The sequence below is a fragment of the Gemmiger sp. An50 genome (genome assembly GCF_002161595.1).
Taxonomy (GTDB): Bacteria; Bacillota; Clostridia; order Oscillospirales; family Ruminococcaceae; genus Allofournierella.
In genome coordinates, this window is sequence record NZ_NFID01000002.1 from 280,308 (window position 1) to 323,234 (window position 42,927).

42 protein-coding genes (1 of these 42 cut by a window edge) are annotated in these 42,927 nt (G+C 60.5%); 7 read left to right on the plus strand and 35 right to left on the minus strand.

Going from position 1 to position 42,927, the window contains the following annotated elements:
• From B5G03_RS03480 to ylxM, 24 genes are all read right to left on the minus strand, one after another.
• A protein-coding gene (locus tag B5G03_RS03480; protein ID WP_087180374.1) for a hypothetical protein crosses the window boundary here: on the minus strand, positions 1-539 show its 5' portion. It extends 103 nt beyond the left edge of the window; 539 of the gene's 642 nt are visible here — the first part of the coding sequence; it begins with the start codon at positions 537-539; the stop codon falls past the left edge of the window.
• A 68-nt stretch (positions 540-607) separates the two neighbouring features.
• On the minus strand, positions 608-1,363 hold the full coding sequence (locus B5G03_RS03485; protein ID WP_087180375.1) for a tyrosine-protein phosphatase: 756 nt from the start codon (positions 1,361-1,363) through the stop codon (positions 608-610).
• 14 nt (positions 1,364-1,377) lie between these two features.
• Positions 1,378-2,124, minus strand: a complete 747-nt coding sequence (locus tag B5G03_RS03490; protein WP_087180376.1) for a CpsD/CapB family tyrosine-protein kinase — start codon at positions 2,122-2,124, stop codon at positions 1,378-1,380.
• Positions 2,125-2,127: 3 nt separating this feature from the next.
• Positions 2,128-2,817, minus strand: a complete 690-nt coding sequence (locus B5G03_RS03495) for a YveK family protein (protein ID WP_140401629.1) — start codon at positions 2,815-2,817, stop codon at positions 2,128-2,130.
• A gap of 377 nt (positions 2,818-3,194) precedes the next feature.
• Positions 3,195-4,625 carry an FtsQ-type POTRA domain-containing protein gene (locus B5G03_RS03500; protein ID WP_140401630.1) on the minus strand — a complete coding sequence of 477 codons (1,431 nt, stop codon included), beginning with the start codon at positions 4,623-4,625 and terminating at the stop codon, positions 3,195-3,197.
• A gap of 49 nt (positions 4,626-4,674) precedes the next feature.
• Positions 4,675-5,811, minus strand: a complete 1,137-nt coding sequence (gene murG / locus B5G03_RS03505) for an undecaprenyldiphospho-muramoylpentapeptide beta-N-acetylglucosaminyltransferase (RefSeq protein ID WP_087180379.1) — start codon at positions 5,809-5,811, stop codon at positions 4,675-4,677.
• Between the two features lie 43 nt (positions 5,812-5,854).
• Positions 5,855-7,216 (minus strand): FtsW/RodA/SpoVE family cell cycle protein, encoded by a 1,362-nt coding sequence (locus B5G03_RS03510; protein ID WP_242962277.1) that lies wholly within the window; start codon positions 7,214-7,216, stop codon positions 5,855-5,857.
• A 61-nt stretch (positions 7,217-7,277) separates the two neighbouring features.
• Positions 7,278-8,285, minus strand: coding sequence for a phospho-N-acetylmuramoyl-pentapeptide-transferase (gene mraY, locus B5G03_RS03515; protein WP_087180380.1), 1,008 nt, complete (start codon positions 8,283-8,285; stop codon positions 7,278-7,280).
• A gap of 15 nt (positions 8,286-8,300) precedes the next feature.
• Positions 8,301-9,695: a UDP-N-acetylmuramoyl-tripeptide--D-alanyl-D-alanine ligase gene (locus B5G03_RS03520; protein WP_087180381.1), complete on the minus strand. Its 1,395-nt coding sequence runs from the start codon at positions 9,693-9,695 to the stop codon at positions 8,301-8,303.
• Positions 9,696-9,788: 93 nt separating this feature from the next.
• Positions 9,789-12,176, minus strand: a complete 2,388-nt coding sequence (locus B5G03_RS03525; protein WP_162613320.1) for a penicillin-binding transpeptidase domain-containing protein — start codon at positions 12,174-12,176, stop codon at positions 9,789-9,791.
• A gap of 117 nt (positions 12,177-12,293) precedes the next feature.
• Positions 12,294-12,758, minus strand: a complete 465-nt coding sequence (locus B5G03_RS03530; protein WP_087180383.1) for a hypothetical protein — start codon at positions 12,756-12,758, stop codon at positions 12,294-12,296.
• A gap of 71 nt (positions 12,759-12,829) precedes the next feature.
• The gene (rsmH, locus tag B5G03_RS03535; RefSeq protein WP_087180384.1) at positions 12,830-13,759 is read right to left on the minus strand and encodes a 16S rRNA (cytosine(1402)-N(4))-methyltransferase RsmH; all 930 of its coding nucleotides are present in this window, start codon (positions 13,757-13,759) and stop codon (positions 12,830-12,832) included.
• Positions 13,760-13,771: 12 nt separating this feature from the next.
• Positions 13,772-14,191, minus strand: coding sequence for a division/cell wall cluster transcriptional repressor MraZ (mraZ, locus tag B5G03_RS03540; RefSeq protein WP_087180385.1), 420 nt, complete (start codon positions 14,189-14,191; stop codon positions 13,772-13,774).
• A gap of 364 nt (positions 14,192-14,555) precedes the next feature.
• Positions 14,556-15,020 carry an HrpE/YscL family type III secretion apparatus protein gene (locus tag B5G03_RS03545; protein ID WP_058965758.1) on the minus strand — a complete coding sequence of 155 codons (465 nt, stop codon included), beginning with the start codon at positions 15,018-15,020 and terminating at the stop codon, positions 14,556-14,558.
• Positions 15,017-15,565, minus strand: a complete 549-nt coding sequence (gene rsmD / locus B5G03_RS03550; RefSeq protein ID WP_087180386.1) for a 16S rRNA (guanine(966)-N(2))-methyltransferase RsmD — start codon at positions 15,563-15,565, stop codon at positions 15,017-15,019. Before rsmD ends, B5G03_RS03545 begins: the two co-directional genes overlap by 4 nt.
• Positions 15,566-15,661: 96 nt before the next feature.
• Positions 15,662-16,141: an NAD(P)H-dependent oxidoreductase subunit E gene (locus tag B5G03_RS03555; protein WP_087180387.1), complete on the minus strand. Its 480-nt coding sequence runs from the start codon at positions 16,139-16,141 to the stop codon at positions 15,662-15,664.
• A 3-nt stretch (positions 16,142-16,144) separates the two neighbouring features.
• Positions 16,145-17,977 (minus strand): excinuclease ABC subunit UvrC, encoded by a 1,833-nt coding sequence (uvrC, locus tag B5G03_RS03560; protein WP_087180388.1) that lies wholly within the window; start codon positions 17,975-17,977, stop codon positions 16,145-16,147.
• Positions 17,978-18,105: 128 nt separating this feature from the next.
• Positions 18,106-18,369: an HPr family phosphocarrier protein gene (locus B5G03_RS03565; RefSeq protein WP_058965751.1), complete on the minus strand. Its 264-nt coding sequence runs from the start codon at positions 18,367-18,369 to the stop codon at positions 18,106-18,108.
• Between the two features lie 206 nt (positions 18,370-18,575).
• Positions 18,576-19,304, minus strand: a complete 729-nt coding sequence (trmD, locus tag B5G03_RS03570) for a tRNA (guanosine(37)-N1)-methyltransferase TrmD (RefSeq protein ID WP_242962278.1) — start codon at positions 19,302-19,304, stop codon at positions 18,576-18,578.
• A complete protein-coding gene (gene rimM, locus B5G03_RS03575) occupies positions 19,301-19,831 on the minus strand; it encodes a ribosome maturation factor RimM (RefSeq protein ID WP_087180390.1) in 531 nt (176 codons plus the stop codon). The genes trmD and rimM overlap by 4 nt, the downstream gene beginning before the upstream one ends.
• 144 nt (positions 19,832-19,975) lie before the next feature.
• On the minus strand, positions 19,976-20,209 hold the full coding sequence (locus B5G03_RS03580; RefSeq protein WP_058965745.1) for a KH domain-containing protein: 234 nt from the start codon (positions 20,207-20,209) through the stop codon (positions 19,976-19,978).
• Between the two features lie 24 nt (positions 20,210-20,233).
• Complete coding sequence (gene rpsP / locus B5G03_RS03585) at positions 20,234-20,476, minus strand: 30S ribosomal protein S16 (RefSeq protein WP_087180391.1); 243 nt, start codon at positions 20,474-20,476, stop codon at positions 20,234-20,236.
• Between the two features lie 123 nt (positions 20,477-20,599).
• Complete coding sequence (gene ffh / locus B5G03_RS03590; protein WP_087180392.1) at positions 20,600-21,922, minus strand: signal recognition particle protein; 1,323 nt, start codon at positions 21,920-21,922, stop codon at positions 20,600-20,602.
• A gap of 33 nt (positions 21,923-21,955) precedes the next feature.
• A complete protein-coding gene (gene ylxM, locus B5G03_RS03595) occupies positions 21,956-22,321 on the minus strand; it encodes a YlxM family DNA-binding protein (RefSeq protein WP_087180393.1) in 366 nt (121 codons plus the stop codon).
• Positions 22,322-22,600: 279 nt separating this feature from the next.
• Between ylxM and B5G03_RS03600 the strand changes: the two genes are divergently transcribed.
• The gene (locus tag B5G03_RS03600) at positions 22,601-23,509 is read left to right on the plus strand and encodes a pyridoxal-phosphate dependent enzyme (RefSeq protein WP_087180394.1); all 909 of its coding nucleotides are present in this window, start codon (positions 22,601-22,603) and stop codon (positions 23,507-23,509) included.
• A 39-nt stretch (positions 23,510-23,548) separates the two neighbouring features.
• Positions 23,549-24,052 carry a GreA/GreB family elongation factor gene (locus B5G03_RS03605; RefSeq protein WP_087180395.1) on the plus strand — a complete coding sequence of 168 codons (504 nt, stop codon included), beginning with the start codon at positions 23,549-23,551 and terminating at the stop codon, positions 24,050-24,052.
• A gap of 75 nt (positions 24,053-24,127) precedes the next feature.
• Here B5G03_RS03605 and B5G03_RS03610 read toward each other — a convergent pair whose 3' ends face one another.
• The 3 genes from B5G03_RS03610 to B5G03_RS03620 all read right to left on the minus strand — a co-directional run bounded on the left by B5G03_RS03610 (position 24,128) and on the right by B5G03_RS03620 (position 28,983).
• On the minus strand, positions 24,128-26,740 hold the full coding sequence (locus B5G03_RS03610; protein ID WP_087180396.1) for a cation-translocating P-type ATPase: 2,613 nt from the start codon (positions 26,738-26,740) through the stop codon (positions 24,128-24,130).
• 238 nt (positions 26,741-26,978) lie between these two features.
• Entirely contained in the window at positions 26,979-27,494 is a 516-nt protein-coding gene (locus B5G03_RS03615; RefSeq protein WP_087180397.1) for an ATP-binding protein, read from the minus strand.
• Positions 27,495-27,723: 229 nt separating this feature from the next.
• Entirely contained in the window at positions 27,724-28,983 is a 1,260-nt protein-coding gene (locus B5G03_RS03620) for an MFS transporter (RefSeq protein WP_087180398.1), read from the minus strand.
• Between the two features lie 284 nt (positions 28,984-29,267).
• Here B5G03_RS03620 and B5G03_RS03625 point away from each other — a divergent pair, with 284 nt between their 5' ends.
• From B5G03_RS03625 to B5G03_RS03635, 3 genes are all read left to right on the plus strand, one after another.
• Complete coding sequence (locus B5G03_RS03625) at positions 29,268-30,056, plus strand: DeoR/GlpR family DNA-binding transcription regulator (RefSeq protein ID WP_087180399.1); 789 nt, start codon at positions 29,268-29,270, stop codon at positions 30,054-30,056.
• 7 nt (positions 30,057-30,063) lie between these two features.
• On the plus strand, positions 30,064-31,377 hold the full coding sequence (locus B5G03_RS03630) for an alkaline phosphatase family protein (protein ID WP_087180400.1): 1,314 nt from the start codon (positions 30,064-30,066) through the stop codon (positions 31,375-31,377).
• A gap of 161 nt (positions 31,378-31,538) precedes the next feature.
• Positions 31,539-32,858 (plus strand): D-serine ammonia-lyase, encoded by a 1,320-nt coding sequence (locus tag B5G03_RS03635; RefSeq protein ID WP_087180401.1) that lies wholly within the window; start codon positions 31,539-31,541, stop codon positions 32,856-32,858.
• A gap of 92 nt (positions 32,859-32,950) precedes the next feature.
• On the opposite strand, the gene B5G03_RS03640 is transcribed toward B5G03_RS03635, so the two are convergent.
• The 5 genes from B5G03_RS03640 to B5G03_RS03660 form a co-directional block, all read right to left on the minus strand.
• The gene (locus B5G03_RS03640; protein WP_087180402.1) at positions 32,951-34,774 is read right to left on the minus strand and encodes an ABC transporter ATP-binding protein; all 1,824 of its coding nucleotides are present in this window, start codon (positions 34,772-34,774) and stop codon (positions 32,951-32,953) included.
• The gene (locus B5G03_RS03645) at positions 34,774-36,987 is read right to left on the minus strand and encodes an ABC transporter ATP-binding protein (protein WP_087180403.1); all 2,214 of its coding nucleotides are present in this window, start codon (positions 36,985-36,987) and stop codon (positions 34,774-34,776) included. The genes B5G03_RS03640 and B5G03_RS03645 overlap by 1 nt, the downstream gene beginning before the upstream one ends.
• Positions 36,988-37,068: 81 nt before the next feature.
• Positions 37,069-37,563 carry a MarR family winged helix-turn-helix transcriptional regulator gene (locus B5G03_RS03650; RefSeq protein WP_087180404.1) on the minus strand — a complete coding sequence of 165 codons (495 nt, stop codon included), beginning with the start codon at positions 37,561-37,563 and terminating at the stop codon, positions 37,069-37,071.
• A 200-nt stretch (positions 37,564-37,763) separates the two neighbouring features.
• Entirely contained in the window at positions 37,764-38,081 is a 318-nt protein-coding gene (locus B5G03_RS03655) for a nitrous oxide-stimulated promoter family protein (RefSeq protein WP_087180425.1), read from the minus strand.
• 5 nt (positions 38,082-38,086) lie between these two features.
• On the minus strand, positions 38,087-38,752 hold the full coding sequence (locus B5G03_RS03660) for a helix-turn-helix domain-containing protein (protein WP_087180405.1): 666 nt from the start codon (positions 38,750-38,752) through the stop codon (positions 38,087-38,089).
• A 226-nt stretch (positions 38,753-38,978) separates the two neighbouring features.
• Between B5G03_RS03660 and B5G03_RS03665 the strand changes: the two genes are divergently transcribed.
• Positions 38,979-39,533 carry a DUF3793 family protein gene (locus tag B5G03_RS03665; RefSeq protein WP_087180406.1) on the plus strand — a complete coding sequence of 185 codons (555 nt, stop codon included), beginning with the start codon at positions 38,979-38,981 and terminating at the stop codon, positions 39,531-39,533.
• Between the two features lie 35 nt (positions 39,534-39,568).
• On the plus strand, positions 39,569-39,991 hold the full coding sequence (locus tag B5G03_RS03670) for a flavodoxin (protein WP_087180407.1): 423 nt from the start codon (positions 39,569-39,571) through the stop codon (positions 39,989-39,991).
• A gap of 163 nt (positions 39,992-40,154) precedes the next feature.
• Here the strand turns inward: B5G03_RS03670 and B5G03_RS03675 are convergent, their stop codons facing one another.
• Genes B5G03_RS03675 through B5G03_RS03685 form a run of 3 tightly spaced genes read right to left on the minus strand, consistent with a single transcriptional unit; the run spans position 40,155 to position 42,675 of the window.
• On the minus strand, positions 40,155-40,595 hold the full coding sequence (locus B5G03_RS03675) for an aconitase X swivel domain-containing protein (protein ID WP_087180408.1): 441 nt from the start codon (positions 40,593-40,595) through the stop codon (positions 40,155-40,157).
• Position 40,596: 1 nt separating this feature from the next.
• Positions 40,597-41,868 (minus strand): aconitase X, encoded by a 1,272-nt coding sequence (locus B5G03_RS03680; RefSeq protein ID WP_087180409.1) that lies wholly within the window; start codon positions 41,866-41,868, stop codon positions 40,597-40,599.
• 36 nt (positions 41,869-41,904) lie between these two features.
• Positions 41,905-42,675, minus strand: a complete 771-nt coding sequence (locus B5G03_RS03685; RefSeq protein WP_087180410.1) for a class B sortase — start codon at positions 42,673-42,675, stop codon at positions 41,905-41,907.
• Positions 42,676-42,927: the final 252 nt, after the last annotated feature.

A 42,927-nucleotide genomic window follows, 5' to 3' on the forward strand; every position in this document is an offset into this window, starting at 1 on the left:
ATCACACCAGCGGTAGAAGCGGCAGCGCCACTGGTAGCAGTGGTGGTGTCGTTCTTGGAGCCGTCGCTGTAGGTGGGAGCCTTGGAGCTATCGGGAGCAGTGGTCTTGCTGGCGGTCACGGTCTGGCCGTTCACGCTTACCTTAGCAAAAACGGTGAAAGAACCGTCCAGAGCCAGGTTCGCGCTCACGCTCTCCAGGTTGATTACCTTCGCATTCTCCTCGCCAACAGCGGCCTCAACAGCGTTGAAAGCCTTCTCCACGGCAGCCTTCACGGCAGCCTCGCTGTTAGCAGCATCCAGCTCAGCCTTAGCGGTGTCAGCAGCAGCCTTAACAGCAGCCACGTCAACAGCCTCAGCGTTGGGCAGAGCATCAATCGCGCTGTTAACAGCGTCCAGGCTTACGCCGTAGGAAGCGCCGTTGTAAGCGTTGTAGTACTCAGCAGCATAGCCCTTCAGCTCATTCGCATCAGCAGCGAAAGCGGAGGTAGCCATGGCAGCAGCCAGAGCCAGAGCAGCAACGGTAGAAATTACCTTCTTCATTGGTATCGTCCTCCTTTCCCCAAAGATTTATATAACGCAGGTCTCCCCGCGCTATATCGAAATAAGATTCAGAACCACCGGCCAAAGAATTTCTTCGGCTTGGCAGGGTCCCGCAGCTGGGGTTCCAGCCCGGCGAACACATCCGCGGCGTTCTGACGCAGGTAGCGGACCGTATCGGCCCCCTGCCAGTTCTCGACCTTCTGCATGGCAGGACCGATGAGGGGCGGGCGCTTGTCCACGGAATGGGTATCGGTGGAGAGCACGTGAACGAGCTGCCACCGCAAAAACTTTTGGATCATGGCCTGGCGGCTGCCGGCGCGCATGATGCTGCTGGCATTCACCTGGGTCACCGCACCCGCACTGACCAGATCGAACAGGCGGGTGGGGTCGTTGAGCATGTAGGGATACCGTTCCACATGGGCTAGCAGCGGCGTGATGCCCTGAAGGCCCAGATTGTAGAAGATATCCTTTGCCCAGCTGGGATAAAACATTGGGGAAAACTCCACCAAAAGGTAAGGCGTATCCTGCAGCAGCAGCGGTTCCAGATCCAGCTCCAGCAGATCGGAACTGAAGAACACCTCCGCGCCCAGCTTCAGCTTGACCGGAAGACCCGCTTCCTGCACCGCATTCTGCAGGATCGCGAACGATTCGGCCCGGCGCTGTGTGAATTCCTCCACACTGGTGCGCTCAGCGTTGAAGTGCGGCGTAAGGGCGATCTCATCCACCCCCTGTTCCAGCTGCTGCCGGATCAGTGCCAGGGAATCTTCCACGGTCTGAGCGCCGTCGTCAATGCCCGGCAGAATGTGGCTGTGAAGGTCCGTCATGTGCCGCTCTCCTTTTACTGCTTGTAGTAACCGTATTCGTAAGAATAATAGTAGCCGGTGTCGCGGGTGGTGCTCTTCAGATCGAAGCCGTTGAGTACCGCACCGATCACGTTGGCGTTGGCCGCCTCCAGATTCTTCTTGGCCAACTGCGCCGACTCAATGGTAGCGTTCGCGTGGCTCACCACGAAGATCACGCCGTCGGCCAGTGCGCTCAGCACTGCCGCGTCGGTAACCACCGAGGCGGGAGGGGTATCCATAATAATGTAATCATACTGCTCGGAAAGGCCGTCCAGCATTTTGGCCATGCGGGCGCTGCCCAGCAGCTCCGCAGGGTTGGGCGGAATCACTCCAGCGGTGATCACGTCGATGTTCAGATCGCTGAAATGCACGATCACGTCCGCGGGTGTTGCCTCGCCGCTGAGCACGTTGGTCAGACCGCTGGCACGGCGGGTAATGCGCAGGTATTTATGCATGACCGGCTTGCGCAGGTCACAGTCGATGATCAGCACCTTCTTGCCGTTTTCGGCCAGAGAGATGGCAAGGTTGATCGCCACGTTGCTCTTGCCCTCGCCGGGGATGGAGCTGGTAATGACCAGGCGGCGGTAATTGTTGCTGGCCGCCATGAAATTGATGTTGGTGCGCAGGGTCTTGTACGCCTCCACATACTGGAAGGGGGCGTTTTTCGAGATAATCTGCAGCTTGCGGTTGATGGGCTGATCTTTTCTTTTTTTCTTCCCGAATGCGGGCAATTTGAATGCCATCGATCAGTCCTCCACTTCCACCTGCGGAATGACGCCCAGCACGGTAAAGCCCAGATGCTTCTGGATATCGTCATCCGACTTAAAGGTATTGTTCAGCATTTCCTTCAGGAAAATAAAGCCCACACTGGCCACCAGGCCCAGAAGGCCGGCGATGGCGGTGTTCATGGTCTTGCTGGGCGAGACCGGCGCATCGCCCACGCGGGCGTCCGAAATGACCTTTACGGAACCAGCCTCCACCGCTTCCTGGATCACATCAGGGGCGATCTCCACAATTTTGCCCACAATCGCCTTGGCCTCCGCAGGATTTTCATCCTCCACCGAGATCTGCATCACCTGGGTGGAGTCCACCGCGGAAACCGTTACACGTTCGGCGAGCTGCTCGTAGGTGGTATCCAGGCCCAGCTCCTCGATCACCTGATCCAGAACGGTATCGCTCTTTACGATGATGCCGTAGGTAGCCACCAGGTTTTTGGCGGTAGTGAGCATATCGTTGGTCAGGTTGTTGCTGGTCTGGCTCTGCTGCGAGTTCACGATCATGGTGGCGCTGGCCCGGTACTGCGGGGTGATCAGAAAGCTGGTGATCAGAAAGCCCACAATGGCGCACACGATGGTGCTTGCCGCGATGGCCAGCAGGTTATTTTTCAGCATGAAAAATATTTCACGCAGGTCTATGGTCTCGTACTCTTGCTCCACAGTCTTTCCCCCACTAATTGATAAAAAAGGACAAGTTTTGCCTCATTAAAAATTCCATTCAATTGGAACGGTTAAGATTTTATTTGAAACCTTCGATAACGTTTTAAAGTATATCACAAAGGTTTTTGGCCTGCAAGGCAAAAGCTTTTTTTCGTAAACTCGCATAAAGGATTTCCGCCCCTGGATTCATTCTTTAGATAAATTCATACTAGCTTTGTCACTAACCGCCATATTTCCGCCTGATAACAGAAAAAATTTACCATAAACAAAGTCATTCCTGCTATTATTTTCTATTTACTCTTCTCTTCCATACATAAAAAAGGAGCGCAATCGCTTGCACTCCTTTTTCGTATCGGGCAGGTTTCTTTTTGGCCGCTTCATGCTGCCGGTTCGGCAGTGGGCTCCGGCGTTGCCGTCGTACCTCCCTCGTCTGTCTGACCGGTCGTTCCGCCGCCCTCACCGGAATCCGTCTGATCTCCGCCTTCGTTGGTTCCGGTCTGGCTGCCGTTTTCACCGCTCGTCTGGTCATTTTCACCGGCCTGTCCGGTATCGCCTTCACCAGCTGTGCCCGTTTGGTCCGTGCCGGATTCGCCGGAATCCGCGGTCATGATGGAACCGGGCGACCAGGTGGGCCGCAGGCTGCCATCCTCCAGCTGGTGGGATACATCCAGCGTGCCCTGCTCTGTGTCACCGATGCCTTTGCCATCCTCATTGTGCAGCAGGTAGGCCGCGAACTTGATCTTGTAGTCCAGATTATTAAAGGTACCCAGCAGTATCTTGGCTCGGTTCTGATAAATAAAGTACAGCTCGTTCGAGTCACCGAACTGGATACTGGTGCAGTCTTCCTTCAGCTCATAGGTCCAGAGCAGCTCCAGCAGCCGTTCCACGTCATCCATGGGATCGTGCTCGCTCTGGCTGCTGCCGGAGGAGGACGAAGAGGAGGAAGAACTGGTGGACTGTGACGTGGACACACCGGATGCGGCAGGAGCCGGAGTGGCAGTGGATGAGGGAGCCGCCAGCTTCATATAATATCCAGCCACCGGCGCTTTGATGTCCAGGCCAAGCAGGGCGGGCAGTCCCTGGGGCTGCTCCTCATTGATGGCCATGATCTTGAGTCCGTCGCTCAGGGTCAGCCAGCCGCTGTCCGACTGAGCACACCAGGTCTCGACCGCCGGTTCCACCCGAATCACCAGCGTGCTGGGCAGACGGCGGCGGATCTCCACCCGCTCCAGATAGGGCAAACTGACCACCATACTCTTTTCCTTCTGGGCGGCTGAGAACTGGAACATATTCTCCCCCACCGGAACGCCCAGTGCACCCAGGATCGCATCCTCGGTGTAGATGCCGGTGTCGGCCGGAGTGCTGCCGTCCATATTTTCAATGCGGAAGGTATCCACCTTGAACAGTACCGTAAGCGACAGGGCCACGCCGATTCCCACCACCAGCAGTCCCAAAAGGACCATCAGAAGGTTGCGGCGGCGACGGCGGCGGCGCAGTTCACTGTGGGTCAGGCGGCGGGGCGGCCGTGGCTGTTTGGGTCGGGCGGCCGTGCTGCGGGTCGGGCGGGGCTGCTGCATCCCGTGAGGATACTGTGCCGTCTGCCGGCGGTACTCCGGCTGTTGCGCCGAAGCAGGGCGTTGACGGACAGTTCGGCTCGTCTGCGGAGCCCTTCGCTGCGCGCCGGGGCGGGATTCCGGCCGGGGCTGCGGCGGCCGTCTGCCGCCTGCCGTCGAAACACGCTGCGAATTCTGCGCGCTGTTCTGCGGCTGCTGACGGTTCTGATTTCGTCTTACCTGCCGTTTTGCCACCGGGTTCCCTCCCCTCTTTTTGTATTTTTCCTCAATTTATTACGCTTTGTTAATTCGCCGTGGTATTTTCCAGCCCCATAAGCTGCGCCAGCTTGGCCCAGATCTTATCCAGACTGTGAGGTTCGGCCAGACTCTGAGCATTGCGGCCCATCTGAGCCAGACGGCCCGGCTGAGCCAGCAGCTCCTCCACCATGGCGATGAGCTTTTCACCGTTCAGATCCTTCTCCTCCACCACCAGCGCAGCCCCGGCTTTTTGTAATTCCAGGGCATTATAATACTGATGGTTTTCCGCCACATTGGGGCTGGGAATCAGGATCGCCGCACGGCCCACCGCTTCCAGCTCCGCCAGAGTGAGCGCGCCTGCACGGCTGATCACCAGATCCGACGCAGCCAGCAGCTCCGGCATATTGTTGATGTACTCGCTCACCACCAGATTCTCATTGTAGGAAAAGCCTTTTTCCTTCGCCAGGTTTTTAAAAAGCTCTACGCCCCGGCTGCCGGTGGCATGCAGGTGAAGAATGTTTCGGGGCTGCTTCTGTTCCCAGGCGGCCAGGTCGGCCACCACCTCATTGATGCGGCGGGCGCCCAGGCTGCCGCCGAAGCTCAGGATCACAGTGCGCTCTCCCGCGTTCAGCTTGGCACGAGCGGCAGCGCGGTCCTGGGCAAAGATCTCCGGCCGCACCGGGTTGCCCACCACGGTGGTCTTGCCGGGCGCGCCCAGCTTTTCCACCGCCGCAGGCACAGCGGCAAAGATCACATCCACGTCCTTGGCCAGCAGCTTGTTGGTCACACCGGGGAAGGCGTTCTGCTCATGGATGGCGGTCTTGATGCCCATTTTAGCGGCGCAGCGCACCACCGGTCCGCTCACATATCCGCCGCAGCCGATCACCAGATCCGGCTGAACCTGGCGCATCATGGCCTTGGCACGCGGCCCGGACAAAGCCAGGTGCCACACCGCCTCGATGTTGCGCAGGATGTTCTTGGGGGTCAGGCTCCGCTGGATACCGTTCACCTCAATGTGATGGAAGGGATAGCCCGCCTGACCCACCAGCCGAAACTCCATGCCCGCCTTGCGGCCGGCAAAATGGATCTCGGCATCCGGACAGTGCTGCTTGATCGCGCCCGCAATGGCGAGCGCCGGGTTGATGTGACCGGCGGTACCGCCGGCTGCGATCAATACACGCATGATAAGCGCCTCCTTCAAAACGATACGGATTCATCAAAGGGAATCAGCGGCCAAAGCGTGCATAGGGGTCCGCTTCCTCTTGCGCGCGCTGGGCCTGTTTTTCCTGTTCTGCCGCGGCTTTTTCGTCGGCCTTTTTCCGGTTTCCGGCCCTGCACACACTCATCACCACACCCATCTGGCCCAGCAGCATCAAAAGGCTGGTACCGCCGGAGGAGAAGAAGGGCAGACTGATGCCGGTATTCGGGATGGTATTGGTGACCACCGCCACGTTGAACAGGAACTGGAAGCTGATCTGAGCAATACAGCCCACCACCAGCAGGCTTCCGAACCGGTCGGGAGCGTTCCAGGCAATGACAATGCCCTGGAAAATCAACAGCAGGAACAGCAAAATGCAGATCAACGCCCCCACAAAGCCCAGCTCCTCACAAAGGATGGCAAAGATGAAGTCGTTCTGGGCCTCGGGCAGCCACATGTGCTTCTGCACGCTGTTGCCGATGCCTACACCGAACAGGCCGCCGGAGCCGATGGTATAAAGGCTCTGACCGGTCTGTCGGGTGGAGTCCTGCATATCCGAAAAGGGCTGCAGCCAGCCTTGCAGGCGTTCCGCCACATAACCGCCGCGGGTGACCAGCAGCAGTGCGATGCCCGCCACCGCCACACCGCCTGCCATGAAAAACCAGCGCAGCAGCGCGCCGCCCACCAGCATGATGGAAGCCGCGATGCAGCACATCAGAATCATGGCGCTGTGGTGGGGTTCCAGGAGCAGCAGCAACAGGATTGGAGCAAGCAGCCCCGCCGGCAGAAAGATGCTCAACTTCAGATTCTGTGCCGGACCCGCACCGGGGAACTGGCCCTCGATACGCTTTTGATACCGGGCAAACAGATGAGCCAGCAGCAGGATCAGCGCAAACTTGCCAATCTCGCTCACCTGAATGGTGGGCAGGCCGCTCACATTGATCCAGCGGCGGCAGCCCTTGATGGGCGGCATGAACAGCACCACCACCAAAAGCCCCAGAGTCACAAAATACAACGGCCAGGCAAACCGCCGTATCCAGTGGTAGTCCACCCGGGAAACGATCAACGCGGCCACCAGACCCATAATCGCGTAGATGGTCTGAGGGCCAACATATTCATAGCTGGTGCCGAACTTATTCAGCGAGGTGGCATAGCTGGCACTGAACAGAATGATCAGACCAAACACCTGCAGGATGATCAGGTTTGCCAGAAAGGCCCCGTTCAGCTTGCCCGGGTGCTTGTAGAACATGCGCACCGGGGTTCGGCTGGCCTGACAGGCCTGGCGGGCGGCGCGGTGCATCTGCTCCGCCCGCTGCCTCGCTCCGCTCCGGGAGCGGGGCGTGCGATAGGTCTGGCGGGCCGTACCGCCGTGTCGTGCCATATCGGTCATGGCCACAGACCTCCTTTTTGTGTGTACTCAGGCTGCTTGTGTGCAGCCTGGCAAAGGAATATCAATAATAAAAATAGGCAAAAGTCAGGCCAAGTACCACAAACAGGGCGGCCAGCGCGCTGAAGCCAGCGTCGATCTTCACCTCGCTCCAGCCACGCATCTCGAAGGAGTGGTGGATGGGGGTCATCTTAAAGATACGTTTGCCGTGGGTCAGCTTGAAATAGGTCACCTGAATCACCACGGTAGCAGCCTCCCAGATGTAAACCGCGCCGAAGAAGAACAGGATCTCCGGCCGGCCCATGGCGTAGCCCAGACCCGCGACTGCGCCGCCCAGGAACATACTGCCGGTGTCACCCATGAAGGTCTTGGCCGGGTAGAAGTTCCAGATAAGGAAACCGGCCAGAGCACCGGCCAGTGCTGCCGGAAGCACCGACAGCACGAACTGGCCCAAAAAGCTTACCAGGGTCAAGAAGCCCAGCATGGACACAAAGGTCACGCAGGAGCACAGGCCGTCGATGCCGTCGGTCAGATTCACCGCGTTCACCACACCGATGATCAGGATGTAGGACAGCGGGTAGAACAGGATGCCGAAGTCCACCATGCCGAAGAAGGGCAGGGTGATGTAGGTGCTCAGGGTACCGTTCATCCACAGCCCCGCCAGCAGCGCGGTGGTCACCAGCAGCTGGCCAGCGATCTTCTGCCAGGCCCGCAGGCCCAGATTGCGCTTTTTCACCACCTTGATGAAATCGTCCAGAAAGCCGATCAGGCCGAAGCCGAAGGCGGAGAAGATGGCCAGGTACAGGCCCCTGGAATCCGGACCGCCCATCAGCTCAGGGCTGCCGTGCAGCAGGCTGGTGAGGGCCAGGCAGACCGCGAACACGGTGCCCAGAATGAAGCACAGACCGCCCATGGTGGGAGTGCCCTGCTTTTTGTTGTGCCAGGTGGGGCCGATCTCCTTGATGGTCTGCCCAAAGTGCAGCTTATGTAAGAACGGAACAATGAACAGACCGGAAACCGCCGAGATCATAAAACCGCAGGCGGCCGCCAAAATCAGCGCGTAACGTGCCATAATTTGATTCTCCTCTTAGTTGTTTGTTTGGGTTTCGCCGGTATACAGCAGCTGCAGCACCTGCTCCAGCCGCATGCCCCGGCTGCCCTTTGCCAGCAATGCGTCGCCGGGGACCATCAGGCCTGCCAGCACCTGCGCCGCTTCTTCATGCGTCTGGCAGCGAGTCACCGCAAGCCCCGCCTTTTCCGCCTCGTCGGCCGCAAACCGGCTGGCGGCGCCCAGCGTGACCAGGTGGGCCAGACCGCTTTCTGCCGCCCAGCGCCCCACCTGCCGGTGAGCCTCTTCCTCAATGGAGCCCAGCTCCAGCATATCGCCCAGCAGTGCGAACCGCCGCCCCTTGCAGGGATATTCCCGGAACATGTTCAGGCTGGCGCGCATGCTGTCCGGGCTGGCGTTGTAGCAGTCCTCGATGAACACCCGTCCACCGTTCTCCACCACCTTCTGGCGCATGCCGGTGGTCTGGTAGTCCGCCAGCGCCGCCGCGCAGCGGGCCGCGTCCAGTCCCATACGGGTGGCGGCGGCATAGGCGGCCAGCGCGTCGTATACGCTGTGCATCCCCAGGGCCGGAATGGTCACCGCAAAGCGGCCGTGCTCCTTATCCTCCAGGGTGAAGGCCATGCCGTTTTCCAGCGGCTTTACCTCCACGGCCCGCACATCCGCCTCCGGGTCGTTCATGCCGTACCACACCGGGCGCAATCGGGCGGGGAGCATTCCCTCCCGCCGGGCCAGCTGCAGATATTCGTCGTCCGCATTCAAAGCCAGGGGTGCGCCGTCCGGCAAGCCGGTGCAGATCTCCAGCTTTGCTTTCAGGATATTCTCCCTGCTGCCCAAACTTTCCAGATGGCTCACACCGATGCAGGTGATCAAACCCGCATCCGGCCGGGCGGCCCGGCTGAGCCGTTCGATCTCGCCCAGGGCGCTCATGCCCATCTCCACCACCGCATACTCGGTTTCTTCGGTGATGCGGAACAGAGTGTTGGGCACGCCGATCTCGTTGTTCTGGTTGCCCTCGGTCTTGATGGCCTGGCCAAAGGCGCTGAGAATGGCGTAGCAGAACTCCTTGGTGGTGGTCTTACCCACGCTGCCGGTGACGCCGATCATTTTGGGGTGGAACAGCATACGGTAGTTGGCCGCCATGCGTACCATGGCATGATGGCTGCTGGGGCAAAGCACCAGCTTTTTCTCCGGCACTCCCTCCACCGGATGGTTGGCCACCACATAGGCGGCCCCTTCCTCCACTGCCTTTGCAGCAAAGTCATGGCCGTCCACTCGCTGGCCGGGGAAACACACGAACACGCAGCCCGGGCACACGGCCCGGCTATCCGTCACCACAGCGGTGATGGTCTCACTGCCCACCGAACCGGCCTCGGCCAGCCCGGCAAGCAGCATCTTTGCAGGGATCGGCTGCATTGCAACTGCCTCCTTTTGTGTTGTAAGCGCCCGGCCCGAAATTGCCCTGCCGGACGCTCTGTTTTAACTTGTTCTTACGGCGGTTCAGCCCTCTTAGCCCTCATCGGTCCCGGTATCCGTGCCGGAATCGGCAGAGGACGTATCCGTGGATGTGCTGGTATCCTGGGCCGGTTCAGCCGCGGCCGCGGCGGTGATGGTCACCACCGTGCCCATGGGCGTCTCGGTACCCGCAGCCACATCCTGGGCGGTCACCTGCCCGTTCTCATCGCCGCTGATCCGCACGTTCAGGCCGGAGCCCGCCAGCATCTGGCTGGCCAGAGCCACACTCTTGCCGGTCACATCCGGCACGGTGGTCTTGGTGTACTCGGTGCTGTCGGTATACAGGTATACTGTGGTGCCTGCGGCCACCTTGGTGCCCGCCTCGGGATACTGAGCCAGCACCCGGTCACCGCTGCCCACCTTCCGGTGGGAAAGGCCGATCTTGTTCAGCTCCACCTGGGCCAGATCCCACTGGCTGTAGCTGGGATTGTTGGGAGTCACCAGGTTGGGCACGGTCACATCGCCGCTGGGCAGCAGGCTCTCGTCCATCTCGATGCCCAGATAGGGGGCCACCTCACTGATGATGTTGCCGATCAGCGGGGCGCTCAGCATGGAGCCGTATTCGGTTTCCGCGTGGGGTTCATCCACAAAGGCCAGAATGGCGATCTGCGGGTCGTCCACCGGAAGCACCGCCAGGAAGCTGGAAACCTTCTCGTAACCGCCGCCCTCGCGCTCGCCCTGGTCCAGCTTCTCACTGGTACCGGACTTGCCGCCGATGTGGTAGCCTGCCACATAAGCGTTGCGGCCGGCCGCGCCTGCGGCGCCGTAGTCCACAACGCCTTCCATCATCTTCAGAACCTGCTGCGAGACCTCTTCGCTGATGACCTGGCGCTTGATGGTGGGTTCGGTCTCCTGCACCACGTTGCCTTCCTGATCCACGATCTTATCCACGATGTAGGGCTGCACCAGATAGCCGCCATTGGCGATGGCCGCCACTGCGGTGATCATCTGGATGGGGGTCACCTTCTGGGCCTGACCGAAGCTGGTGGACGCCAGGTCCACGATGGTCATGCTGTCCGCCGGGTGATAGGAAATGCCCGCATAGGGAGCCTGTTCCGCCGGCAGGTCGATGCCGGTCTTTTCGGTGAAGCCGAAGGCGTTATAGTAGTCCGAGAAGGTCTCGATGCCCATCTTCTCGGCCTCATGGATGGTGGCGATGTTGCAGCTGTTGTACAGCACCTTGCCCATGTCCTGCCACTGGTGATTTGCACCCTCGGCGCAGGAATAGGGCTTGGTGCCGGGCAGCACCTGATAGCTGCCGCCGCAGTAATAGTTGGTGCCGGGCGTGCTCACACCGGAATCCAGTGCGGCGGAGGTGGTGATCAGCTTGAATACTGAACCGGGGGTATACAGGTCGGTGATGGCCTTGTTCTTCCACTGGCGCTGGCGTTCCTGACCCTGCACCTGGGTGTACTCCTCGTCGGACAAGCCCTCCAGCAGGGCGGCCCGCTCCGGGTCGTAGATGGTCATGGGGTCGTTGGGATCGAAGTCCGGCTTGGTGGCCATGGCCAGGATAGCGCCGGTGTTCACATCCATCACGATCACCACGCCGCGCTCGGATACGTTGTTCACCTTCACCGAGTTTTCCAGGTATTTTTCCGCGATGGCCTGGATGTTGGCATCCAGCGTAAGCACCAGGCTGTTGCCATCCTGTGCGGGGTATTCCTCCCGCTCGTCGTTGGCGATCTCGTCGCCCAGGCCGTTCTTGATGCTTACCAGGCGGCCGGGGGTACCGGCCAGCGTTTCTTCGTAATAGGCCTCCAAACCATAGAAGCCGTAGCCGTCCGCATGCATGAAGCCCAGCACACTGGCGGCAAAGGCCCCGTAGGGATATTCGCGCTTGGTGTCCTGGGTTACGGTGATGGGCAGGTTGTTTTCGCTGGCGTATTCCTTGATCTGATCCGCCACCGGCTTATCCACCTGCTTGGCCAGTACCTCGTACTGGCTTTCGGAATCGATCAGCTTGTCGTAGACCTCGTTTTCGTCCAGACCCAGCAGCTCCGCCACGTCGGCGCTCACGGTGCGCACCCGCTCGGCCCGGCGCTCTTCCGCGGGACGCTCGTCGCCCTCCGCCGCTTTGGGCGCGCTGATCTGACTGGGGTCGGCGGCAATGGTCCACACAATGCTGCTCTTGGCCAGCACCTTGCCGTTGGCGTCGTAGATCTGGCCGCGGGTGGGGGTCACCGCCACGTCCTTCAGCTGCTGGTTGGCAGCCTGGATGCGGTACTCGTCGTGCATGGCGATCTGCAGCCAGGCCAGCCGGCCGACCAGGATCGCGGCACCACAGGCAAACGCCCCCGCCAACAGCCAGTAGCGCAGTGAGCTGCGCTTGGATCTTGGCTTGTTCTGCGGCCCATTTTGCGGATTGTTCATTCTTGCCATGGCAGTGTTTCCTTCGTTTGCATCAGTGTCATTCGCCGCGCGTAAGGGGGCGGAACCGGTCGAAGCCCCCTGATAATCGAAAAAGCGTGCGCGGCGGCACGCTTTTTCCATTTGCGGTCAGGGATCAAGATGATCCATCAGGCGCAGAAACCCGTTGTTCAGCATATCCAAAATACGCTGCCAACCGCTCTCCGGCCGCTGGATGGTGCTCTCGTTTTCCAGGGTCACATAGGTGATCTGGCTTTTGTCCAGCTTCATCAGCCCCAGCTGGGCGGCGATCTGCTCCACGTTTTTCAGGTTGGTCTTGCTGTCCAGCACGCCGGACAGATAGTTGTAGTCACTCTGGGCGTTCACCAGCTGCTGATTTGTTTTCTGGATCTGGGTGGTCAGCTGGGTCAGGGTGGCCTGGCTTTGCAGCAGGCCCACGGTAAGCATGACCATCACGCAGCTCACCGCCACGGTTTTATAGGCCTGAGCGCTGATCTTCATGGCCTGCTTTTTGCCCTGTACCGCTCTCATGCGGGGTTTAACGTCCAATGGCCGGTCCGCGAACCGTTCCAGTTCATAGGCAGCCTGTGCCATGTGCGCTCACCTCCTTTTTTGTTCCTTGTGCTTTATCGGTGCTCCGGCTCCCCTTTGCCGGATTAGGCGGTTCAGTCGCCCAGCTTTTCGATCACCCGCAGCTTGGCGGACCGGCTGCGCCGGTTTTCCTCCAGCTCGGCAGCGGTGGCCTCGATGGGCTTGCGGGTAATCAGCTTTCCTTTTGCCTTGCCTCCGCACACACAGACCGGATACTCCGGCGGGCAGGTGCAGGCGGTGGCCCACTGGCGGAATTTGTTCTTCACCAGCCGGTCCTCCAGTGAGTGGAAGGTGATGATGGCGAAGCGTCCGCCGGGAGCAAGCAGATCAAAGATCTCCTCCATGCCCTGGCTGAGCACGTCCAGCTCGCTGTTCACTGCGATGCGCAGCGCCTGGAAGCTGCGCCGGGCGGGGTTTTTGTCCTTGCGGCGCACCGCCGGGGGCAGAGCGCTGGCAATGGCGTCGGCCAGCTGCAGGGTGGTGGCGAAGGGCGTCTCCTCCCGGCGCTGCACGATGCGCCCGGCAATGGCCCAGGCATAGGGCTCCTCGCCGTACTCCCGCAAAATGCGGGCCAGCTCTTCCCGGCTGGCGGTGTTCACCAGGTCCGCCGCCGTGGGGCCGCTCTGGCTCATACGCATATCCAGCGGCGCGTCCTGGCGGTAGGAAAATCCCCGGGAGGCATCATCCAGCTGGTGGGAGGAAACTCCCAGATCCAGCAAAGCGCCGTTGATCTTTTCGATGCCCAGCCCATACAGGGCACTGCGGGCGTTGCAGAAGTTGGTCTGCACCAGTGTGGCGGGCAACCCCTCCAGAGCCTTGCCCGCCGCCTCAATGGCGTCCGGGTCCTGGTCCAGGCTGACCAGACGGCCGGTGGTGAGGCGTTTTGCGATCTGGCTGGAATGGCCGCCGCCGCCGGCAGTGCCATCCAGATAGATACCGGCCGGATCGATGGCCAGGCCCTCCAGACATTCGTTCAAAAGCACGGGGATGTGGCTGAATTCCATGTGCGTTCCCCCTTATAGTTCCAGTTCTTCCATGGCGGCTTCCAGCTGCTCGCTGCCAAAGCCCGCCTGTTTCTTCTGCCAGGCGGCAGTGTCCCAGATCTCGGCATGCTTGCCCACACCGATGATGGTCACATCCTTCTGCAGGCCCGCGTGGGTGCGCAGGCTGGGCGAGATGAGCACCCGGCCCTGTTTGTCCGGCGTGACCTCGGTGGCCATGGCGAACAGAAACCGCTGGATCTCGCGGGTCTTGACCAGGCTCTTGCCCTGCAGCTTTTCGCAGATGAGCTGCCATTCGCTCTCCGGGAAGGCGACCAGACAGTTGTCCATCCAGCGTGTGATGACGAACACCTGCCCCATCTGCTCCCGAAAACGTGCGGGGAAGTTCAGGCGGCCCTTTTCGTCGATGGCATAGTTGTACTCGCCCATCAACATACGGCGCCGCCTCCTTTCGCTCGGGGCTCAAGGTTTCCCCCATCGGCTCCACCGGTGTGGAAAACTCTCCACTTTACCCCACTTCTCCCCACTGTATCAATTATTATACGTTACCCCCACCTCAATTGCAAGATATTGCACCGAAAAAGAATCGTGAAAAATCTCGCCCCAATGCCGTTTTTTCGCGGATTGGCTGCATATTTTTCCTGTTTTGTGTATTCTTTCCGCCAGACGTCTTCCCCCGGTAAACCCTGCGGGTCCACCCTGGCGTTTTACACCGGGTTTTCCACAATTCGCCACGAGAAAAAGGCCCCGTGCCCGCCAAAATCCGGCAGGCACGGGGCCTTGAGGGCTGACCGTTCCGTCAGCCGTTGTTGTTCTTCGCGTTCTGGCGCAGGTTGGCGCGCACGGTCTTGACCTCCGCCGCGTTGCGGGCCAGCTGCTCCTCGGTGATGCGCAGCATGTTCTCGCAGTAGTCGGTCACGGTGGTGCGCATCTCGCGGGACTGGCTCTGCGCGCTGGAAAGGATCTCCGCCGCGCGCTGCTGGGCAGCCCGCACGATCTGCTCTTCGCCCACCAGCACCCGGGCCCGGTCCTCGGCCTTCTTCACGATGGCCTCAGCCTCCCGCTTGGCGCTGGCAATGATGTCCGCCCGGTCGTTCACGATGGCCTTGGCCTGGCGAATCTCGGTGGGCATGTTCAGGCGCACCTCGTCGATGATGTCCCGCATTTTGTCAATGTCCACCATCCGCTTGCTGCCGGAGAACGGCAGGCCGGAGGCCTCTTCCATGGTTTCTTCCATCAGGTCCAGCAACTCGTCGATGTTCATTCTTCTCGCTCCTTTTCATAGCGGGTCACCAATACGGTGCCGTAACGGTATTGTTTTTTCTTGCAAAGGCCCTCGCACTCGTCCGGCAGACTGGCTGCCAGCTCGCTCTCGCACAGCACCGTGCCGCCGGGCGCGGTCACCCGCGCCACCTGAGGCAGAATCTGCGCCAGCGTATCGTGGCGGTAGGGCGGGTCCAGCAGAACGACGTGGAACTGCTCGCCGCAGCTCGCCAGGAACGTGTCCGCCCTGGTGTTGCGAATCTGGCTTTGGGCCTGCACACCGGCGGCCCGACAGTTCTGCTCCACGACGCGCACCGCGCCCCGGTCCTGGTCCACGAACACGCAGCTGGCCGCACCGCGGCTCAGCGCCTCGATGCCCAGCTGACCGCTTCCTGCGAACAGATCCAGCACCTTTGCCCCCGGCAGGATGAACTGCAGGGCGCTGAACATGCCCTCCTTCACCCGGTCCACCGTGGGTCTTGTAATATCTTCTCCCGGCAGGGCCGCCAGCTTGGTGCCCCGGGCAGAGCCTGAGATCACACGCATGGGGGTCCACCTCCCTTTCCTATCCCTTTGTGTTTTCCATTATGGCCCGCACCGGCCGCTTTGTCAAGAAGAAAGGTGCGGACCCGAACTGCCGGTTCACCCTTTTTTCGGCCGCAGAGTTTCCAGAATACGGTCCACCGCGGCGGCGTCACAGCCGTTCCAGAGCACCCCATCCACCTGGATGTTGGGCCCCTTGCCGCACTGCTTGAAGCAGTTCTGGGTGCGCAGCACTGCGGTGCCCTCGGGCAACTGGGCCAGTCCCTTTTTCAGCCGGTCCATCAATGCGGCGTTTTTCGCGCCGCATCGCCCGCCGCTGCACACCACAATCTCGTGGGCGGCGGCCCCCAGCTTTAGGCTGGGATACAGACGGATCAGCTTTTCCAGCAGCGGCACCTTGTATCCGGTGCAGACAGAGATGGTCTCCAGCGCCTGGGGCGGAATGTGGCCGTAAATCTCCTGAGTTTCCCGCAGCAGGGCCACGGTATCCTCCTGCTCCAGGGTGGGGCGGCTGCCCTTTCGGCCGGCATAGTACTCCGCCGCCTCGGCAAAGCGTTCGTGCAATGTGTTCTGGTCCATAAATCAATCCTCCGTTCGGGGGTGAAAATAGTCGTAGATGGTTTGGGCGGCCTTCTGGCCCACGCCCTTGGCGTTGGTCAGCTCGTCCACACCGGCTTCGCGCACCGCCCCCACCGACTTGAAGTGGGCCAGAAGCGCCTTGGCGGTGGCCGGTCCCACGCCGGGAATGGCGGTCAGACTGGAAGCATAGGCTTTCTTCTTCTGGTTCTGGCGCTGGTAGGCGATGGAGAACCGGTGCACCTCGTCCTGAATGGAAGAGATGAAGGTGAAGATATTCCGGTGCATGCTGATGGCGATTTCGCCGCCGTCGGCGGTCACGATGGCCCGGGTCCGGTGGTGGTCGTCCTTCACCATGCCGAACAACGGCACCGCCGCCAGAGCGGTGCCCGCCAGCGCCGCCTTCACTGCGCTCACCTGGCCCTTGCCGCCGTCCAGCAAGATCACGCTGGGCAGCACCGAGAACTGGCCCGCCGTGCCTTTTTCATACTCAGCGGCCCGGCGGCTCAGCGCCTCGGCCATGCTGGCAAAGTCGTCGGTGCCCGCCACGGTGCGCATCTTGAAGCGCCGGTAGCCGCTTTTCTTGGGGCGGCCGTTTTCAAACACCACCATACCGCAGACACTGGTGCCCTCGCCCCAGTTGGAAATATCGTAGCTCTCGATCACCGCCGGAGGCTCGGGCAGGCCCAGCACCGCGGCGGCCTCGTCCAGCAGGCGCTGATTCCGGTCGGTGCGGCCGCTCTCCCGGGCCAGGCGTTCCACCGCGTTGGTATAGGCCATGCTCACCAGCTTGGCCGTGTCGCCCCGCTGGGGCACATACAGCTGCACCTTGGTCCCCCGGGTCTCCTCCAGCAGCTGGGTCAAAGCCTCGTGGCTCTCGGGCAGCACATCCACCGCGATGACCTTGGGAATCTCCTCCCCGTCCAGATAGTAACGGGGCAGAAATTCCTCCCGCAAGGCGTCCAGGTCGGCGGTGCCCCGGAACAGGAACTCCCGCTTGTCGGTCAAACGGCCGGTGCGGTAGCGCAGGATAGCTGCGCAGCTGTTCTGCCCCACTCCGGCGAAGGCGATCACATCCATCTGGGTGCTCTCGTCCACCACCACCTTCTGCCCGGCCGACACCTTTTTGATTGCGGCGATTTGGTCTCGCAGCAGGGCGGCCTGCTCAAAGTCCAGCCGCTCGGCAGCCTCCTCCATGCGCTGCTCCAGCGTTTTCACGATGTCTTTTTTGCCGTAGCGGATCAGTCGGATGGCTCCCTGCACTGCCTGGTTGTAGGTCTCCTTGCTGATTTTCCCGCTGCACAGGGCCATACACTTGCCGATGTGGGCGTTCAGGCAGGGGCGACCCTTGCCGATCTCCTGGGGAAAGCGCCGGTTGCACCGGGGCAGCAGGAAGGCGTCCTGGGCGGTCTCCACCATCTGGCGCACCGCGAAGCTGCTGGTGAAGGGCCCGATGTACTCCGCCCCGTCCTCCTCCTTTTGCAGCGCCGCCGAGATGCGGGGGTATTCTTCCTTGGTGATCTTCACATAGCTGTAGCCCTTGTCGTCCTTGAGCAGAATGTTGTACTTGGGGGTATGGGCTTTGATCTGGCTGGCCTCCAGCACCAGAGCCTCAAACTCGCTTTGGCAGACGATCACGTCAAAATTGAAGGCGTGCTCGATCATCTGGGTGACTTTGGCATCGTGGGGGACGCCCTCCCGGAAATACTGACTCACTCGGGTGCGCAGCCGCTTGGCCTTGCCGATGTAGATGATCTCATCCCGCTTGTCCCGGATGATATAGACCCCCGGCAGCAGGGGCAGCATCTTCGCTTTTTCGTGCAGTTCAGCCTTGGTCATGGCAGGGGTCCTCCTTTTTCGGCCGTGGGGGTGTGCGGCCCGTATCCTCAGTATGCCCCGCTTGAGGAGCAAAAGCAAAAAAGGGCGGGTTTTCAAAACCCGCCCTTTGATTTACGAAAGCAAAGAAATTACTCGGCGAAACCGGAGTTTACCAGCTTTACCAGGCCTTCCACGGCAGCCTGCTCGTCGGCGCCGTCGGCAATGATGCGGATGGTGGTGCCGCCCACGATGCCCAGGCTCAGAACGCCCAGCAGGCTCTTGGCATTCACGCGGCGCTCTTCCTTCTCGACCCAGATGGAAGACTTGTACTCGTTGGCCTTCTGGATGAAGAAGGTAGCGGGACGGGCATGCAGGCCGACTTTGTTCTCAACGGTAACTTCTTTAACAAACATGATTCATTCGCTCCTATTTCTAAAATTAGATGGGCTTCTGGTTGTTATAATAGCCCATTCTTACCCGATTGTACAGTACATTTGTGCAATTTTGTCAGTTTCCCGAATCCGCAAAATACCGGAAACGTTTCTTTGTGCAAATCAACCACTTAGTTTTCAACAATCTCATGAGAAATCCCGAAAGTTTTCAACTCTATCAGCATTAATTACTTTTTGTGGTTCTGATTATGCTCATTTTGGTACGCTTCGTACAAATCCGGGCGCCGGATGCGGGTGCGTTCCAGGCTTTGCTCGCGCCGCCATTTGTCTATATTGCCATGATGGCCGCTGAGCAGGATTTCCGGAACCTTTTTGCCCCGCCACTCCTCCGGTCGGGTGTACTGGGGGTATTCCAGCAGGCCGTTCCAGTGGCTCTCGTCCTGATAGCCCTCCGGCTGTGCCAGCACGCCGGGCTGCAGGCGCAGCACGCTGTCCGCCACCACCAGCGCCGCCAGCTCACCGCCGGTGAGCACATAGTCGCCGATGCTGATTTCCTCGTCCGCCAGCTCCTCGATCACCCGCTCGTCCATGCCTTCGTAATGGCCGCAAACCAATAGAAGGCTGTCGTACTGGGCAAGCCGCTTGGCGGTCTCCTCGGAGAAAGGCTGGCCAGCCGCGGTCATAAATATAATATGCGGCCGCTGACGGCCCTGTTCCTCCACCTGGCGGATGATATCCTGGCAGCAGTCATAGATGGGCTGAGCGTTCATCACCATGCCGCAGCCGCCGCCGTAGGGATAGTCGTCCACCTGCTTCTGCCGGTTCAGGGTGTAGTCCCGAATCTGATGGCAGTGAGTCTCGATATAGCCTCGTTTTGCGGCCCGGCCCAGGATGCTCTCGTCCAGCACCCGCTGGCACATCTCCGGGAACAGGGTCGCCACATCCACCCGCATCATACCTGGTCACCATTTTCCGCTTCGCTGAACATGCCCGGAATGGGGCTGACCAGCACCTTGCGGTCCTCAATGCAGATCTTCACCAGGAAGGGCTTGACCGCCGGGAACAGGGCGGTGGAGCCGTCCGGGCAGGAAACGGTGTAGATGTCCTGGGCACCGGGATGGCTGACCTGGGCGATCTCGCCGTAGTCCCGGCCGTTCTCGGCGTCGATCAGACGGCAGCCCAGCAGGTCCGCCTGAAAATAATGACCCTTGGGCAGCTTTGCGTCCGCCCGGTCGATGTAAAACACCTGGCCCACCAGCGCGCGGGCGGCGTCCATGTCGTTCACGCCTTCAAAGGTGACCAGCGCCATGTTCTTGTGGGCCCGCACCTTGGTCACAGCAATGGGCGCCTGGCCCTGCGGGCCCCGGTACAGCCGCTTGAACCGGCCCAGAAAGGCCGCGTCGTCGCACCAGAGCTCCACCTTTACTTCGCCCGCCACCCCGTGGGTGGTCACGGCCTTGCAGACTTCCAGATACTGCTGCATCTTGTTTCTCTCCTTTTGTGTGGGGCAGGGCCGCTTCGCCCGCCCGGTGACAAGGGCAATGCCGCATTGCCCAAACAAAAAACAGGGCCCCTTGCACAGAAGCTGGCAAGTGGCCCTGTTTGTGTGGTTTTGTTCTCCCGAAGGTCAGTCGATCTCTACCATGACCTTTTCGCCCTTGCGAACGGCGGCAGCCCGCATTACAACGCGGATGGCCTTGGCGATGCGGCCCTGTTTGCCGATCACCCGGCCCATGTCGTTCTCAGCCACGCTCAGGTGGTAAACGATGGTGCCGTCCTCACGGGGGGCGTCCACGGTAACGGACACAGCGTCCTTATCGTCGACCAGGCCCCGGGCAACTGCCAGCAACAGCTCCTGCATAGGGTTGCCCTCCCTTTTGACTGATTACAGGATCTCGTTCTTCTTCAGCAGCTCACGAACGGTATCGGTGGGCTGAGCGCCGTTGGCGATCCACTTCTTAGCCTTCTCGGCGTCGATCTTCACAACGCTGGGCTCCTTGGTGGGATCGTAGTAGCCGATCTCCTCGATGAAACGGCCGTCACGGGGGAAGCGGCTGTCAGCAACAACAACGCGGTAGAAGGGAGCTTTCTTGGCGCCCATGCGGCGCAGACGGATCTTAACTGCCATAGTGGTAAACCTCCTGATGTTTGGGGCCCCGATATGGGGCGATTGTGATTGTTATATTGTATCAAACCCGCCCTTTTTGAGGGCTGCGGGTCATACCTTGGAAAGCTGCGCGTTTTTTCGCGCTTACATGCCGCGCAGGCGGCGGCCAAAGGCCTTGGGGTTCTTTTTCATCTGCTTCATCATCTTCTGCATCATCTCAAACTGGCGAAGCAGCTTGTTCACCTCTTCCACGCTGGTGCCGCTGCCGGCGGCGATGCGGCGCTTGCGCTTGGGGTTGATGATGCTGGGCTTTTCCCGCTCGGCGGGGGTCATGCTGCAGATGATGGCCTCGATGTGCACGAACACCTTTTCGTCGATGTCATCCGGGTTGATCTTGTTGCCGCCGGGAAGCATGGAGACCAGCGACGCAACGCCGCCCATCTTTTTCATCTGGGCCAGCTGGTCCAGCATGTCGTTCATATCGAACTTGTTCTCCATCATCCGCTTGGCGGTCTCGGCGGCCTTCTTCTCATCCTGCAGGTCCTGCGCCTTCTCGATGAGGGTGAGCACGTCGCCCATGCCCAGGATGCGGCTGGCCATGCGGGCCGGATGGAAGACCTCCAGATCGTCCAGCTTTTCGCCGGTACCCTGGAACTTGATGGGCTTGCCGGTGACGGCCTTGACGCTGAGCGCCGCGCCGCCGCGGGTGTCGCCGTCGGTCTTGGTGAGGATGATGCCATCCACCGCCACGGCCTCATTGAAGGCCTTGGCCACGTTTACCGCGTCCTGACCGGCCATGGCGTCCACCACCAGCAGGACCTCGTCCACCTCAACGGCTTCCTTGATGCGGCCCAGCTCATCCATGAGCTCCTGGTCCACATGCAGGCGGCCGGCGGTATCCAGAATCACGATGTCGTTGCCGTAATCCTTGGCGTGGGCGATGGCCTTTTTGGCGATGATCTCGGGCTTTTCGGTGCCCATGGTGAACACCGGAACACCCGCCTGCTTGCCCACCACCTGCAGCTGATCAATAGCCGCGGGGCGGTAGATATCACAGGCCACCAGCAGCGGGCGATGGCCCTGCTTGAGGAACCATTTGCCCAGCTTGGCGGCGTGGGTGGTTTTACCGTTACCCTGCAGACCGCAGAGCATGAGCACCGTGGGAGGCTTGGACTTGATGTGGATGCGCGCAGCCTCGTTGCCGCCCATGAGCTCGGTAAGGGATTCGTTTACGATCTTGATGACCTGCTGGGCAGGGGTCAGGCTTTCCATGACCTCCTGGCCCATGGCCCGCTCGGTGACTCCGGCGATGAAGTCCTTGGCCACCTTGTAGTTTACGTCGGCCTCCAGCAGGGCGGTGCGCACTTCACGCATGGCGGCCTTGATGTCCGCCTCGGTGAGCTTGCCCTTGCCCCGCAGCCGTTTGAACACGCCCGAAAGCCGTTCGGAAAGAGATTCAAAGGCCATGTCGTCGTCCTTTCGTTGTGTGTGCCGGAAGGGTTATTCGCTGATCTGCCCGATGATCTCGAGCATCTTGCGGGCGGAATCGTCGATGCGCTTGCTCGGCGTGTAGCCGTTGGCGTTCTCAAACTGAATCTCCCGCGCCAGGCTTTCCAGCTGGGCGATGCCCTGCTGCACGGCCCGGTAGCGCTTTGCGAAGCCTACCTTTTCCTCCAGCTCCAGGATGATTCCCTCGCCCCGCTTGATGGAGTCCCGCACGCCCTGGCGGGTGATGCCGAAGTTATCGGCGATCTCTGCCAGCGACAGATCGTCATTGTAGTACTGCTCCATCACGTCGCGCTGCTTTTCGGTGAGCACGTCGCCGTAGAAATCCAGCAACAGCGAAATCTCAAGATTCTTTGCCACCGAAAACGCCTCCTTGCCGGGGTGCCGGGCCCTGTAAAGTGTTTTGCCTTTTCGTAAAGCATTTTGCTTTACAGTTTGCTATTATAACAGAGGCCGCGCGGCGCTGTCAAGGGGGAAATGGCGCAAAAAACGTTCTTTTTCTTTCCCCTCTTTCCCGGGCATGACTTTGGTCGCGGAACGTGCTACAATAAGGGCAGAAAGCGGCGGGTGCCCCGCCCGCTCCCGCCGCGTCAGTCCCCATTGCTTTCCTATATATAATAAGAAAGGCAGGCGTTTGCGATGACCGGAATCAACGAGACCTATTATCAGCAGCTCACCCGCTGCCCCGTGGTGGCCCTTGGCGGCTATGCCGCGAAGCACGACCTTCCCGGCAAGCTGTACGCCTGCCTGTTGTTTGATGGCCCCACCGGCACCGGCAAGGATGCGCTGGCCACCGCCATGATCCGCCTGGCTGCCCAGCGGGGCGAATTAAAGGAAGGCCAGCCCATTGTGGAAACCGGCTGCGGCGCCTTTGCGGCGGCGCTGGCCATCGCCGCCGGGCGCAGCGGCCACCCGCTGACCCTGGTGGTGCCGCCCGCCCTGGAGCCGGAGCGGGAACGATTTCTGCAGGGGCTGGGCGCTCGGCTGCGGCCCTGCTATGAGCGGCCCTCCGGCCAGGAGGGCATGGACATCCTGGCCCGCCGCATGGCCGAGGAACAGGGCGCTTACTATATGAACTACTTAGCCAGCGAGGACAACCCGGAATACCACCGGCGCATCACCGGTCCTGCCATCTTAAAGGCCACCGACAACGGCAATCTGATCGACACCATCGTGGCCGGGGTGGGCAGCGGCGGCACCGTGACCGGCGTGGGCGAATATGTGAAGGCCTGGACCAATCACATCCGCATGGCAGCGGTGGAGCCCTACGAATGCCAGGCCATCGGCGGCGGCTTTCTGGCCCCCCACGGAATCGCCAACATCGGCTTCGGCTTCGTGCCGGAGAACTATAACCCCTATGTGGTGGATCTGGTGACGGCGGTGACCACCGGCGAGGCGGTGCAGGCCGCCCGCGAGGTGCTGCTCACCGACGGCATCCCCGCCGGGCCCAGCGCCGGAGCCACCCTGTACGCTGCCCGCACCCTGCTGGAAAAGGGCAAAAGCAAGAGCGCTTTGTGCATCTTCCAGAGCCGCCAGGTTTACGTCTGAGCGCTCTGAGCGAACATACCGAAAAAGAGGACTGATTGCATGTACGACGAACTCACCGAAGTGGACATCCAGAAAATGCAGGAGGAGATCGAGCACCGCATTCTGGTGGTGCGGCCCCAGTGCCTGGAGGACGTGAAGATCGCCCGCTCCTACGGAGATCTGAGCGAAAACTTTGAATACAAGGAGGCCAAACGCCAGAAAAACCGCAACGAGAGCCGCATTCGCTATTTGCAGCGGATGATCAAAACCGCCAAGGTGGTCAAATCCGACCATGCCGAGGGCTCGGTGGGCCTGTTTGACAAGATCACCCTGTACTTCCCCGAGGATGAAGAGGAAATGGTGGTCAAGCTGGTGACCACTCTGCGGGTCAATGCGGACAGCGGCCTCATCAGCCGGGAATCCCCGCTGGGCCGGGCCATCTTCGGCAAGCGGACCGGCGACACCGTGCAGGTGGAGGTTCGCCCCGGCGTGAGCTACCCGGTGACCATCCGGGCCATTGAGCCCAGCGACGACGACGCTTCCCTGCCCATCAGCCAATATTAAAATGAAAAGGCCGCCGCCCTTCCCGGTTTCGGGAAAGGCGGCGGCCTTTTTTGTTTCAAATGGTTCCAGTCCGAATCACTTGCCCCGGATCACGCGGCCCAGCTGAATCAGCAAGGTGGGCGCGAAGGCCAGACCCAGAATCTGCAGGTACTGCACACCGCTCAGGGCAGTCACCGAGAACAGGCTTGCCAACACCGGGATGGTGAGCACGGCAGCCAGCAGCACCACGCCGCCGGCAAAGGCCATCAGCGAGTACTTGTTGCTGCCAAGGCCCAACTTGAAGATGGATTCGGTGCCCCGGCAGTTGAAGCCGTGGAACAAGCGGGCCAGGGTCAGGGTGGCGAAGGCCATAGTGCTGGCCATGGCGGCACCGCCGGCGGACAGACCCAGATAGAAGGCGGTCATAGAGGCAATGGCGATCAGAGCGCCCTGCCACAGGATCTTGAACATGAGGGGCTTATCCAGAATGGAGGCCTTGGGGTCGCGGGGCTTCTGGTCCAGCAGACCCTTCCGGGCGGGCTCCATACCCAAAGCAATGGCGGGCAGGCTGTCGGTGAGCAGGTTGATGAACAGCAGGTGTACCGGCTGGAAGGGCACGGGCAGAGCCATCAGCGAAGCGTACAGCACCGCCAGGATACCGGCCATGTTGCCGGACAGCAGGAACTGAATGGAGTTCTTGATGTTGGTGTACACACCGCGGCCGTTCACCACAGCCTTCACGATGGTGGCAAAGTTGTCGTCCGCCAGAATCATAGCGGCGGCGTCCTTGCTCACCTCGGTGCCGGTGATGCCCATGGCCACGCCCACGTCCGCCTTTTTCAGAGCGGGGGCGTCGTTCACGCCGTCGCCGGTCATGGCGGCAATGCAGCCCCGGCGCTGCCAGGCGGAAACGATGCGAATCTTGTGCTCGGGGGAAACGCGGGCGTAAACCGAGATATGGGTCAGCTTTTCGTCCAGCTCGTCGTCGGTCATGGCGTCCAGCTCCACGCCCTCCAAGGCCATGTCGCCTTCCTCAAAGATGCCGATCTGCTTAGCGATGGCGGTGGCGGTGACCTTGTGGTCGCCAGTGATCATCACGGTGCGGATGCCGCCGCGCTTGGCGTCGGCCACAGCCTGCTTGCTCTCCTCACGAGGCGGGTCGATCATAGACACCAGGCCCACGAAGGTGAAGTCGTTCTCGTCCTCCAGGGTCAGCTCCCGCTCCGCATCCATCTCGCGGCAGGCGAAGGCCAGAACACGCAGGCCATTTTGGGAAAACTCCTCGTTGGCCCGGGCAATGGCGGCGCGCGTCTCGTCGGTCAGGGGCACCACGCCCTGGGCGGTGAGCAGCCGCTCGGAGCGGGCCAGCAGCACGTCCATGGCGCCCTTGGTGAGCAGCATGGGCTTGCCGTTCACCCGGTGCAGGGTGCTCATCAGCTTGCGGTCGGAATCAAAGGCCAGCTCACCCAGGCGGGGGAACTGACTGCGCACGCTGTTCGCGTCGGTCTGGTGCATACCGCCCCAGTTCACCAGGGCGATCTCGGTGGGGTCGCCCACCGAAGCGCCGCTGGCCACATCCACGGTGGCGTCGCTGGCCAGCAGGCCGATCTTCAGCAGCAGCTCCTGGGCCGGATCGCTCATGTCGGCTTCATTCGCCTCCACCAGCTTGCCGTCCGCCCAGATCTTCTGCACGGTCATCTTGTTTTGAGTCAGGGTGCCGGTTTTATCCGAGCAGATCACCTGCACCGAACCCAGGCTTTCCACTGCCTTGAGTTCTTTGATGATGGCGTTCTGACGGGCCATTTTCTGGGTGCCCATGGCCAGCACGATGGTCACGATGCTGCTCAGAGCCTCGGGAATGGCAGCAACCGCCAGCGCCACGGCGAAGAGCAGGGAGTCCAGCAGGCCCATGCCGCTGCGGAACAGCGACAGGCAGAACACCAACGCACAGATGGCCAGGATGGCCGCCGCCAGCTTGCCGGAGAAGTCGTCCAGGCTCTTCTGCAGGGGGGTCTTGCGCTGCTGGGTCTGGTTCATCAGCTCGGCAATGTGACCCAGCTCGGTGTTCATGCCGGTACCGGTGACCAGCATCACCGCGCGGCCGTAAGTGACCAGCGAGCCGGAGAACACCATGTTCTTCTGGTCTCCCAGGGCGGTCTTGCCCGCAGGCAGAGCGTCGGCGGTCTTCTCCACCGCCTCGGATTCACCGGTCAGCGAGCTCTCGTTCACCTTCAGGGAATAGCACTCCAGCAGGCGGCCGTCGGCAACCACCAGGTCGCCCGCCTCCAGATACACGATGTCGCCGGGCACCACCTGGGGACCCGCCACTTCCTGGCGCACGCCGTCCCGCAGGACCTTGGCCACCGGGGCGGACATGGCTTTCAGGCTTTCCAGACTTTTTTCCGCCTTCAGATACTGCACGGTGCCCAGCACCGCGTTCATGATGAGCACCGCGAAGATGACCAAAGTGCTCTCCACATTGCCGGACACCATGGAGATCACCGCCGCCACGGCCAGAATAAAGACCAGCAGGTCCTTAAACTGCTCCAGGAAGATCACCAGCGGGCTTTTCTTTTTGCCTTCCGCCAGCTGGTTGGGGCCGTGCTCCTCCAGCCGCCGGGCAGCCTCCTGAGCGGTCAGGCCGTTTGCTGTGGCCTTTACCTGCTCCAGGGCCTGCGGAACGGTTTTGTCAAAATAGGTTTGTTCCATACGTTCGTTCTCCTTTTTCATAGTTTGCCCGTTTTGCCCGGCGGGAAGTCCTTTTCCGCAAAAGAAAAAAGACTTCCCGACAGCACGCGCAAAGCGTTGCTGTCGAAAAGTCTTGTTACCGACTCATTAAGAAGCGGCGCACCCTGCCAGGCCCTTTTGAGGCCGTGATGTTGACAAGGCGGCTTGCAACTACTCCCTTTTCAACTTGGGTTAACTATACCACGGGCGGCAGGTCCCGTCAAGAGATTTTTGCAGGATTTTCATTTTTTTCACATTTTGGTCCTTTTTCCCATCCAATGCCTTCCACCCGTTCCTGCCAGGAGATACGCCAGATCTCGTGGAAGCCCTCCTCCTTTTTCGGCTCCACCAGCCGGGGCCGCATAAGCGCGATAGTAAAAAAGGGCACATGCCGCTGGCGGCAGGCATCGTTGCGGATGGCCTGAGCCACGCCGGTGTCGATCCACACCGCCACGCAGCGCACCCCCTCCGGCACCGCCCGCAGCACCCGCCGCCGCGCCCTGCGGGACAGATGCACCGAGTCCACCACCACATCTCTGCCCTGTTCCAGCGCCGCACGCATGCGCTGGTTCATGATCCGGTGAACCCGGTGGTAGCCCCTCAGGGTGAGCTCCTTGCCGAACAGCTCCATGCGGATGCCGTCCGATCCGATGTATTCCGCCCCGGCCAGCCGAGTCTTGGCCCAGGTGGTCTTGCCCGCGCCGGAGATTCCCACCAGCAAATACATTGTGGCCATTGCTTCGCCTCCTTTTTGTTCGCCCCGCTCCCGGCCCGGCAACAAAAAAAGACTTTTCGGCACAGCAAATACTGTGCCGAAAAGTCTTGTTACCGTGTCTTGAGCAAACCGGCCCGCTTCGCCAGGCTTTTGCCGTGATGTTGACGAAGCGGCTTGCAACTACTCCCTTTTCAACTGGCTATACTATACCAGTTTTCCGGGGGCAAGGTCAATGGTTTTCACAGAGTTTTTATCCTTTGCGGATGTGGCGCAGGATGTAGCTGCTCAGCAGCGCGCCCAGAACCGCGAAGCCCGCCATGATCAGAAATACCACCCGGTAGCCCTGCAGTCCGGGCATGCTGTCCAGAATGCCGCCGTAGATCGCATACATGAACGCGCCGGGCAGATAACCGATGAAGGAGCCCATGGACATGGCCGCGCCGGTGATCTCACGGGGAACATGCACCTCGTCCATGGGAGCGAAGAAGATGGCACGCATGCTGAACACCATGGCGCCGATGCTCAGGGTGAAGGTCATGCCCAGAGCAACGCCCATGCTGCCGTGGGGCAGGAAGGTGAAGACCACCAGAGCCACACCGGCGATGGCAAACACGATGCGCAGGAAACGGGTGGCGGAATGCAGCACCTTATCGCTGATAAAGCCGCCGATCGGGCCGCCCAGCATCTTCAAACCGTACTGGTTGATGATACCGTAGGCGCCCACCAGCGCAGCAGGCAGAGCGTAGACTTCCTCCAGGAAGGGAATGAAATAGGTCAGACCGCAGTAAACCGCATATACCATGAAGATGTTCAGGGAAACCAGCCAGATGTTCTTATTCTTCAGCGCGCTGATCACGCCCTCCCAGGCAGCCTGGTTGGCGCTGACCTTTTTGCCCTCCTGGTTGGCAGCAGGCTTTTCGTCCGGGTCCAGCAGGAAGTAGGCGATCACGCCGATCACGCCGGGCACCGCCGCATAGAACAGAATGGCCATGCGAAGGCCGGCGGCGTTGCTGCCCATGGCGGCAAAGATGCTCAGAGCGCCGAAGGCCACAATGGTATCCACCAGACCGCGGCCGGCTTCCATGATGCCGAACATGCGTCCCTGTTCCTCTTCTGTGCCCAAAAGACGAACGGTTTTCAGCATGGTGGGCCAGTAGAGCATATCCGCACAGACCGCAAGCAGACAGTAGATCACCAGGAACATCCCGTAGGACGGGAAGGTGGACAGCCAGACGCCGCACAGGCAGATGCCCAGCAGAGCCATGGGGATCATGATCTTCTTGGAAATACGGTCGGTCAGATAGATGGATGCCAGAAAACCAAAGGTGGAGATCAGGCCAGCCACGCTGATGGCGGTACCGATCTGGGTGTGGGAAAGCCCCATAAACTCCTGCATGGGCACGTAGAAGGCGTCCTTCAGGTTGCCCAGCTTATAAATCGTACCGGCGCCCAGTAGCAGGGTACCGAAGGAGATCCATTTTTTACTGTTCGCGTTTTTGGTCGCTGCCATAAACATTCATTCCTCTCTTCTACTAAAGCATTCTCTCTGTTTCACGTTTGGATCTTCGCAAATTGGGTTTCGGTGTGGGCCGGTCCATTACGGCTTCATTATACGTGTGTTTCCATGTGTTTTCAAGTGTTTTTGTGTGTTTGATTGCGTTTTTGCGTGGATATACAAGCGTTTTTGTGTTTTATTGTGCACTATTTCCTCATTTTTTCGTTGTTTTGTGTGTTTTTCTGTGTTATACTGTGGTTGTGGACCAGTACGTTACAGCTAAAGGAGTTTTGATCAATATGTTGGCTGAGCAAAGATATCAGGAGATCCTGGCGATCCTTCGCCGGGAAGGCAGTGTGAAAAGCGCACAGATCCGCCAGGCGCTGGGCGTTTCCGGTGAAACCGTTCGCCGGGACCTGGAAGCAATGGAAGGTCTGGGTATGCTGCGGCGCACCCATGGCGGCGCCATGCCGGCGGAGACCGGCGAGGCTGGCGCGGATTATACTCCCTTTTATAATCGCCAGCAGCAGAACACCGGCCACAAGAGCCAGGTGGCGCAGCTGGCGGCGGATTACATCCGCGAGGGGCAGTCCATCGCGCTGGACTCCGGTACCACCGCCCTGTCGCTGGCACGGGTGATCCGGGAGCGGTTCCGCCGCCTCACCGTGGTGACCAATTCCCTGGCCGTGCTGAAAGAACTGGGCGACTCCGCCGGGATCACCGTGATCCTGACCGGTGGAGTATACCGCTCGGAGGAAGCTGCCTTATCCTCCGACTTTGCCACGCTGATTTTTTCAAAGCTGAATATCGATACCTTCTTCCTCACCACCTGCGGCGTTTCGGTGGAGCGGGGCGTGACCTATCAGCGCATGGACGAGATCATTGTGCAGGAATCCATGATGGAGGCCGCCGGCCGGACCATCATGATCACCGATTCCAGCAAGCTGGGCACCAATTCCCTGGTGCGCATGTGCGGCATCGACCGGCTGGCGATGATCATCACCGATTCCAGCGCCAGCGACGAACAGCTCGCCCCCTTCCGCAACGCAGGCCTTCTGGTGGTGACGCCAAACGAAAAGGAGCTGTGATTTTATCATGAATACCCAGCAGCGGCCCAGCGTGCTTTTGATTTCTGTGGACGCATTGAAACCGGAATTTTTACTGGAACAGAAACGTCTGGGGCTGGAGCTGCCCAATCTGACCCGCTGCTTTCTGCAGGGCGGCGCAGTGGCCAAGGGCGGCGTAAAGAGCGTTTTCCCCACCTTTACCTATCCCTGCCATCAGAGCATCATCACCGGTGCGACTCCGGCGGTCCACGGCATTTACAACAACGCCATTTTCGATCCCGCCGGCAAGCACATGGGCGCCTGGAACTGGTTTGCCAATAAAAATGTCAAGACCCTGTGGCAGGCGGCACGCGAGGGCGGTTACTGCTCGGCCAGCGTGGCCTTCCCCACCTCGGTGGGCGCGGACGGCGACTACATCGCCCCTGAATTCTGGTGGGATGGCTCCGTTCTGGATTCCGCTTTCCTGGATGTGGTGTGCCGTCCTCAGGGCCTGATCGCCGAGATGGAAGCGGACATTGGCCGCTATGCCGGCGGCCTGGATCTGACCGACGCAGGCGACGCTCAGCGTGGCGCGGCTGCACTGTGGATGCTGCGCAACAAGCTGGAACCGCAGATTGCGGAAAAGCCCTTCTTCCTGAGCGCTTATTTTGCCAGCTTCGACGAAAGCGCCCATCTGTTCGGCGTTTACAGTCCGGAGGCGGCGGCCAGCCTGCAGAAGATCGACGCCATGGTGGGCAGTCTGATCGACGAGGCCCGGCGCATCTGCAACGGCAACGTATATGTATGCGTGGTTTCCGACCACGGTTCGCTGGATAACACCCATAACATCTCCCCCAACGTGCTGCTGCGGCAGGCTGGTCTGATCCAGATCGACGACGAGGGCCGGGTCCTGGATTGGAAGGCCTGGAGCCAACGGGCGGGCGGCACGGCGGAGATCCGTCTGGCTGACCCCGATGACGCGGATACCCGCGCCAAGGTGGAGAAGCTGCTGGCCGATTTGCTTGCAGACCCGGACAGCGGCATCCTGGAGGTTTTGAACCACGAACAGGCATTGGAGCGGGGCGGCTTTGCCCTGGCGGATTATGTGCTGGTATCCCGGAAGGGCTACGAGCTGCGGGACGACGTGTCGGGCGCATACTGCCGCACCACCCTGCACCAGAAGGCTCAGCACGGTTACAGCGAAAACTTCCCGGAAATGCGGGCCAGCTTCCTCATCGCGGGCCCCGGCATTGCCCCCGGTACCGATCTGGGCAGCATGAACCTGATCGATATCGCCCCCACCCTGGCCCATCTGATGGGCGTGTCTCTGCCTGATGCTCAAGGCCAGTCCCGCCTGAGCTGAGGCGGGAGACCGGCCCCCGCCGGTTTCCTCTGCTCTCGCAACACGAACAAACTGCCGCCTCCCATCGGATGCGGCAGTTCCCCGAAAATGTTCAGTTGAAAGGATTTCTCTACTCACTTCAAACAAGCAGCCCGCGCCGCCGGGCTCAAAGGAGAAAAATTATGAATCAAGAACTGTTGCAGCGTTTTCAGTCCGTTCCCGCCGTGGCCGACGCAGCCGCCGGTCAGGTGACCTTCTGGATCAACCCGAACCGTGTTTCGGGCGGCGAAAAGCAGATCACCGCAGTGACCCCCGCCATGATTGAGGACGCCCGCGCCCGGCTGGACCGGTTTGCCTCCTACATCGCCAAGGTCTTCCCCGAGACCCGGGAAAACAACGGTCTGATCGAGTCGCCTCTGGCCGCTATCCCCGGCATGCGGGACTTTTTGAACGAGGAATACGACGCTTCCATCGAAGGTTCCCTGTTCCTGAAAAAGGACAGCGACCTGCCCATCGCCGGTTCCATCAAGGCCCGTGGCGGCATCTATGAGGTGCTCAAGCATGCCGAGACTCTTGCCATGCAGGCAGGCATGCTCAGCCGTACCGACGACTACGCCATTCTGGCCGAGCCCCGCTTCCAGGAATTCTTCCGTCAGTACACCGTGCAGGTTGGCAGCACCGGCAACCTGGGCATGAGCATCGGCATCATGAGCGCCAAGCTGGGCTTCCGGGTGATCGTGCACATGTCCGCCGATGCCAAGCAGTGGAAAAAGGACCTGCTGCGCAGCCACGGTGTTGAGGTACGGGAATATACTGCCGACTACTGCGCCGCCGTGGAAGAGGGCCGCAAGGACTCTGACGCGGACCCCATGAGCTATTTTGTGGATGACGAAAACTCCGCCGACCTGTTCCTGGGCTACAGCGTGGCCGGCAAGCGGCTGGCTGCCCAGCTGAAGGCCCAGAACGTTCCGGTGGACGCGGACCATCCCCTCTTTGTTTACCTGCCCTGCGGCATCGGCGGCGCCCCCGGCGGCGTGGCCTACGGCCTGAAAGTGGAATTCGGCGACGCGGTGCACTGCTTCTTCACCGAGCCCACCCAGGCCTGCTGCATGCTGCTGGGCATGGCCACCGGCCTGCACGACGGCGTGAGCGTGCAGGACTTCGGCATCAGCGGCAAGACAGAGGCCGACGGCCTGGCCGTGGGTCGCCCCTCCGCCTTTGTGGGCCGGGTGGTTTCTCCCCTGGTCAGCGGCATCGCCACCATCCAGGACGCCACCCTTTACGACCTGATGCGCGGCCTGCTGCGCACCGAAGACATCTTCATTGAGCCCAGCTCCTGCGCGGCCTTTGCCACTCTGCTGCAGCCTGATGTGATGGCTCAGTACCTGAAGGACAACGGCTTGGAGGACAAGGCCGCCTCCATCACCCACATCGCCTGGGCCACTGGCGGACGCATGGTACCCGCCGCCACCCGGGAAGCCTATCTGAAGATGGGCCTGTGATTTTTACCGCTTACTCCTTTCTCTCTTCTCACAAAAAGGACCCCTGCCGTCTGGCAGGGGTCCTTTTTGATTGCCGCGCAAAGGCCGGGGAATCATTCCTCGCCGTTTGCAAACTGGCTGTTGTACAGATTGGCATAGAAGCCGCCCTTGGCAAGCAGCTCGTTGTGGTTGCCGGTCTCCACGATGTCGCCGTCCTTCATCACCAGGATCATGTCCGCATCCCGAATGGTGGACAGGCGGTGGGCAATGATGAAGCTGGTGCGGCCACGGGTCAGCTCGTCCATGGCCTTCTGGATGGCCAGCTCGGTGCGGGTATCCACGCTGGAGGTGGCTTCGTCCAGAATCAGGATCTTGGGGTCCGAGATGATGGTGCGGGCGATGGTGAGCAGCTGCTTCTGGCCCTGGCTGATGTTGCTGGCATCCTCGTTCAGCACGGTGTCGTAGCCCTGGGGCAGGGTGCGCACGAAATGGTCCACCTGAGCGGCTTTGGCGGCGGCCAGCACATCCTCATCGGAGGCATCCAGCCGGCCGAAGCGAATATTCTCCCGAATGGTGTCGTTGTACAGCCAGGTGTCCTGCAGCACCATACCAAAGGCGCTGCGCATATCGCCCCGGGCGAACTGGCGCACGTCGTAGCCGTCCAGCAGGATGGCGCCGTCGCTCACATCGTAGAAGCGCATGAGCAACTTGACCATGGTGGTCTTGCCCGCGCCGGTGGGGCCAACGATGGCCACCTTGGTGCCCGGCTGCACGATGGCGGAGAAATCGTTGATGATGGTCTTCTCCGGCACATAACCGAAGTGTACATGAGCAAAGTAGACCGAACCGTTGATCTCGCTGCTGGGCACGGGTTCTGCGGTGTCCGGCACTTCCTCCGGCTCCTCCAGGAACAGGAACACGCGCTCGGCGGCCGCGGCGGTCATCTGCAGCTGGTTGGAAATGTTGGCCAGCTGGGTGATGGGCTGGGTAAACTGGCGCACATACTGGGTGAAGGCCTGGATATCACCCACGGTGATGGTGCCGTTCAGGGAAAGGAAACCGCCCAGCACACAGATGGCCACATAACCCAGATTGCTCACAAAGTTCATCAGAGGCATCATCATGCCGCTCAAAAACTGGCTCTTCCAGGCGCTCTGATACAGCTTTTCGTTCAGGCCGTTGAAGGTCTCGATGCTCTCCTCCTGGCCGTTGAAGGCGGTGACCACCACATGGGCGCCATACATCTCCTCCACATGGCCGTTCACATGGCCCAGGTATTCCTGCTGGCGGCGGAAGAACTTCTGACTGTGGCGCACCACGTTCATCACGATCACCAGGCACACCGGCAGAATGCAGATGGCGATCAGGGTCATCAGCGGGCTGATGGAAAGCATCATGCACAGCACGCCCACGATCATGGTCACCTGGGTGACCACCTGGGAAAGGCTCTGGTTCAGTGTCTGGGTGACCATATCCACATCGTTGGTGATGCGGCTGAGCACCTCGCCGTGAGGCACCCGGTCAAAATAGGACATGGGCAGCCGGTCGATTTTCCGGCTGATGTCGGTGCGCATGGCGTAACTCACCTTGGTGGCAATGCCGGACATCACCCAGCCCTGCACATAAGAGAGCAGCGCGCTGAGCAGATACAGACCCGCCAAAAACAGCAGGATCTGGCCGATGGCCGCAAAGTCGATACCGCCGGTGCCGGTGAGCATGGCGATCACGCCCTCAAACAGCTTGGTGGTTGCCTGGCCCAGAATCTTGGGCCCGAAGATGGAGAACACCGTGCCGCCCACAGCGCACAGCAGCGCCAGCACGATGCTGGGCAGATAACGCCGCATGTAGGCCAGCAGCTTTTTCATGGTGCCCTTGAAGTCCTTGGCTTTTTCGCCCACGGCCATTGCGCCGGGGCCGTGTCTCATCGGTCCTGCCATTATGCCAATTCCTCCTTTGAAAGCTGGCTTTCCGCGATCTCGCGGTAAGTCTCGCAGTTTTTCAGCAGCTCTTCATGGGTACCCTTGCCCACCACACGGCCCTCGTCCAGCACCAGGATCTGGTCCGCGTGCATGATGGTGGACACACGCTGCGCCACAATGAACACCGTGGACTGCTTGGTATATCCCTTCAGCGCCGCGCGCAGCTTGGCATCGGTCTTGAAGTCCAGGGCGGAGAAGGTGTCGTCAAAGATATAAATGGGAGCCTGCTTCACCAGCGCGCGGGCGATGGAAAGCCGCTGGCGCTGGCCACCGGACACGTTGGTGCCTCCCTGGCTGATGGCGGTGTCCATGCCGTTTTCCAGAGTCTGGATGAACTCGGTGGCCTGGGCGATGTCCGCGCTTTCCTTCAGCAGTTCATCCGGCGCGTCGGCTCGGCCGTAGCGCAGGTTGGTAGCCACGGTACCGCTGAACAGCAGACCCTTCTGGGGCACATAGCCGATGGCCTCGCGCAGGTCCTTCTGGCGCAGCTGGCGCACGTCCACGCCGTCCACAGTGATGCTGCCCTCGGTGGCATCGTAGAAGCGGGGAATCAGGTTCACCAGGGTGGATTTGCCGGAACCGGTGGCGCCGATAAAGGCCACAGTCTCGCCCGGGCGGGCAGTGAAGCTCACATGCTCCAGCACATTGGCATCCGCGCCCTCGTACCGGAAGGAAACATCCTTGAACTCCACCACGCCCTTCACCGGATGGTTCATCTCGGTGGGCTGGTCGGGGTCGGCCACGGTGCTCTCGCAGGTGAGCACCTCGTTGATGCGCTCGGCGGATACCGAGGCACGGGGTACCATAATGAACATCATACTGATGAACAGGAAGCTCATGATCACCTGCATGGCGTACTGGATGAAGGCCATCATATCGCCCACCTGCAGGTTGCTGGCGGCGATCTGCTTGCCGCCGAACCAGACGATCAGCAGCGACAGACCGTTCATCACCAGCATCATGAAGGGCATCATCGTGGCCATGGCCCGGTTCACGAACAGGGTGTTGCCGGTCAGGTCCTTGTTGGCCTTTTCAAACCGGTTCTGCATGAAGGGCTGGTTGGAGAAGGCGCGCACCACCATCAGGCCGCTCAGCTCCTCCCGGCTCACCAGGTTCAACCGGTCGATCAGGGTCTGCATTTTCTTGAAGCGGGGCATGGCCACTGCAAACAGGGTGAGAATCAAGCCCAGCATTACAATCAGGGCCAGGGCCAGCACCCAGGCCAGATTCAGGCACTTGGACAGGCCCATGATCAGGCCGCCGATGCCCATAATGGGAGCAAAGCACATCATCCGCAGGCCAATGCTCAAAAAGTTCTGCACCTGGGTGATATCGTTGGTGGACCGGGTGATCAGGCTGGCGCCGGAAAACTGGTCCATCTCGTTGTTGTTGAAGTAGCTTACCTTGCGGAACACATCCCGCCGCAGATCGCGGCCCACGCCCGCGCCCAGGCGCGCCATGCAGAAGCCTGCCGAAATAGCGCACACGGTGAGCAGGATGGCAAGGCCCGCCATGCGCAGGCCCACCTTCAGGATGTAAGAGGTCTGGATGGCATCGGTGTCCGCACCCAGTTGGGTGTAAAAGCTCTTGGTCAGTACCACGCCGGTCTGCTCCAGCATGCTTTCGGGGGTCACCGCCGCAGTGGCGATGGCTTCGTTCAGCTGCTCATCCATCGCGCCGCTCTGCAGCATGGCAGTCAGCTGAACCATGGCATCCGCATTCATGGTGCTGCTGGACTGCTCCCCGCTTTCGGCGGAGGAACCGGCGGGATCCAACTGCTCCATCATGCTCACCAGGGCATAGGCGGCCCGGTTGAAGGCATCGTTCGCACCGGCCTCCGGATCGGCAGCCAGCGCCAGATCCTCATCCCCGGCGTTCGGGTAGGTCTCCTTCAGCTGGTCCGCGTCCGCCCGCTCGCTCAGAGGCTGGTAGGCCGCGTCCACCAGTGCCTTGTCTTCGTCGGACATGAACATCTGCATCATGGCCATGGCATCGCTGTCGATGACCTCAGGGGCTGCCTGGGTAATGCCGCCCTGCTGCAGGCCCACGTTCACGATGTCGCTCATGTAGTTGGGCAGCGTCAGCTCCAGCATTGCCTGGCCGAACAGCAGCGCCACACCCACAAGCAGCAGGCCCAGATAGGGCTTTAAATATCGCTTCAGTTTCAGCATACTCGTTTCTCCTTACTGCCAGCGCCGCCCGCCATCGGGCGGCAGCTGTTAAATTTGCTTGCCTTGTTGACCGCACCGGGCTCAGGGTGCGCCGAACTCCTCCTCCATGGCGTCCGCCAGGGTATCAAAGGCTTCGATCACCTGGGCAGGGGTCCGTTCGCCCTGCTGCTCCAGGCGGGTCATCATCCGTTCCAGCCGCCGGAACATATCCCGGCAGTTTTCCTGCAACAGCGCGTTGCCCGGCTCGGTAAGGGCGATCCATACCGTGCGCCGGTCGCTCTCGTCCGGTGTACGGCACACATAGCCCAGCTCCTCCAGCCGCCGGATGCGCTGGCTCACCGCCGGCATGCTCTGGTTCATTGCTTTTGCCAGTGCGGAAAGGGTCATTGGCTCATAGGGGTCCGTGTGAGGGCACTCCCCGCCAAGTACATCCGCCCCCTTGTTGTGCAGAGTCATCAGGGTAAAAAACTGCGATTTGTTCAGCGTTTCGCTGGGGCTGGCATTTTTCCAGGCCCGCCGGATGCGGTCCATGGCGCGCAGCATCTGCAGCGCGTTGCTGTTCTCCATTTCCTTCATCTTCTCCCCCTATTCATAGCTGACTCTGTCAGTTGTTATCTATATTAATTATGTTACCTAAGTATTCTATTCGTCTTTTGATTCTTTGTCAATATATCCAATCCCATTTCATATTATTTTTACATTTTGCCGGTTTTCGGACAAAAAAATCCCCGATTCCGAGGAATCAGGGACTTTTGGCTGTTTTTGACAAAAGCCGCTCAGAGTGAACGGGTCAGCACCAGATGGCGCAGTGCAGCCGCCGGGTCATGCAACAGCATCCGCGGCCCCGCGTAGCGCATCACCTGTTTCATTTGCTCCCGCATTTCGGGTTTGTAGCAGGGATGCGGGCAGGCGCTGCAAAAGGTCTTTTCCGCCATGCGGGGGCAGCGTTCGGTGCGGGCACGGGCGTAATCGGCCAGAGCCTGGCACTTGGGGCACAAACAGCCCTTTTTGCTCCTGTGCTTTCCCCGGCAGTAGATTCGAATCATCTTCTCCACTATTTCCTTCTCGGATTTCCGTTTGCGTTCCAGATCCATGCCGCTCACCCCGCCCTCTGCTGAGCCCGTAGCTGCCGCCGCCAGGCACTGGGCGCCATCCCGTTGCGCCGCCGGAAGGTGGTGGCGAAATAGGCCGCACTGCCAAATCCACACTGCTCGGCGATCCGGTCGATGGAAAGGCCGCTGTGGCGCAGCAGGTGCTCGGCACGCTCCAGCCGCCGGGCGGTCACATACTGGGAAAAGCTCTGACCGGTCTGATTGCGAAACATCCGGCACAGATAGCACTTGCTCACGAACACATGCTTTGCCACTGTTTCCAGGGTAAAGGGCTCACTCAAATGGGTGGCGATGTAGCAGCAGGCCATACGGATGTGGTCATCCTGCCGGCCGTCCTCATTCATGCGCCGGATGTACTGGCGGATCATCTCGGCTCCATGGCCCGCCAACGCCGTCTGGGGCAGCGTGCGGGTGTACATCTCCCGGCTGGTATGGCGGAACTCCACCGGGGCCGCCCCCTGTACCCGCAAAATATGGTCGTACAGGCTCTGGCTCAGCGCTTCCAGCATGGCGCTGCGCTCGGCCGGTTCCGCCTGGCTCAGCAGCCGGGCCTTTTCCTCCCACAGCTCCAGCGCCCGCTCCTCCTGCCGCTGCTCCACCGCCGTGCAGATGGCCCGGTGGTCATAAATGGCCTGAAGCAATTCTCGATTCATGGTTCTCTCTCCTTTTATATGGAAGGTGTTTCGCGCCTTAGTTAGCCTTTTCTAACTTCCGTGATTAGTATAAACTAACTCACTTGCAATGTCAACCATCGCCGGGATGATTTTTTGAAAGAATCAGCTACGATTTTAAAGGCGCGCCGCCGCGAGCCATGCTATAATGCAATCAAGTTAGTTAACACTAACCGCAAAAATCAAACCGCCGAAAGGAGCCCCTGCCATGCCGCTGGACCGTTACCTCATTGACCATTGTTCCCCCACGCTGGCCAACCTGAAAACCGCCAATCTGTTTTCCTGCCGCTACAACAGCCGGGAGCAGCTGGCCGCTCAGGTACAGGGCTGGCACCGGGCGCTGGAGTCCAAGGGTGTTTGCCTGCGGCTGCTGCGAGCCAAAAAGGGCTGCGCGCTGATCTATGTGTACCGTCCGCTACGGCTGGCCGCCGATCTGCGCAAGCCGGGTGTGGCGGAATTTCTGGCCGGATGCGGCTACCGCAGCCTGACCCCGGAGGAGGCACTGACCCGGCTAAGCGAGCGGCTTTGCACCCAGGACTCCTTCCCCCACGAGATCGGCCTGTTTCTCAGCTATCCGCTGGGCGACGTGCAGGGCTTCATCGAACATGGCGGCGCCCATTATAAATGCTCCGGCTGCTGGAAGGTCTACTGCAACGAGTGCGAGACCGCCAAGCTGTTCGCCAAGTATCAGAAATGCCGGGGCGTTTACTGCCGGCTGTTCAGCGGCGGGCGCAGCGTGCTGCAGCTCACCGTGGCCGCCTGAAGCATTTTTACTTTCCCGAAAGGATGTGTATGACGATGAACAAGATCGCAGTTGTATATTGGAGCGGTACCGGCAATACCGAACAGATGGCCGCCCAGGTGGCCGAGGGTGTGCGCAGTGCGGGCGGCGAGGCCGTTCTGCTCACCGCGCCGGAATTCGGCCCCGAGCAGCTGCCTGCATATGACGCGGTGGCTTTCGGCTGCCCGTCCATGGGTGCGGAGCAACTGGAGGAGGGCGAGTTCGAACCCATGTTCACCGCCTGTGAGCCTGCCCTCAGCGGCAAAAAGCTGGGCCTGTTCGGCTCCTACGGCTGGGGCGACGGCGAGTGGATGCGCACCTGGCAGGACCGCTGCACCGATGCGGGTGCGGCACTGGTGGGCGAGGGCGTGATCTGCTGCGACGCACCGGACGAAGCCGCCGAGGCTGCCTGCCGCGCATTGGGCGCGCAGCTGGCCTGACCCGGCCCGGGAGCGGCCGAAAGCACTCCCATCTGTAGATTCGACATTTCCCAATACCATATGTATTCTTCCTTTTTCAGCTCTCAAGCAGAGAAAGACCGCCGGGTGCCTGCAAACCACCCGGCGGTCTTTCTTTTGTTTTGTTCTGTCACCTAGCAGAGGATCAGCCCACGGTCACGGTACCGTCTTCCTCCACGGTGATGGAATCTCCGGTCTTCACCGCCTGCAAAAACTCCTCGCCCAGGCTGTCCACCGTAGGCATGGGATTTTCACTCCACACGCCTGCCAGGATCGCCCCGGCTGCCGCCAGGCTGTCGATGGGCTGGCTGAACAGCAGGCAGGCGGGCTGACGGCCCATACAGGCAGCGGTGTACAACACCATGCCGCCGGTGGTGGAGCCGATGGTCATGGGCAGGCACAGCGCCTTGCCCGCCATGGGCTTCTGGTATAGGTCGGGGTTGTTCTGGTCGGAACAGGTGGCGTTCTTGTCGCCAAACATCAGGCTCTTCTGGAAGCTGGCCAGGGTGTTGAAGCCCCCGTGGGAAACCAGCGCTTCTGCCTTCGCCTTGCCCGGCACCACCGGTCGGCCTTTGTACTGTTTCATCTCAGCACTCCCCTTTCACCATGATCTGCAGCATCTCGGCATCGGTGTAGTAGCGGGCCGAGGAATAAGTTCGCAGTTTGTTGGAACTGGTGGCCACCGGCATCTTGCCGCACAGCGGATTGTTCATGTACATCAGCGGGCAGATGGAAGAAAGCACCACGCCTGTGTCCTTCAGCCGAGCGGCCGCAGGCGTTTTTGCAAAGGCTTTGGCCACTGCGGGGGCGGCGGTGAATACGGTGGGCACCGCAACGGTTTTGCGGCCCGCCTTTTCCAGCGCGGCGCACAGATCTCCGGTCCACTGGTTCAGCTGCTCCAGAGAAAGATGCGGGCATCCCACAAAGCAGAGCTTCGGCTTTGCGTTCGGGTCCTTCCAGATGCAGGGATAGCTGGCCCGCACCCGTTCCAGTTCCGCGTCGTCGATCACATAGACCTGTGCGTCCGGCCGGATCAGCGCCTTGCCCTGCTGGCAGGCCTCCGGGGTGATGCCCTCCACATGGTACAGACCCACCGCACCGTTGCTGGCGCTGGCCGCACCCATGTCCTTCAGATAGGCCTTGACCGCATCATCCAGCTGGCCGCCCAGCCACTGGTCCAGCCCCTGAATATAAGGCACATCCTCCATCACCTTCATGCCGATGGCGCTGCCCAGGATCTGCGCCTCCGGGCGGCGGCTGGTCTTCACCTGTACTACCCAATTGGCCTTGCGTCCCTCGTCGGTAAGCAGGCCGAACTTGGGTACGCACCCGGCGATGGACCCGAACAGTTCCAGAATACCGGAATTCCGGTTGCAGCGAGCCCCCAGCACACTGTTGGCATACACCACCGCGCTGGATTCCGCCCAGCTCAATACCTGGCCCTGCTCCGGCTCATTGCCCACTTGGGGCAGATAACAGGTGCAGGTGAAAGCGTCAGCTTCCAAAAGGCCCAGCTGCCGCAGCTGCGCCTCGTAGTCATCCTGCTTGGAATACATGAACTTGAATACCAGCTTTTGCAGCAGGTTCATGGGCACATTGGGGTCCAGCGGACGAGGGTCCACGCTGAACTTCTGGCCGTTCACCGCTCCCCCTTCGATCAGCTGATCCATCAGGTCATACACCGGCTTCATCATGGAAAGGCCAAAGCTGGTCACCAGATGCCCTTTCTCCGCCGTCACCGGAACCATTTCCTCGGCGCCAAAGGCCTCGCCATACATCACCAGGGTCTTCATCACCTTGGCCAGGGTCTCTCCCTTTGCGCCGTCCAGCATGGCCTGCTGGTCCGGGGTCAAACGCATTGCCATTGCTCCTCACACTCCCTTATTTTCTTCCCCTCAGGGCAGATCCACCGCTTCGGCCCGACGGGCGTGTGCCACGATCCGGTCATTGCCGTCGTCGGTGCAGGTGCTCAGGGTAAGTACATGGTCATCGGAATACACCGTCACGCCGGTATCATACAAGCGCGCCTCCCGCAAGATTTTCAAAAAATCGGTGTATTCATCTCCCACCACAAAGCCCACCGTATAAAGCGGATCGTCCGGTTCGGCTTCATGGATGGAAAACAGCTGATAGCGCCAGGCTCCTTCCGGCGTATACAGGGTAAACCAGCCGCCGTTCGCCGCAAAAAATTCCGGGTCCAGGTATTCCTTCAAGGGGGCAAACATGGTTCCGTTGCGCATGTTGTGACCATATACAATGGCATGCAGATCATCCAGGCTCTGGTTGTTGCCCTCCAGGAACAGGGTGCCCGCCTGATTGTAGCTGCCGTCCCACAGGCGGCGCAGATAATAGCTGTTGTCGCCGCTGTACACGATGGGATAGCTGATCTCCACCGAATCAAAATCGATCCAGCCGATGATATCCGGGCCTTCTTCTCGCAGTGCGTCGAAGTCAATATCCAGCGGAACAAAACCCTCCTCCTGATTCTCCTCCGCAGGCTGCACCGCCTCCTGCTGCAACTGGTCATAACGGTCGGTACCCGTTTTATAATCCCACAAGCGATAGGCGATAACACCAAGAGCGCAAAGGATCACCATCACCAGAAGCAGGCGCACCAAATCAATCAGGCCAAATTTTCGTTTTGTTTGTTTTGTGGGTGTGGGCATGGACCACTCCCCCTTTCTGGTAAATAAAAAACCGGCTGTGAACAGGCGTTTTGCCTTCACAGCCGGCTCTGTTTTATTTTACTGCGGGAATTACTCGCCGTCAACGTTCTTGCGGCGGTTGATGGCCCACACGACAGCCGCGATCACCACGATGGCTGCCACGGCACCGCCGATCACCATGGGCATCACATTGCCGCTGGTGTTCTCACCGGGCAGGTTGGCCTGCGGGGTGCTCTCGTCGGGGATCTCCAC

Bases quoted from the DNA above. Each gene is read 5' to 3' on its own strand.
- B5G03_RS03485 (WP_087180375.1), bottom strand. From the start codon at position 1,363: ATGACGGACCTTCACAGCCACATTCTGCCGGGCATTGACGACGGCGCT.
- B5G03_RS03490 (WP_087180376.1), bottom strand. From the start codon at position 2,124: ATGGCATTCAAATTGCCCGCATTCGGGAAGAAAAAAAGAAAAGATCAG.
- murG (WP_087180379.1), bottom strand. From the start codon at position 5,811: ATGCGTGTATTGATCGCAGCCGGCGGTACCGCCGGTCACATCAACCCG.
- B5G03_RS03510 (WP_242962277.1), bottom strand. From the start codon at position 7,216: ATGACCGATATGGCACGACACGGCGGTACGGCCCGCCAGACCTATCGC.
- mraY (WP_087180380.1), bottom strand. From the start codon at position 8,285: ATGGCACGTTACGCGCTGATTTTGGCGGCCGCCTGCGGTTTTATGATC.
- B5G03_RS03520 (WP_087180381.1), bottom strand. From the start codon at position 9,695: ATGCAGCCGATCCCTGCAAAGATGCTGCTTGCCGGGCTGGCCGAGGCC.
- B5G03_RS03525 (WP_162613320.1), bottom strand. From the start codon at position 12,176: ATGGCAAGAATGAACAATCCGCAAAATGGGCCGCAGAACAAGCCAAGA.
- B5G03_RS03530 (WP_087180383.1), bottom strand. From the start codon at position 12,758: ATGGCACAGGCTGCCTATGAACTGGAACGGTTCGCGGACCGGCCATTG.
- rsmH (WP_087180384.1), bottom strand. From the start codon at position 13,759: ATGGAATTCAGCCACATCCCCGTGCTTTTGAACGAATGTCTGGAGGGC.
- mraZ (WP_087180385.1), bottom strand. From the start codon at position 14,191: ATGTTGATGGGCGAGTACAACTATGCCATCGACGAAAAGGGCCGCCTG.
- B5G03_RS03545 (WP_058965758.1), bottom strand. From the start codon at position 15,020: ATGAACATCGACGAGTTGCTGGACCTGATGGAAGAAACCATGGAAGAG.
- rsmD (WP_087180386.1), bottom strand. From the start codon at position 15,565: ATGCGTGTGATCTCAGGCTCTGCCCGGGGCACCAAGCTGGCGGCCCTG.
- B5G03_RS03555 (WP_087180387.1), bottom strand. From the start codon at position 16,141: ATGGACCAGAACACATTGCACGAACGCTTTGCCGAGGCGGCGGAGTAC.
- uvrC (WP_087180388.1), bottom strand. From the start codon at position 17,977: ATGACCAAGGCTGAACTGCACGAAAAAGCGAAGATGCTGCCCCTGCTG.
- B5G03_RS03565 (WP_058965751.1), bottom strand. From the start codon at position 18,369: ATGTTTGTTAAAGAAGTTACCGTTGAGAACAAAGTCGGCCTGCATGCC.
- trmD (WP_242962278.1), bottom strand. From the start codon at position 19,304: ATGATGCGGGTGGATGTGGCGACCCTGTTCCCGGAGATGTGCCAGCGG.
- rimM (WP_087180390.1), bottom strand. From the start codon at position 19,831: ATGCAGCAGTATCTGGAAGTCTGCAAGGCCGTGACCACCCACGGGGTG.
- B5G03_RS03580 (WP_058965745.1), bottom strand. From the start codon at position 20,209: ATGCAGGAGCTGTTGCTGGCAGTTGCCCGGGGCCTGGTCGACGATAAG.
- rpsP (WP_087180391.1), bottom strand. From the start codon at position 20,476: ATGGCAGTTAAGATCCGTCTGCGCCGCATGGGCGCCAAGAAAGCTCCC.
- ffh (WP_087180392.1), bottom strand. From the start codon at position 21,922: ATGGCCTTTGAATCTCTTTCCGAACGGCTTTCGGGCGTGTTCAAACGG.
- B5G03_RS03600 (WP_087180394.1), top strand. From the start codon at position 22,601: ATGACCGGAATCAACGAGACCTATTATCAGCAGCTCACCCGCTGCCCC.
- B5G03_RS03605 (WP_087180395.1), top strand. From the start codon at position 23,549: ATGTACGACGAACTCACCGAAGTGGACATCCAGAAAATGCAGGAGGAG.
- B5G03_RS03610 (WP_087180396.1), bottom strand. From the start codon at position 26,740: ATGGAACAAACCTATTTTGACAAAACCGTTCCGCAGGCCCTGGAGCAG.
- B5G03_RS03615 (WP_087180397.1), bottom strand. From the start codon at position 27,494: ATGGCCACAATGTATTTGCTGGTGGGAATCTCCGGCGCGGGCAAGACC.
- B5G03_RS03620 (WP_087180398.1), bottom strand. From the start codon at position 28,983: ATGGCAGCGACCAAAAACGCGAACAGTAAAAAATGGATCTCCTTCGGT.
- B5G03_RS03625 (WP_087180399.1), top strand. From the start codon at position 29,268: ATGTTGGCTGAGCAAAGATATCAGGAGATCCTGGCGATCCTTCGCCGG.
- B5G03_RS03630 (WP_087180400.1), top strand. From the start codon at position 30,064: ATGAATACCCAGCAGCGGCCCAGCGTGCTTTTGATTTCTGTGGACGCA.
- B5G03_RS03635 (WP_087180401.1), top strand. From the start codon at position 31,539: ATGAATCAAGAACTGTTGCAGCGTTTTCAGTCCGTTCCCGCCGTGGCC.
- B5G03_RS03640 (WP_087180402.1), bottom strand. From the start codon at position 34,774: ATGGCAGGACCGATGAGACACGGCCCCGGCGCAATGGCCGTGGGCGAA.
- B5G03_RS03645 (WP_087180403.1), bottom strand. From the start codon at position 36,987: ATGCTGAAACTGAAGCGATATTTAAAGCCCTATCTGGGCCTGCTGCTT.
- B5G03_RS03650 (WP_087180404.1), bottom strand. From the start codon at position 37,563: ATGAAGGAAATGGAGAACAGCAACGCGCTGCAGATGCTGCGCGCCATG.
- B5G03_RS03655 (WP_087180425.1), bottom strand. From the start codon at position 38,081: ATGGATCTGGAACGCAAACGGAAATCCGAGAAGGAAATAGTGGAGAAG.
- B5G03_RS03660 (WP_087180405.1), bottom strand. From the start codon at position 38,752: ATGAATCGAGAATTGCTTCAGGCCATTTATGACCACCGGGCCATCTGC.
- B5G03_RS03665 (WP_087180406.1), top strand. From the start codon at position 38,979: ATGCCGCTGGACCGTTACCTCATTGACCATTGTTCCCCCACGCTGGCC.
- B5G03_RS03670 (WP_087180407.1), top strand. From the start codon at position 39,569: ATGAACAAGATCGCAGTTGTATATTGGAGCGGTACCGGCAATACCGAA.
- B5G03_RS03675 (WP_087180408.1), bottom strand. From the start codon at position 40,595: ATGAAACAGTACAAAGGCCGACCGGTGGTGCCGGGCAAGGCGAAGGCA.
- B5G03_RS03680 (WP_087180409.1), bottom strand. From the start codon at position 41,868: ATGCGTTTGACCCCGGACCAGCAGGCCATGCTGGACGGCGCAAAGGGA.
- B5G03_RS03685 (WP_087180410.1), bottom strand. From the start codon at position 42,675: ATGCCCACACCCACAAAACAAACAAAACGAAAATTTGGCCTGATTGAT.